Genomic DNA, 57,671 nt, shown 5'->3' on the forward strand with positions numbered 1-57,671 from the left:
ACCCGCCGAAACACTCGACGCACTACTGTGCGACCCACTCAATCCACCCGCTGTTGCATAGACGCCTTGAACCCAAGGGCCGGGAGCGTGAGACAACCCGACACTCGGCGACGGAAAGTGGGAAAGTATCGCCCGTGACCAATCAGTTCGAGCAGGTGGCCGACCGCCTGTTCGCGACCATCGCGCGCGGCGACAACGCCGGTGTGGCGGCCCTATGGGCGCCGGAGGTGCTGGTCTGGCACACCGGGGACCCGCGGGACAACGAGCGCGCCCGCGCGCTGCGGGTCATCGACTGGTTCATCGGGCACACCACCGAGCGGCGCTACGAGATCCTCGACCGGCGCCTGTTCGCCGACGGTTTCGTCCAGCAGCACATCCTGCACGCCACCGGGACCAACGGGAACACGATCGCGATGCGGGTCTGCATCGTGATCATCGTGCGCACCGACGGGCTGATCACCCGGATCGACGAGTACTTCGATCCGGCGGATATGGCACCCCTGCTGGCCGACACGCCCGAGTAGGACGGCGTTCCAGACAAATTCGCGGACTCCGCCGTCGACACCCGCGCGGCCGATAACATCGGCCCTATGGCGGCTCCCGACCGATCGCTGCGGCTCCTGGTCTACAGCGACAACCCGCGGACCCGGGAGGCGGTGCGGCTGGCGCTCGGCAAGCGGGTGCACCCCGAGCTGCCGGAGCTCGACTACCTCGAAGTGGCTACCGCCCCGATGGTGATCAAGCAGCTCGACGCAGGCGGTTTCGACCTGGCCATTCTCGACGGCGAAGCCACACCGGCGGGCGGTATGGGCCTGGCCAAGCAGATCAAGGACGAGATCTCCGACCCACCGCCCATCGTGGTGTTGACCGGCAGGCCCGATGACGCCTGGCTGGCCTCGTGGTCGCGCGCGGAGGCCGCCGTCCCGCATCCGATCGATCCGATCCGGCTGGGCGAGGCGGTGGTTCCCCTGCTGCGCCACGCTGCTCAGTAGCAAGCCCCAAAAAGACTGGCGCGCTTCGGCATTCACCCATGCCGGGCCGCGCCGACGCCGTGCGCCGCACTGGTGGACGATACTAACCAAAAGATGTGGCGCAGATCCCAAACATGGCTAGGCTGTGGGTTAGCTCACATGGACAGCCCCAGAGGGAGCGATGGCCGGTATGGACCTGTACACGCCGATCTTGGTACTCGGCGCCATCGCCGCGGTGTTCGCGGTGGTGTCGGTGGTGATCGCCGGTGTCATCGGACCGACCCGCTACAACCGGGCGAAACTCGAGGCCTACGAGTGCGGGATCGAACCGCTCTCGCCCACGGGCGCCAACGCCCAGGCCACCGGCCAGCGGTTCCCGATCAAGTACTACCTCACCGCGATGCTGTTCATCGTCTTCGACATCGAGATCGTCTTCCTCTACCCGTGGGCGGTCGCCTTCGACAGCCTCGGCTTGTTCGCGCTGGTGGAGATGCTGCTGTTCATGCTCACCGTGTTCGTGGCCTACGCCTACGTATGGCGCCGGGGAGGGCTCAATTGGGATTAGAGGAACGCCTGCCGGGCGGCATACTGCTGTCGACGGTCGAGAAGGTCGCGGGCTACGTCCGCAGCGGTTCGCTGTGGCCGGCGACGTTCGGCCTGGCCTGCTGCGCGATCGAGATGATGTCCACAGCGGGCCCGCGGTTCGACATCTCGCGCTTCGGGATGGAGCGCTTCTCGGCGACGCCCCGGCAGGCAGACCTGATGATCGTCGCGGGCCGGGTCAGCCAGAAGATGGCGCCGGTGCTGCGGCAGATCTACGACCAGATGGCCGAACCGAAATGGGTGCTCGCCATGGGGGTCTGCGCATCCTCGGGCGGCATGTTCAACAACTACGCGATCGTGCAGGGGGTCGACCACGTCGTACCGGTGGACATCTACCTACCCGGCTGCCCGCCGCGGCCGGAGATGCTGTTGCACGCAATCATCAAGCTGCACGAGAAGATCCAGCAGATGCCGTTGGGTGTCAACCGCGACGAGGCGATCCGCGAAGCCGAACAGGCCGCACTGGCGGTGCCACCCACGATCGAGCTGAAGGGGCTGCTGCGGTGACCGAAACCGACCGCACCGCAGGCCACGGCACCGGCGACCCGGAGATCATCGGGGTGCGGCGGGGCATGTTCGGCGTCAGGGACTCCGGTGACACCTCCGGGTACGGCAGGTTGATCCGCCCGGTCGCCCTGCCCGGCAGCTCACCACGGCCCTACGGCGGATACTTCGACACCGTCGTCGACGCCCTCGCCGAGGCATTGGGGCCGCAGGGGTACGACGCCTCGATCGAACGGGTCGTCGTCTATCGCGACGAACTGACCCTGGAGATCGCCCGCACCCAACTACCCGTCGTCGCCGAGACGTTACGCGACGACGCCGCACTGCGTTTCGAACTCTGCCTGGGGATCAGCGGGGTGCACTACCCGGGCGACACCGGACGGGAACTACACGCCGTCTACCCGCTGATGTCCATCACCCACAATCGGCGCATCCGGCTGGAAGTCGCTGCGCCCGACGAGGATCCGCACATCCCCTCGTTGTTCTCGGTGTACCCGACCACCGACTGGCACGAGCGCGAGACCTACGACTTCTTCGGCATCGTATTCGACGGGCACCCGTCGCTCACCCGGATCGAGATGCCCGACGACTGGGTCGGGCACCCACAGCGCAAGGACTACCCGCTGGGCGGAATCCCCGTCGAGTACCACGGCGCCCGGATACCACCGCCCGACGAGCGGAGGGCCTACAACTGATGTCCAGACCCCCTGAACCGCCCGACGCGGGCGGTGCTGCGCGCAACGGCGATACCGTGGTCGTCGTCGGCGGTGAAGACTGGGAACAGGTGGTCGCCGCCGCCGAACAGGCGCAGGCCGGCGAGCGCATCGTGGTCAACATGGGTCCGCAGCACCCCTCGACGCACGGGGTGCTGCGGCTGATCCTCGAGATCGAGGGCGAGACCATCACCGAAGCCCGTTGCGGCATCGGTTATCTGCACACCGGGATCGAGAAGAACCTCGAGTACCGCAACTGGACTCAGGGCGTCACCTTCGTCACCCGGATGGATTACCTGTCCCCGTTCTTCAACGAGACCGCCTACTGCCTCGGCGTGGAGAAACTCCTCGGCATCACCGACGCGATCCCTGCGCGCGCCAACGTGATCCGGGTGATGATGATGGAACTCAACCGCATCTCCTCACATCTCGTCGCGCTCGCGACCGGCGGTATGGAACTCGGGGCGATGAGCGCGATGTTCTACGGCTTCCGGGAGCGCGAGGAGATCCTGTCGGTGTTCGAGCTGATCACCGGCCTGCGGATGAACCACGCCTACATCCGGCCCGGCGGATTGGCCGCCGACCTGCCCGACGGCGCCGTCGAACGCCTCCGCGACCTGCTGGCCCTGTTGCCGGGCCGGCTGCGCGATCTGGAGAACCTGCTCAACGAGAACTACATCTGGAAGGCCCGCACTCAGGGCATCGGATACCTCGATCTGGCCGGGTGCATGGCGCTCGGCATCACCGGCCCGATATTGCGCTCGACCGGGTTGCCCCACGACCTGCGCCGCGCCCAACCGTACTGCGGGTACGAGGACTACGACTTCGACGTCATCACCGACGACGGCTGTGATGCGTACGGCCGCTACATCATTCGTGTCAAGGAGATGCACGAGTCGCTCAAGATCGTCAGGCAGTGTGTCGAGCGCCTGGAACCGGGCCCGGTGATGATCGAGGACAAGAAGATGGCATGGCCTGCCGACCTCGCCCTCGGACCCGATGGTCTCGGCAACTCCCCCGAACACATCGCCCGGATCATGGGGCATTCGATGGAGGGGCTGATTCACCACTTCAAGCTGGTGACCGAAGGCATCCGGGTGCCCGCGGGCCAGGTGTACACCGCGGTCGAGTCGCCACGCGGCGAACTCGGGGTGCACATGGTCTCCGACGGCGGGACGCGCCCCTATCGGGTGCACTACCGCGATCCGTCGTTCACGAATCTGCAAGCGGTGGCGGCGATGTGCGAGGGCGGGATGGTCGCCGACGCGATCTCGGCGGTGGCGTCGATCGACCCGGTGATGGGCGGGGTGGACAGGTAGATGATCTTCCTCGAACTCGGCCAGCGGCCCGACGAGCAGGGACCGCCGATCCACGGGCCCGCGGCGTACCCGACCGATGTCGCGGAACGGCTCACCGCCGACGCCGATCGCATCATCGCCAAGTACCCGAACCAGCGCTCGGCGCTGCTCCCGCTGCTGCATCTGGTGCAGTCCGAGGACGGCTGCCTCACCTCGGCGGGAATCGCGTTCTGCGCCAAGCGGATGAACCTCACCGAGGCCGAGGTGACCGCGGTCGCGACGTTCTACTCGATGTACCGGCGCACCCCCACCGGCGACTACCTCGTCGGGGTCTGCACCAACACGCTCTGCGCGATCATGGGCGGCGACGAGATCCTCGACGCGCTGCAGGACCACCTCGGTGTCGCCGCCGGTCAGACCACCGAGGACGGCCGGATCACCCTGGAGCACATCGAATGCAACGCCGCCTGCGACTACGCGCCGGTGGTGATGGTGAACTGGGAGTTCTTCGACAACCAGACCCCCGCCTCCGCGCGCGACCTCGTCGACGAGTTGCGCGCCGGTGCTCCGGTGACGCCCAGCCGGGGTGCGCCGCTGTGCACGTTCCGGGAGACCGCCCGCATCCTCGCCGGGGTCGTCGACCCGCGTGGTGTCAGCGGCGGCAGCCCGGGAGACGCGACGTTGGCCGGACTGCGGGTGGCGCGGGCGAACGGAATGTCCGCCCCCGATAAAGAACGCGCAGAAGACACGGCGACACAACTGGATCCGGAGATCACCGAGGCGGCCGACTCCACCAGGGACGAACCGGCACCTGCCCCGTCGGAGACGGTTCCCCGGCCCGCCGACGGGAAGGGACCGGTCACATGACGCCGCTGACCCCGGTACTGAGTAGGTTCTGGGACGAACCGGAACCGTGGACGCTGGAGACCTACCGGCGCCACGACGGCTACCGCGCGCTCGACCGGGCCCTGGCGATGAGCCCGGACGACGTGATCGCCACCGTGAAGAACTCCGGGCTGCGTGGCCGCGGCGGCGCGGGTTTCCCCACCGGCACCAAGTGGTCCTTCATTCCGCAGGGGGACGACGGGCCCGGGGCCAAACCGCACTACCTGGTCGTGAACGCCGACGAATCCGAACCCGGTACGTGCAAAGACATCCCGCTGTTGCTGACCACCCCGCACTTCCTCGTCGAGGGGGTGATCATCGCCGCCTACGCGATCCGCGCCCACCACGCGTTCATTTACGTGCGCGGTGAGGTGGTGCCGGTGCTGCGCCGGCTGCAGGCCGCGGTCACCGAGGCCTACGAGGCCGGCTACCTCGGGACCGACATCGGCGGTTCAGGTTTCGACCTCGACCTGATCGTGCACGCCGGCGCGGGCGCGTACATCTGCGGTGAGGAGACCGCGCTGCTGGACTCGCTCGAGGGCCGCCGTGGCCAGCCCCGACTGCGCCCGCCGTTCCCCGCCGTCGCCGGGCTCTACGCCTGCCCCACGGTGGTCAACAACGTCGAGTCGATCGCGAGTGTGCCGCCGGTCCTGTTGAACGGCATCGACTGGTTCCGCTCGATGGGTTCGGAGAAATCTCCCGGCTTCACGCTGTATTCGTTGTCCGGGCACGTCACCCGACCCGGACAGTACGAGGCGCCGCTGGGTATCACGCTGCGCGAACTGCTCGACTACGCCGGTGGCGTGCGGGCCGGCCACGAGCTGAAGTTCTGGACGCCCGGTGGCTCGTCGACGCCGCTGCTCACCGGTGAACACCTCGACGTGCCACTGGATTACGAGGGTATGGCCTCGGTGGGGTCGATGCTCGGCACCAAGGCGTTGCAGATCTTCGACGAGACCACCTGCGTGGTGCGCGCCGTGCGCCGGTGGACACAGTTCTACGCGCACGAGTCCTGCGGGAAGTGCACACCCTGCCGGGAGGGCACCTATTGGCTCGCCCAGATCTACGCCCGCCTGGAGAGCGGCGAGGCCACCGAGGCCGACGTCGACAAGCTGCTCGACATCTCCGACACCATCCTCGGCAAGTCGTTCTGCGCGCTGGGTGACGGCGCGGCGAGCCCGATCATCTCGTCGATCAAGTACTTCCGTGACGAGTACCTCGGCCATCTCGGGGGCGGCTGCCCGTTCGATCCGCACGCCGCGACGCTGATGGCGGGACGAGAGGTGGGGGTATGACGCAGATTCACCCGCGCGAGCAGACACAGATTCGCACGATCGGGCCGCTGTTCACCCGAATTTGTGTCTGCTCGCGCGAAGGGGGCCGGGTATGACGCAGACCGCCGAACCCGACCGCGACGCACCGCCGGTCGAGATGGTCGAGCTGACCATCGACGGTGTCGCCGTCAGTGTGCCGAAGGGCACGTTGGTGATCCGCGCCGCCGAACTGATCGGCGTCCAAATCCCCCGGTTCTGCGACCATCCGCTGCTCGACCCGGTCGGTGCGTGCAGGCAGTGCCTCGTCGAGGTGGAGGGGCAGCGCAAACCGATGGCCTCCTGCACCACCACCGTGACCCCGGACATGGTGGTGCACACGCAGTTCAGTTCCGAGGCCGCCGACAAGGCCCAGCGCGGCGTGATGGAACTGCTGCTGATCAACCACCCGCTCGACTGCCCGGTCTGCGACAAAGGCGGCGAGTGCCCGCTGCAGAACCAGGCGATGTCCAACGGCCGCGCGGAGACGCGGTTCACCGACGTCAAACGCACGTTCCCGAAACCGATCAACATCAGCGCCCAGGTGCTGCTGGACCGGGAACGCTGTGTGCTCTGCGCGCGGTGCACGCGGTTCTCCCAGCAGATCGCGGGCGACCCGTTCATCGAACTGCTGGAACGTGGTGCGCTGCAACAGGTGGGCATCGCCAACGGGGAGCCGTTCCAGTCCTATTTCTCCGGCAACACGGTGCAGATCTGCCCGGTCGGCGCGCTGACCGGAACCGCGTACCGGTTCCGGGCGCGGCCCTTCGATCTGGTGTCCACGCCCAGTGTGTGTGAGCACTGCGCGTCGGGGTGCGCCCAGCGCACCGACCACCGCCGCGGAAAGGTCATGCGCCGCTTGGCCGGTGACGATCCGCAGGTCAACGAGGAGTGGAACTGCGACAAGGGTCGCTGGGCGTTCACCTATACGGGCGTGGGTGACCGCATCGACACCCCGATGATCCGTGAGAACGGGGCGTTGCGGCCAGCGTCCTGGTCGGAGGCGATCGCGGTCGCCGCCGCCGGGTTGTTCCGCGCCGAAGGCAGGGCCGGTGTCGTCGTCGGCGGCCGGGCGACCGTCGAGGACGCCTACGCGTACGCGAAGTTCACACGAATGGTGCTCGGCACCAACGACGTCGACTTCCGCGTCCGCCCGCACAGCGCCGAGGAGGCCGACTTCCTCACCACCCACGTGGCCGCCCGCCCCATGGCGGTGACGTACTCCGACCTGGAGAACGCGCCCGCGGTGCTGCTGGCCGGGTTCGAACCCGAGGACGAATCCCCGATCGTGTTCCTGCGGTTGCGCAAAGCCGCACGCAAGCGCGGACTGCAAGTGCTCTCGATCGCCCCGTTCGCCAGTCGCGGCCTGACCAAACTCGGTGGCCGCCTGGTGCCCGCGGTGCCGGGCGGTGAAGCCGCCGCCCTCGACGGGCTGGTCGACGAAACGCTGATGCGACTGCCCGGCTCGGTCATCCTCGTCGGGGAACGCCTGGCCACCGCACCGGGCGCGCTGACCGCGGCCGCCCGGCTCGCCGCAGCCACCGGTGCGCGGCTGGCCTGGATCCCACGACGCGCCGGTGAACGCGGCGCGGTTGCCGCGGGTGCCCTACCCACCCTGCTGCCCGGCGGCCGCCCCGTCGCCGACGACGCGGCCCGTGCGCACCTGGCGGACGCCTGGCACATCGACGAGCTGCCGCAGAATCCCGGACGCGACACCGGCGCGATCCTCGACGCCGCACGCTCCGGGGCGCTCGACGCCCTGATCCTGGGCGGGGTCGAGGTCGGCGACCTGCCGGACACCGATGCCGCCCTCGCCGCGCTGATGGCGGCGCCCTTCGTCATGAGCCTCGAGATCCGGCACAGCGACGTCACCGCACACGCCGACGTGGTGTTCCCGGTCGCGCCGGTGGCCGAGAAGGCGGGCGCCTTCCTCAACTGGGAGGGCCGCCTGCGGTCCTTCCCGACGGCGTTGCGTACCAATGCCGTTCCCGATCTGCGGGTGCTCAACATCCTCGCCGACGAGATGGGTGTCCACCTCGGGCTCCCCGACGCACAGGCCGCGGGCGAGGAACTCGGCCGGCTGGGGTGGTTCGACGGTGCGGCGCCGCCACTCGAGCACGGCGCGGCCGCGCCCCCGGCCGTCGGCCCCGGGCAGGCGGTGTTGGCGGGGTGGCGCATGCTGTTGGACCTGGCGCGGATGCAGGACGGTGAACCGTATCTGGCGGGCACCGCACCACAACCGGTGGCCCGGTTGTCGGCGGCCACCGCGGGCGGTATCGGTGCGGGCGACGGTGACCTCGTCACCGTCAGCACCCCCCGCGGGCAGGTCACGCTGCCGCTGGTCGTCACCGACATGGCCGACGGCGTCGTCTGGTTACCGCTGAACTCCCCCGGCTCGCAGGTACACCGCCAACTCGGGGTGACCACCGGAGCCGTCGTCGACATCGGGCGGGCCGCACAGTGACCCATCCCGATCCCACCCTGTTCGGCCACGACCCGTGGTGGCTCATGCTCGCCAAGGCCGTCGCCATCTTCGCGTTCCTGGTGCTCACGGTGCTGGCCGCGATCCTCATCGAACGAAAGGTGCTGGGCCGCATGCAGATGCGGTTCGGTCCCAACCGGGTCGGACCCAAGGGTCTGCTGCAGTCGCTGGCCGACGGCATCAAGCTCGCGCTCAAGGAGGGGCTCACCCCCGCCGGTGTCGACCGGCCGATCTACCTGCTGGCGCCGGTGATCTCGGTCATCCCCGCCTTCCTGGCGTTCGCGGTGATCCCGATGGGCGGCGAGGTCTCGGTGTTCGGGCACCGCACCGCACTGCAACTCACCGACCTCGCGGTGGCGGTGCTCTACATTCTCGCGGTCACCTCGGTGGGCGTGTACGGCATCGTGCTCGCCGGATGGGCGTCGGGTTCGACGTACCCGCTCCTCGGCGGTCTCCGGTCCAGCGCGCAGGTGGTGTCCTACGAGATCGCGATGGCGTTGTCGTTCGCGACGGTGTTCCTCTACGCGGGCACCATGTCCACCTCCGGCATCGTCGCCGCGCAGGACCACACCTGGTACGTGTTCCTGCTGTTGCCGTCGTTCCTGGTGTACGCGACGTCGATGGTCGGCGAGACCAACCGGGCGCCGTTCGACCTGCCCGAGGCCGAAGGTGAACTGGTCGGCGGATTCCACACCGAGTACTCGTCGCTGAAGTTCGCGATGTTCATGCTCGCCGAGTACGTCAACATGACCACCGTCTCGGCGCTGGCGACCACGATGTTCCTCGGCGGCTGGCATGCGCCGTGGCCGATCAGCCTGTGGGACGGCGCCAACACCGGTTGGTGGCCGCTGTTGTGGTTCACCGCGAAGGTGTGGGCGTTCCTGTTCGTCTACATCTGGCTGCGGGGCACGCTGCCGCGTTTGCGGTACGACCAGTTCATGGCGCTCGGCTGGAAGCTGCTGATCCCGGTGTCGTTGGCGTGGATCATGATCGTGGCCACCGCGCACGCGCTGCGCGCCGCCGGCCACGGCGGATGGGCCGTCGGGGTGCTGATCGCCGGGACGCTGCTGACCTTCGCCCTCGCCGCGATCCTGTGGCGCAGCATGCGGTTCCGCCGCGAACGCAGCCCCGCCGCGGACGCGGCGGACGAGAGCTTCCCCACCCCGCCCATGCCCGACCGCGGGGCCGTCACCAGGGAGACGACAGATGCCTAAGCTGTGGGACGCCGTCGCCGGCTTCGCCGTCACGTTCGGCTCGATGTTCAAGAAGCCGATCACCGAGGAGTATCCGGAGAAACCGGGGCCGGTCGCTCCCCGCTATCACGGCCGCCACCAACTCAACCGCTACCCCGACGGGCTCGAGAAGTGCATCGGCTGCGAACTGTGCGCGTGGGCGTGCCCGGCCGACGCCATCTACGTCGAGGGCGCCGACAACACCGAGGCGGAGCGCTACTCCCCCGGTGAACGTTACGGCCGCGTCTACCAGATCAATTACCTGCGCTGCATCGGCTGCGGGTTGTGCATCGAGGCGTGCCCGACGCGCGCGCTGACGATGACCAACGAGTACGAGATGGCCGACGACAACCGCGCCGACCTGATCTGGGGTAAGGACAAACTGCTCGCCCCGCTGCGCGACGGGATGCTGCCGCCGCCGCATCCGATGGCGCCCGGCGCCACCGACGACGACTACTACCTCGGCCGGGTGGGGCCGGTGACCGAGGACGTGCGGTGACCCCGGACCTCGCGGTGCTCGCCGCCGACGGCGCGACCCACACCTCGACGAGCGAGGCCGTCGTGTTCTGGATCGTCGGCGGTATCGCGCTGCTCGGCGCGATCGGGGTGGTCGCGGCTCCCAAGGCGGTGTACTCCGCGATCTTCCTCGCGGGCACGATGATCGCGCTGGCGGTGCTCTACATCGCCCAGGAGGCGCTGTTCCTCGGGGTGGTGCAGGTGGTGGTCTACACCGGCGCGGTGATGATGCTGTTCCTGTTCGTGCTGATGCTCGTCGGGGTCGACTCGTCAGAGTCTCTGGTGGAAACCATTCGGGGACAACGCGTTGCCGCGATCGTGGTCGGGATCGGGTTCGGTGTGCTGCTGATCGCGGGTATCGGGACGGTGTCGACGGCCGGTTTCACCGGGCTGCCCGACGCCAACAGCGGCGGCAACGTCGAAGGTCTGGCGGAGTTGATCTTCACTCGCTACCTGTGGGCGTTCGAACTCACCGGCGCGCTGCTGATCACCGCCGCGCTCGGCGCCATGGTGCTCGCCCACCGCGAACGCTTCGAACACCGCAAGACCCAGCGCGAGTTGTCGATCGAACGTTTCCGCACCGGGGGGCACGCCACACCCAAGCCCAATCCCGGGGTGTACGCCCGGCACAACGCGGTCGACATGCCCGGCCGACTGCCCGACGGAAGCGGCGCCAGGTCGTCGGTCAGCACGATCCTGCATCCGCGTGACATGCCGCCGTCGCACAACGGGAGGAACGGCAGGTGAACCCCGACTACTACCTGTACTTGTCCGCGCTGCTGTTCACCGTCGGCGCGGCCGGGGTGCTGTTGCGGCGCAACGTGATCGTGGTGTTCATGTGTGTGGAGCTGATGCTCAACGCGGCGAACCTGGCCTTCGTGGCGTTCTCCCGCATGCACGGTCAACTCGACGGTCAGGTCGTGGCGTTCTTCACGATGGTGGTCGCGGCATGCGAGGTGGTGATCGGGTTGGCCATCATCATGACCATCTACCGGGCGCGCCGGTCGGCCTCGGTCGACGACGCCAACCTGTTGAGGCATTAGGGCGCCGATGACCGTGTGGCTGCTGATCGCGCTCCCCCTTGCCGGTGCGGGCGTCCTGCTGTTGGCTGGGCGCCGCACCGACCGGTGGGGCCATCGGCTCGGCACGGCGGCGGCGGTGGCGTCGTTCGTCGTGGGCGCGGTGCTGTTCGCCGCGATGGTGGGCCGTCCCGCCGAGGACCGCGCCTTGCACGAGACGCTGTTCTCCTGGGTGCCGGTCGGCGACCTGCGCGTCGACTTCGGCCTGCAGCTCGACCAGCTGTCGATGTGTTTCGTCCTGCTCATCACCGGAGTGGGCTCGCTGATCCACATCTACTCGATCGGCTACATGGCGCACGATCCCGGCCGCAGGAGGTTCTTCGCGTACCTCAACCTGTTCCTGGCCGCGATGCTGTTGCTGGTGCTCGCCGACAACTACCTCGGCCTCTACGTCGGCTGGGAGGGCGTCGGTCTGGCGTCGTACCTGCTGATCGGGTTCTGGTCGCACAAACCGTCGGCGGCGACGGCGGCGAAGAAGGCGTTCGTCGTCAACCGCGTGGGCGACATGGGGCTGGCGATCGCGTTGATGGTCATGTTCGCGACGGTCGGTTCGGTGTCGTTCGCCGGGGTCTTCGACGCCGCACCGCGACTCGGCGAGGGCACGCTCACCGCGATCGGTCTGCTGCTGCTGCTCGGTGCGTGCGGTAAGTCCGCGCAGGTACCGCTGCAGTCCTGGCTGGGCGACGCCATGGAGGGTCCGACGCCCGTCTCGGCGCTGATCCACGCCGCGACGATGGTCACCGCGGGCGTCTATCTGATCGTGCGGTCCGGCCCGGTGTTCGACCTCGCGCCGACCGCCCAGCTGGCCGTGGTGATCGTCGGCACCGTCACGCTGCTGTTCGGCGCGATCATCGGCTGCGCCAAGGACGACATCAAGAAGGCGCTCGCCGCGTCGACGATGAGCCAGATCGGGTACATGGTGCTCGCCGCGGGACTCGGACCCGCCGGGTACGCGTTCGCGATCATGCACCTGCTGACACACGGGTTTTTCAAGGCGGGTCTGTTCCTCGGCGCCGGATCGGTCATGCACGCCATGGACGACGAGGTGAACATGCGCCGCTACGGCGGGCTGCGCAAGGCGCTGCCGATCACGTTCGCGACCTTCGGCCTCGGCTATCTGGCGATCATCGGGGTCCCGCCGCTGGCGGGGTTCTTCTCCAAGGACGGCATCATCGAGGCCGCGCTCGGCGCGGGCGGTGTCAAGGGGTGGATCCTCGGCGGGGCCGCGATCCTCGGTGCCGGTATCACCGCCTTCTACATGACGCGGGTGATGCTGATGACGTTCTTCGGTGACAAGCGTTGGGCACCAACCGGGGCGAGCGAAGCGACGGGGGAGAAAACAGAGGCTCACCCTCACGAGGCGCCCGCCGTGATGACGGCTCCGATGATCGTGCTCGCGATCGGATCGGTCGCCTCGGGCGGACTGTTCGCGATCGGCGGCACGCTGTCGCACTGGCTCGAACCGGTCGTCGGCGCCCACGAGGAGGCCCACGCGGTGCCGGTGGTGGTGGCCACCATCATGATCCTGTCGGTCGTCGCGGTCGGCATCGCGATCGCCTACCGCATGTACGCGCGCCGCGAGGTGCCCGTCGAGGTTCCCGCGGGATCGGCGCTCACCGTCGCCGCGCGGCGCGACCTCTACGGTGACGCGTTCAACGAAGGCGTGTTCATGCGACCCGGTCAGGCGCTGACCGCGGCGGCGGTCCGTGTCGACGACACCGCGGTCGAGGGCGCGGCGACCGGCCTGGCCGCGTTGGTATCCGGAGCGTCGGGCGGGTTGCGCCGGTTGCAGACGGGGTTCGCCCGCTCGTATGCGCTCGGGATGCTTGGCGGCGCAGCCCTTCTCGTGGCGGCGATCCTGGTGGTGAACCTGTGGTGATCCCCTGGCTGAGCGTGTTGTGGGCGGCGCCGATCGTGGGCGCCGGCCTGGTGATGCTGATGCCCAGTCGCACCGCGGCGAAGTGGGTGGCGCTGGTGGTGTCGCTGCTCGCGTTGGCGGTCACCGCGGTGATCACGGTCGGCTTCGACCCGACCGGTGAGCAGTACCAATTCGTCGAATCCCGGCGCTGGATCCCGTCTTTCGGCACGGGATACATCCTCGGTGTCGACGGCATCGCCCTGGCACTGATCGTGCTGACCGCGGTCCTGGTCCCCCTGCTGATCATCGCCGGGTGGCACGACGCCGACGGCGCGCCGCAGCGCCGGTCGGTGCACACCTACCTGGCGCTGACGCTGGTCGTCGAGGGCATGGTGTTCATGTCGCTGGTCGCCCTCGACGTGCTGCTGTTCTACGTGTTCTTCGAGGCCATGTTGATCCCGATGTACTTCCTCATCGGCGGTTTCGGCATGGGAGCAGCGCAGGATCGTTCCAAGGCGGCGGTGAAGTTCCTGCTGTACAACCTGTTCGGCGGGCTCATCATGCTGGCCGCGGTGATCGGGTTGTACGTCACCACCGCGGGCAGCGCCGCGTTCGAGGCGGGCACCTTCGATTTCCGCGCGATCGTCAGTGCGGTGGCCGCCGGGGATTTCGTGGTCGACCCCGCGGTGGTCAATCTGCTGTTCCTCGGGTTCATGTTCGCATTCGCGGTGAAGGCCCCGCTGTGGCCGCTGCACCGCTGGCTGCCCGACGCCGCCGTCGAGGCCACCCCCGCCAGCGCGGTGCTGATGATGGCGGTGATGGACAAGGTCGGCACGTTCGGCATGCTGCGCTACTGCCTGCAGTTGTTCCCCGACGCCGCAACGCTGTTCCGCCCGGTGATAATCACGCTGGCGGTGGTCGGAATCGTGTACGGCGCGGTGGTCGCGATCGGCCAGACCGACGTGATGCGGCTGATCGCCTACACGTCGATCTCCCACTTCGGGTTCATCATCCTCGGCATCTTCGTCATGACCAGTCAGGGGCAGTCGGGCTCGGCGCTGTACATGGTCAACCACGGCATCTCGACGGCGGCGCTGTTCCTCATCGCCGGATTCCTCGTCTCGCGGCGGGGATCGCGGCTCATCGCCTCCTACGGCGGGGTGCAAAAAGTCGCGCCGGTGCTGGCGGGCACATTCCTCGTCGCGGGTCTGGCGACCCTGTCGCTCCCGGGTCTGGCGCCATTCATCAGCGAATTCCTGGTGCTGATCGGCACATTCACCCGCTATCCTGTGCTCGCCGTGCTGGCGGCCACCGCACTGGTGCTCTCGGCGGTCTACGTGCTGTGGATGTACCAGCGGATCATGACCGGTCCCCTGCCCGACGACCTCGCCGACGGCAACGAGAAGCTGCGCGACCTCGTGCCGCGGGAACTGGCCGTCGTCGCCCCGCTCATCCTGCTGCTGCTCGTCCTCGGGATCTATCCGAAACCGGCGCTCGACGTCATCGACCCCGCCGTCGGGCACACGCTGACGACCATCGACCAGCGCGATCCGGCGCCCACGTTCGCAGAGGGGAGCGGTCCGTGATCCCCACGCCGACCGTCGAATACGGCCTGCTCTCGCCCATGCTGATCGTCGTGGGCGCCGCCGTCGTCGGGGTGGTCCTCGAGGCGTTCCTCCCCCGTGGCCGCCGCTACGCCGCCCAGCTCACCCTGGCTCTCGGCGCCACGGTGGCCGCCCTCGTCGCGGTCGCCGTGCTCGGCAGGCAGCTGTCGGGCGAGGTGGGCAGGCCGGCCGTGATGGGGGCGGTGGTGATCGACCGGCCCGCCCTGTTCCTGCAGGGCACCGTTCTGCTCGTCGCTGTCCTCGGCATCCTGCTCATCGCCGAACGGCAGAGTGTTCGTGAAACCGTGGGCGCCGCAGCGGGACTGGACGGTTTCACCCCGCAGGCCTCGGCGGTGCCGGGCAGCGTCGCCGAACGGGTCGCCGCACGCGCCGGCGCGGTGCAGACCGAGGTCTTCCCGCTGACCATGTTCGCGGTCGGCGGGATGCTGCTGTTCCCGGCCGCCGACGACCTGCTCACGATGTTCATCGCGCTCGAGGTACTGTCGCTGCCGCTGTATCTGCTGTGCGGGCTGGCCCGTCGCCGCCGCCTGCTGTCGCAGGAGGCCGCCCTCAAGTACTTCCTGCTCGGGGCGTTCTCGTCGGCGTTCTTCCTGTACGGCGTCGCGATGCTGTACGGCTACGCGGGCACCCTCGACCTGCGCGGGATCGCCGCTGTCGTCGCCGAGGGCACCGGGAAGACGTCGCTGGCGCTGACCGGCACCGGCCTGGTCCTGGTTGGGCTGCTGTTCAAAGTCGGGGCGGCGCCGTTCCATTCGTGGATCCCCGACGTCTACCAGGGCGCGCCCACGCCGGTCACCGCGTTCATGGCGGCCGCGACGAAGATCGCGGCGTTCGGTGCGCTGCTGCGGATCTTCTACGTCGCGGTGCCCGAACTGCGCGCCGACTGGCGGCCGGTGCTGTGGGCGGTGGCGATCCTCACCATGGTCGTCGGCACGGTGACGGCGGTGACGCAGACCGATGTCAAACGCATGCTCGCGTATTCGGCGATCGCGCACTCCGGGTTCATCCTCACCGGTGTCATCGCCGAGAACCGGCCAGGGTTGTCGTCGACGCTGTTCTACCTGTTCGCCTACGGGTTCTCCACCGTCGGGGCGTTCGCGGTCGTCGGGTTGGTGCGTGACGCCGACGGGCAGGAGGAGACGGCGATGGCCCGGTGGGCCGGGCTCGGCAGGCGCAATCCGCTTGTCGGCGCGGTCTTCTCGTTGTTCCTGCTGGCATTCGCGGGAATCCCGCTCACCAGCGGTTTCGTCAGCAAGTTCGCGGTGTTCAAGGCCGCCGGTGAAGGTGGCGCGATCCCGCTGGTCGTGGTCGGCGTGGTCGCCAGCGCGATCGCCGCGTACTTCTACGTCCGGGTGATCGTGCTGATGTTCTTCACCGAACCGCCGCCGGACGCTCCGCAGGTGGTCACCCCGAGTTGGCTGACCACCGCGGCGGTGACGGTGACGGCGGCGGTGACGCTCGCACTCGGCGCGCTACCGCAGCCCCTGCTCGACCTGGCGAACCTCTCGGATCAGTTCCTGCGCTAGCTTGCGTCCATGACACTCGTCCTTACCTCCGACATCGACCACGTGCGGCTGCTGACCATGAACCGGCCCCAGGCGCGAAACGCGCTCAGCCGCGACCTGATCCGCACCCTGTACGCCGCGCTGTCGGAGGCCGACGACGACGAGTCGGTGCGCGCAGTGGTGCTCACCGGCGCGGACCCGGCGTTCTGCGCCGGGGTGGACCTCAAGGAAGCCGCGCGCGACGGCACCGAGTACTTCGCGGAGTTCCGGTCGCAGAGCTGCATCAGCCGGACCGCCGAGATGCGCACCCCGATCATCGGCGCGATCAACGGCGCGGTGTTCACCGGCGGGTTGGAGATGGCCCTGGGTTGTGACTTCCTGATCGCCTCGCAGCGGGCGGTGTTCGCCGACACCCACGCCCGCGTCGGTATCCTGCCCGGCGGCGGGATGACGGCGCGGCTGCCGCAGGTGGTCGGCGCGGCGATGGCGCGCCGGCTGTCGATGACCGGTGAGGTGGTCGACGCGGCCCGCGCGGAGCGGATCGGTCTGGTCACCGAGGTAGTGGCCCACGAGCGGCTGCTTGACCGGGCGATCGAACTGGCCGCGCAGATCGCCGAGGTGTCCGCCGACACGATGGCCGGGCTCAAGGAGATCTACACGCGCGGAACCGATTCCGTCATCTCCCCCGCCCTGGCGGCCGAACAGGACATCGCCGGTGCCCAGGCCCGCGACTTCGCCGGTCTGTCAACCCGTTTCGACAGCGTCACCGCCCGCAACCGGGCACAGATCGCATCCGACTGACGAACGCTACGCATCGCGTGTCGCCAATCTCACACCGAGAAATTTGATCGCCGAGGAAATTCCGGCCACGATTGAAGGCGTTCCTCCAAGCGGGTGATCCCCGACGAGAGGTGCACCACACAATGGCGACCCCGAGATCCGGGGTGCCCGATGCGGAGTTGAGAAGTCATGTCTATCAAAGAGTTCTATGCGTCCAGGAAGCATGCCGCGAACCGGCGACGGCTGTACGCACGGATCGATTCGCTGCCCGAGTCGACCATTCGCGACGAGCTGCTGATCATCGCGCAGCGGCACGAGCTCGCGTCTCACTGACGCGATGCCCCATCACAGCGCCGACAGCCGCGAGGCTGTCGGCGCTCGGCGCATTCGGCCTAGGCCGCCTGTGCGAACCACCGACCGTTGCTCATCGCGATGCTGATCGGATGGTCGAAGCACGCGCTGATCGCCGCCGAGGTCAGCACGTCGGCCGCCTCGCCCTGGGCCACGATCCGCCCCTCCCGCAACAGCAACGCATGCGACGTCGTCGCCGGGATCTCCTCGATGTGATGAGTGACCAGCACGGTCGCCAACCCCGGATCCGAATCGCGCAACCCGTCCATGGCGGCCAGAAGTTGTTCGCGCGCAGCAAGATCCAGCCCGGTGGCCGGTTCATCGAGGATGAGCAGATGCGGCTCGCCGATCAACGCGCGAGCGATCAGCGTGCGGCCCCGCTCCCCCTGCGACATCACCTGCCACCGCGCCTGCGCACGGTCGGCCAGACCGAGCGATGCGATCAGCTCGTCGGCGCGCCGAACCTCGTCGGCGCTGGGCGACCAGCGCGGCACGAACTCCGGGGTGTTCGTCAGACCGGTCAGGACCACCTCGCGCGCGGTCAACGGGGCGTCGACGCGGTGCCGCGGGTTGACGTGCCCGATGTGGGTGCGCAGTTCGCGCATGTCGACCCGGCCGAGCCGGTGACCGAGCACGTCGACCGTTCCGGTGGTCGGATGGGCGGTCGCCCCGAAGAGGTTGAGCAGCGTGCTCTTCCCCGCGCCGTTGGGGCCGAGCACCACCCAACTCTGCCCGGCCTCGACGGTCACCGACACGTCGGCGAGGAGGTGGCGGCCGCCCCGGACGAAGCCGATGTCCCGGACCTGCAGCACGGTCGGGGTCACGCGCCGGCCCCGCCGCGGGTGAGGATGAACTCCACGGTCGGGCGTCCCCCGAACTCCGCGCGCCCGGCGGTGGTCTGCTCCACCTGCCGACGCGCCTGCTCACGGACCGGTGTCGCGGGATCGAGCACCGACAGGTAGCGCTCGTGGGCGGCCAACGACTGCTCGGCCACCTCGACGAAACCGTCGACGACGTCACCGTGGGTGCCATCCGGACCATTTTCGAACAACCAGCGCGGCGGATTCACCAGCGCATCGTAGGCGGCGGTCACGGCGGCGGCGAATTCCATGTGGTCGCGCTGGTTCGGCGCGCCGGGCGCCCATTCGGGCCCGCTGAAGATGGTGATGACCAGCTCCGGTGCCACCTCTTCGATCGCCTCGACGATCCGGGCCCGCAGCTGTGGGCTGTCGCGGATGTGGCCGTCCGGAACGTCCCAGAAGGTGACGTCCTCGACGCCGACAATCGCGGCCGACCGAATCTGCTCGCGCTCGCGCAGCGGCCCGGCTTCCTCGCGCGCCAGCCCCGCGATACCGGCCTCCCCTCGGGACGCGAGCGCGTAGTGCACGCGCCTGCCCAGCGAGGTCCATTTCGCCACCGCCGCGCCGATGCCGTACTCGGGGTCGTCGGGATGTGGGACGAGGACCAGCGCGGTGTGCCAGTCGGTGGGGAAAGGCTGCAACGTCACCACTTCATGCCACCACGCCGCGGGTGACGATCGCGCTGGTCCTCTCCACCCAGTCGTCGTCGAGCCCACCGTCGCCGCTCAGCAGCAGGCCCAGCATGGTGGCGCCGCCGATCACCTCGATGAGCCGGTCCGGGTCCACGTCACCGTGCACCTCGCCGCGCGCGATCGCGTCGGAGAGTCGCGTGCGGACCGTGGCGAACAGATCGGTGAACCGTGACATCACCCGCGCGCTGAGTGCTCCGTCGTGGGCCATGTCGGCGATGAGGCCGGGCAGGGCCGCCCGGACCACGGGGCTGGTGAAGATGTCGCGGGTGGCGCCGATCATCGCGCGCACGTCGGCGCCGATGTCGCCGGCGGGTGCGGTCAGCGCCGTCGGTGCGGCGGGAAACGCCGCCTCGTGCACCAATTCGGCCTTGCTCGACCACCGGCGGTAGATCGCGGTTTTCGTGGTGCCCGCCCGCTCGGCGACCGCGGCCATGGTGAAGTTCGAATAACCGATTTCCACAAGCAGATCCGCGGCGGCGCGCAGTATGGCAGCGTCGAGACGTGGATCCCGGGGACGTCCCGCGGTCTGGACCTTGTCAACTGCGGACGGGTCTGATTTCATAACGCTACTCAGAGTATCGTAATTAGGCCGGAGGACGAATTCCATGGCACACGAACCGGCTGTCGAAGATGTCAGCCGCCTGCAGCGCGCGAGCCGCGACGTCACCACGCTGCCCGGCATCATGTCGCAGTGGCTCGCCACGCAGCTGCCGGACGGGCAGGCACCGAAGGTGCTCGTCGAAAGCGGTATCGACGCCAACGGGATGTCTTCGGAGACAATCATTCTCACCGTCCGCGGACCGATCGACGAGCGCTTCGTCGCGCGGGTCGCCCCCGCGGCGGAGGACGTCCCGGTGTTCTCCGAGTACCGACTGGACCACCAGTTCGAGGTCATTCGACTCGTGGCGGAGAAGACCGACGTGCCGGTTCCGCGGGTGCGGTGGCTCGAGCCGACCGGCGCGGTGCTCGGTACCCCGTTCTTCCTGATGGACCACGTCGACGGTGTGGTGCCGCCCGATGTCATGCCGTACACGTTCGGCGGCAACTGGTTCTACGACGCGCCCGCCGAGCGGCAGAAGGAACTGCAGGACAGCACCGTCGAGGTGTTGGCCAAACTGCACTCCATCCCCGACCCGCACGACACCTTCGGCTTCCTCGCCACCGGTTCCGGGGACACCGCACTGCGGCGGAACCTGAACTGGCTCAAGGCCTGGTACGAATTCGCGGTACCCGACATCGGCCGCTCGGAGCTCGTCGAGAAGGCGCTGCAGTGGCTGGAAGCGCACTGGCCTGCCGACGTCGCCGCGACCGATCCGGTGCTGGTGTGGGGTGACGCACGGATCGGCAACGTGCTCTACCAAGACTTCCGGCCCGCGGCGGTGCTGGACTGGGAGATGGCCACCCTCGGGCCGCGGGAGATGGATGCGGCGTGGATGGTCTTCGCGCACAACGTGTTCCAGGAACTCACCGGGCTCGCGGGCCTGGAGGGCATGCCGCATTTCATGCGCGAGGAGGACGTCAAGGCCACCTACGCCGCGCTGACCGGGGTGCAGTTGGGTGACCTGCACTGGTTCTACGTCTACTCCGGGGTGATCTGGGCGTGCGTGTTCATGCGCACCAGCGCCCGACGGGTGCGGTTCGGTGAGATCGAACCGCCGACCGACGTGGAATCGCTGTTCTACCACGGTGCCCTGCTGCGCCGCCTGATCGGAGAGGACGCCTGATGCTCGGACCGATGGACGAGTTCCCGGTTCACCAGATCCCGCAGCCGATCGCCTGGCCGGGCTCGTCGGACCGCAACTTCTACGACCGCTCGTACTTCAACGCCCATGACCGCAGCGGGGACATCTTCCTCATCACCGGGATCGGCTACTACCCGAACCTGGGCGTCAAGGACGCGTTCGTGCTGGTGTCGCGGCGCGGCGAAGGTGAGCGCGGGTTGTTGGGCGATACGCACACCGCCGTGCACCTCTCCGACGGCATCGATCAGGACCGGCTCCACCAACACGTGGGCAACTACCGCGTCGAGGTCACCGAGCCGCTGCGCAAACTGCGGATCGTCATGGACGAAACCGAGGGCGTGGCAGTCGATCTCACGTGGGAGGGGTTGTTCGATGTGGTGCAGGAACAGCCCCACATCATGCGCACCGGGAACCGGGTCACCCTCGACGCGCAACGGTTCGCGCAGGTGGGTGCGTGGAGCGGGCGGATACTGATCGACGGGGACGAGATCGCCGTCGACCCGCAGACCTGGATCGGCACGAGGGACCGGTCATGGGGTATCCGGCCGATCGGTGAGGCCGAGCCGGCAGGCCGCCCCGCCGATCCGCCATTCGAGGGGATGTGGTGGCTGTACGTCCCGATGGCGTTCGACGACTTCGCGATCGTGTTGATCATCCAGGAGGATCCCAGCGGGTTCCGGTCGCTCAACGACTGCACGCGGGTGTGGCGCGACGGGCGGGTCGAGCAGCTGGGGTGGCCGCGGGTGAAGATCCACTACACCTCGGGCACGCGAATCCCTTACGGCGCCACCATCGAGGCGACCGCCGGGGACGGCACGCCGTTGCGGTTCGACGTCGAGTCGAGGCTGCCGGTGCCGATCCACATCGGCGGCGGGTACGGCGGCGACGCCGACTGGCTGCACGGGGTGTGGAAGGGCGAGAAGTTCACCGAGCGGCTCGATTACGACTTGAGTGACCCGGCGGTGTCGGGGCGCGCGATGTTCGGGGTGATCGACCATGTGGGCCGGGCGACGTGCGAGGTGGACGGTTGCACCGTGGAGGGGTGGGGGCTGTTCGAGCACGGTGCGTTGGGCCGACACGATCCGTCGGGCTTCGCGGACTGGCTCACCCTGGCGCCCTAGCGAACCCCGGCGATTTCGGTGTACTTGGTTGCGCTGAGCGCAACGAACTACGCCGAAATCACCCGTTGCTGCTGCGCCGGGACCCGGCCGAAGATCATCGACTCCTCGATCCGGTCGAAGCGGTGGTCGATCGCGTCCAACACGTAGTTGTGCCGCACATTCCACGGCCGGTGTGTGCCCGACTTCGGCAGCGCATGCGGCGCGCGCTGGACGTACCCCGCGTTGATGTTCCACGCGGGCTTCTCCGCCATCGGCTTGTCCCCCAGGTGCGGATACGCGTGCGTGTAGCCGTGGTCCTCCATGAACGCGATCAGTCGGGCGAACGCCCGCGCGGTGAGGTCGGCCCGCAGCGTCCACGACGCGTTGATGTACCCCACGCACCACGCCATGTTCGGCACGTCCTCGAGCATGTGTTCCTTGAACACGAACCGGTCCTGCGGCTTGATCTCCGCACCGTCGATGCTCAGCGCGATCCCCCCGAGCGCCTGCAACTGCAGCCCCGTCGCGGTGATGATGATGTCGGCGTCGACATGCGCACCCGACCGCAGCACAACGCCGGTCGAATCGAACGTCTCGATGTGGTCGGTGACCACCTCTGCCCTGCCGTCGGCGATCGCCGTGTACAGGTCGTCGTCGAGGCTCAGGCACATGCGCTGATCCCACGGGTCGTACTTCGGGTTGAAGTGCACGTCGACCGGATAGTTCTCCGGCAGCGTCTTGGCGGCCTGGCTCCGGATGAACCGCCGGACCAGCCGAGGCGCCTTCCGCGACAGCGCGTACGTGGAGACGATGAACGCGAGGTTGTAGAACCGGACCAGGTGGAACGCGAGCCGTGCCGGGAACACCTTGCGGATGGCCTGCACGACGGGGTTGATCCGCGGCGACGACAGCACGTAGGTGGGCGACCGCTGCAGCATCGTCACCCGGTTCGCCCGTTCGGCCAGCGCGGGCACCATGCTGATCGCGGTCGCACCGCTGCCGATCACCACGACGTTCTTACCCGTGTAGTCGAGCGATTCCGGCCAGTGCTGCGGATGGACGACCTCACCCGCGAAGTTGTCGAGTCCGGGGAACTCGGGACTGTACGGCTCGTCGTAGTCGTAGTAACCGGTCCCGAAGAACAGGAACCTGCTGCGGTACGTCCGCGGCACGCCGTCCTGCGTAGCCTGCACGGTCCACGTGTCGGTGGCCGAGTCCCAGTCCGCCGACAGCACATGGGTGTCGAACCGGATGTGCGCGTCGATGCCGTGCTTGCGCGCGGTCTGGGTGAGGTATTCGCGGATGTCCGCGCCGTCGGCGACGTTCTCCGGCCGCGTCCACTGTTCGAACGGGAAGCTCAACGTGAAGATGTCGCTGTCGGAGCGGATGCCCGGGTACCGGAACAGGTCCCAGGTGCCGCCGATGCGGGACCGGCGCTCGAGGATCCGGTAGCTGCGCCCCGGATTCTTCTCCTGCAGGCGATAGGCCGCGCCTATGCCCGAAATGCCCGCACCGATGATCAAGACATCGGTGTGCTCAGCATCGACGCTGCTCATGGAACCTCCATTGGTCCGCTTACGTACCGACCCCCACCATAGGGCTCACTTCTGCAGTGCGTCGACGATCTGCGCCAACGCGTCGACGTCGATCGGCCGAGGTTGATACAGGCAGATCCGGTCGGCAACTCCGGCCACCCGGTCCCGGATGTGCGCGGCGATCTCCGTCGGTGTCCCGCAGGCGGCGATCGTGTGCAACACCTCGTCGGGGATCAGCGCACCCATCTCCTGCCAGCGGCCCTGCTTGGACATCGCGTGCAGCTCCGGTTGGAGATCACCCCACCCGTGCAGATCGAGCACCGGGCGGTACGCCGGGGTCGACCCGTAGAACGCCAGCAACTGCCGCGTCGCGGCATGGTCGGGATTGGCGTCGGAGGTGACCGACACGATGATCTCCGGCACGACGGTGAACTCAGCGGCGTCGCGCCCCGCGGCCGCGAGCCCGTCGGCGACCGCCGCCATCGTCGACTCGTGCAGGAACCGCTTGGTCCCGAACGGCATCACCAGCAGCCCGTCGGCGTGCTCGGCGGTCGCCCGGGTCAGCCGCGGGCCCAGCGCCCCGACGAAGATCGGCGGCGGCCCATAGGTGTTGCCGCGCGGGGTGAAGTTCGGGGTCATCAGCGTGTGCCGGTAGAACTCGCCGCGGAAGTCGAGGCGCTCCCCGGTCTCCCACGTCGTGAAGATCGCCCGCAGCGCCGCGATCAACTCGGTCATCCGCGCGACCGGCCGGTCGAACTCCGCACCGAACCGCTTCTCGATCTGCGTCCGGATCTGGGTGCCCAACCCCAGCGTGAAGCGCCCACCGGAGAGGATCTGATGGTCGATCGCCTGATGCGCGAGGTGAATCGGATTGCGCGGGAAGGCGATCGCCACGTTGGTGAGCAGATCCAGCCCGCCGACCGTCGCCGCCAGCGTCAACGGGGTGAACACATCGTGCGGGCCCTCGAAGGTGAACACGCCGGCGGCGCCCGCCTCACGCAGCGCGTGTGCGCGTTCGATCGCATCCGTCGGGCCGAACAGCGCCGTCATCACCTGCACGACGTGAGAGCCTAGTCACATGAGTGCACCGGTCGACGCCGACGTCGCCGTGGTGGGGGCCGGATTCGCCGGGCTCACGGCGGCCCGTGAACTCACCCGAGCGGGCCATGACGTGGTGGTGTTCGAGGGGCGGGAGCGGGTGGGCGGCCGCGCGTACACGACGACGGTGGCCGGGGTTCCGGTCGATCTCGGCGCGACGTTCATCGGACCGACGCAGGACGCGGTCACCACGCTCGCGGCCGAGTTGGGCTGCCGGACCGTCCGCACCTACGACCGCGGCAAAAACCTCATCCGCTGGCGCGGGCGGGTGCGCTCCTACCGCAGCACGGTCCCGCGATTGTCGATCATCGAGTTGCTCGACGTCAGCCGCATCCAGTGGCGGTTCGAGCGGTTGTACAGGCAGATCCCGGTCGCCGCACCGTGGACGGCGTCGGGCGCGCACCGGCTGGACGAGCTCAGCCTCGAGGGCTGGCTGCGTTCGGTGCGGGCGAGCGCGTCCACCCGCGACCTGATGGCGATCATGTCGCGGGTGACGTGGGGGTGCGAACCGGGTGCGGTGTCGATGTTGCACGCCGCGCGCTACGTCAAGGCGGCGGGCGGCATCGGATGCATGCTCGACGTCGAGGGCGGCGCCCAGCAGGACCGCTTCCCGAACGGTGCCCAGGAAATCGCGTTGCGCATGGCCGCCGAGTTGGGCGACCGGGTGGTCACAGGCGCGCCGGTGCGGCGCGTGGAGCGGCACGACGACGGATCCGTCTCGGTCCACACCGAGCGCGGCCGCACGTCCGCCCGTGCGGTGATCGTCGCGGTGGCCCCCGCCCATCGCGAGACGATCGACTTCGAGCCACCCCTCCCAGACGGCTACCGCGCACTGGCCGGACGCTGGCCGCAGGGTCGGCTCAGCAAGGCCTACGCCGCCTATGAAAAGCCGTTCTGGCGCGACGGCGGCTGCTCGGGTGAGGCGTTGTCCGATGAGGGGCCGGTGTTCATCACCTTCGACGTCAGCCCGTCCGACGACGGACCCGGGATCCTGCTCGGCTTCACCGACGCCGCGGCGTTCGACCGGCTGTCACCGCAGGAGCGGCGGCGCTGCGCGATCGAGGGGTTCGTCGCGTTGTTCGGCGACCCCGCCGCCAACCCGATCGATTACGTCGACCACCTCTGGGGCGCAGAAGAATTCGCGCCGGGAGGACCCACCGCAGCCGTCCCGCCGGGCGCCTGGACCGAGCACGGCCAGTGGCTGCGCCGACCGATCGACGGAATCCACTGGGCGGGAACCGAAACCGCGGACCGGTGGACGGGGTTCCTCGACGGCGCGGTGCGTTCAGGACAGCGCGCCGCCGCCGAGGTGCACGAGCGACTGTCGCGCTAGGAGGTGGCGCGGCGTTGTCCGCCCACTGATTCCGCGAGCTTGCGCAGCGCGGCGTTGACCTCGTCGGGCCGTTCCAGGATCGCGCAGTGCCCACCCGAGAGTTCCACGAACGCAGCGAGATTGGGCACGGCCTCGGCGATCCGGCGGGCCGAGGTGATGGGCAGCAGGCGGTCTTTGTCACTGCCGATGACCAGTGTCGGCACGGTCAGGTTCTCGAGTCCGATGTGGCGCGGGCCCATGGACTCGACCAGCACCTTGGCCCAGCCGCCGCGGCCGGCGGGCGGGGTGCCGGCGAACAGTTCGAAGACGAACGCGGCGATCGCCGGGTCGGCGGCGCGCCCGACGGCCAACTGTGAGACGAACTGGCGGCTCGGCCGATGCGCGGCGGCGAGCAGGGGTGAGCCCCCGAAGGTCTTGATGACGGTCCGGGCAGCCCGCACCCGGGTGCCCGACAGCCGGTGCGGCACCGGGAGGAACTGGATGTCGCGCAACAGGTCTCCGGTGGTCGTGTTGATCAACGCCACCGCGGCCGCGCGCTGGGCCACCCGCTCGGGGAAGCGTTCGGCCCAGGACGTGATCGCGATGCCGCCCATCGAGTGACCGGTGACCACCGCCCGTTCGTGCGGCGCTACGGTCGCCGCCAGCACGGCGTCGAGGTCGGCCGCGAGGTGGTCGAGGCTGTAGTTGCCGCGCCGCGGCGGCACGCCGCTGCGTCCGTGGCCCCGGTGGTCGTAGGCGATGACGCGGTGGTCGCGGGCGAGGTCGGCGATCTGGTAGGCCCAGACCCGGATGGCGCAGGTGATGCCGTGGGCGAGCACGACGGGCGGCGCGTCGTCGGGTCCGAAGACCTCGGTGTGCAGGCGCACCCCGTCGGCGGAACGTACGGGGATCACGCGGCTCGGCGGCAGCGCCTGCGCGGCCGCGAATCGGGTGGTCGCCAATTGGGCGGTCGTGGCCCTGCTCATGGGTGCTCCCTCGGTTCCGGCAGCGTTGCCGGGAGGATCAGCTTAGCCGCCGGCGACCAGCACCGCGGCGTACCGCGACACCTGCGTTGATCACCCGGGAGGTTAAATGGTTGCCGTCGACGGAAGGAAGGCACCATGCGCGCGGTCCAGATTGCCCGGTTGGACGGTCCCGAGGCGGTGCAGGTCGTCGATGTCGACGAACCCGACGCCGCCGATCAGGTGCTCGTCGAGGTGCACGCCGCGGGGGTGGCGTTCCCCGATGCCCTGCTCACCCGTGGGCTCTACCAGTACAAGCCGGACCTGCCGTTCACGCCGGGCGCCGAGATCGCCGGTGTGGTGCGCAGTGCGCCCGCCGATTGCGGGGTCTCCGCGGGCGACCGGGTGGCCGGGCTGACGATGCTGTCCGGCGGGATGGCCGAGGTCGTTGCGTTGCCGCCGGATCGGGTGTTCGCGCTACCCGATGCGGTGTCGTTCGAGGCGGGTGCGGGTCTGCTGTTCAACGACCTGACCGTGCACTGCGCGCTGCGTACCCGCGGCCGGCTGGCCGAGGGTGAGACCGTGCTGGTGCACGGCGCCGCGGGCGGGATCGGCACGTCGACGCTGCGCCTGGCCCCCGCGTTCGGCGCCGCGCGCACCATCGCGGTGGTGAGCACCGAGGAGAAGGTGGCGGTGGCCCGCGCGGCGGGCGCCGACGAGGTGGTGCTGGCCGACGGGTTCAAGGATGCGGTCAAGGAACTCACCGGAGGCCGAGGTGTCGACGTGGTGCTCGACCCGGTCGGCGGCGACCGGTTCACCGATTCGCTGCGCTCGTTGGCGCCGGGTGGGCGGTTGTTGGTCATCGGTTTCACCGGCGGCGACATCCCGACGGTGAAGGTGAACCGCCTGCTGCTCAACAACGTCGACGTCGTCGGAGTCGGTTGGGGTGCATGGACGTTCGCGCATCCCGGGTATGTCCGCGAACAGTGGGCGGAGCTCGAACCGCTGCTGGCCTCGGGTGCGGTGTCGGCGCCGCAGCCCGACGTCTATCCCCTCGACCGGGCGGCGGACGCCATTGCCGCACTGGAGAATCGAACGGCCAAGGGCAAGGTCGTCATCGCGCTGCGGTGAGCGTTCAGGGCGCTGCGACGTAGTCCATCGGCGGGCCGTCGGGACCGACGGCGGACTGGTCGGCGACCGCGGTCGCCACGTGCTGTCCGGACTGCACGGTCGCGAAGACCGACACGCGGTCGTTGACCGCGAACGACGCCGCCGGGTCGGCGGATTGCCGGTCGGCGGTCACGGCGTACGTATCCGGCGTCAACCGGTAGGTCTGCAGCAGCCCGTTGTCGCTGCGGGTGGTCACCGAATCGTCGGTCACGGCGACGACGGTGCCGTTCTGGGTGACGGGCGCGCTGCCTGCGGCCTGCGGCACCTCAGGCGCGGCCGGGGCGGAATCGGGCGTCGAGAAGTGCACGATCGCACCGGCCAGCACACCCGCCGACGCCACCGCGAACGACAGCGAGCCGCCCACCACGACGGGCCACTGCGTCGTCCGGCGTTGGGTCATCGGTGCTGGTGACCGGTGTCTTCCACTCATACCTCTGCGCTCCACGATGTTGTGCGTTCAGACGGGTTTCTACCCATGCCCTCCATCGTGCAAACAGCTTCTCCGCCGCAGAAGCTTCCCGCACCCACGTTGACCTGCTAAAACACCCGCGTCAATTTAGCGTGCGGCGACCCGCGAGCGACCGCCAGTCATTCACATCAGTCACATGCGTCACCCTTCCGCGTCCTCAGTTCTGCACGGTGGGCCGGATCGTCAACTCACCGATCTCGACGCCGTCGGGCGCCTCGATCGCGAACGCCATCGCTTCGGCAACCGCATCGGGGTCGAGCCCGAAATCGTTCATCGAGCGCCGGATCCGCTCGCGCAACGCGGAATCGGCGATCGCGTCGTCCATATCCGTGTTGACGAATCCGGGAGAGATCGCCGTCGTGCGAATGACCCCGTCGGTGGACTCCTGCCGCAGGGCCTCGAGCACGGTCCGCACGGCGTTCTTGGTCGCCGCGTAGACGCCCTGTGCCGGAACGATTTTCAGACCCGACGTGGAGACCGTGGTCACGAAATGCCCACGGCCCTGGCGCCGGAAGACCGGCATGGCCGCGGCGATGCCGTGCAACACCCCGCGCAGGTTGACGTCGATCATCTCCGACCAGCCATCGACGTCGAGGTCGGCGATCGGGCCGATCCTGCCGACGCCGGCGTTGTTGATCATGACGTCGAGTCGCCCGAACTCGGCCACGGCGAGGTCGACGAGAAGGCGCACGTCGTCGAGGCGGGTCACGTCAGTCGGGCGGACCGCGACCGTTCCTCCTGCGTCACGGATCTCTGCGGCAAGTCGTTCGAGGTGATCGCCCCGGCGGGCGCCGAGCACTACCCTGGCGCCCCGTTGCGCGAGGAGTCGACCGGCAGCGGCGCCGATGCCGCTGCTCGCGCCGGTGATGACGACGACCTTGGATGGATTCGACGGCATCTGACAGCCCCTTCCGATTAAAGTGGACACGTGTCCCCTTACCCCTTCACCGTACCGGACAAGTGTCCGTTTAGCGTGACGGGCGACCGGTGAAGCGACGCAGTGACGCGGCGCAGAACCGGGCACGGATCATCGCGACCGCCCGCGAACGGATCGTCGCGTCCTCCGACGTGAAGATGAACGAGATCGCCAAGGCGGCCGGAGTCGGCCAGGGCACGCTCTACCGTCACTTCCCCACCCGCGAGGCGCTGCTCGCCGAGGTGTACCGAGACGACGTCGAGGCGCTCGTCGCCGCTGCACCGCAACTGCTCGACAGCCACCCACCTCTCGAGGCGATGGCGCGCTGGTTCTCACGGGTGGCGGAGTACGCGCGCGTCAAACGCGGGATCTTCGCCGCCGCGACCCAGTCCGTGCGCGACGAATTCGTCGGCCACAGCGCCCAACCCATCGACGCCGCCGTCACGGCACTGCTGGAGGCGGGTAAGGCCGCCGGCGAGATCCGGCCGGAAGCCGAGGCACGCGACGTGGTCCTGCTCATCGGTTTCCTGACCCGCCTCGAGGACGAGGAGTGGGACGTCCGGGCACATCGGATCCTCGGCATGGTCCTGGACGGCCTGCGTGCGTGATGAACGCGGCAGTGCACAATCTCCCCGACGAGGTGCACACCCTGGAGGCCCTGTGAACGACGGCGTTCTCACCGAGCTGGACGCGGCGGGTATCGCCGTGGACACCTCCTCTCGCCGCCGGGCCGAATACTCCTTCGACGCGTCGAACTACCGTGTCCCGCCCCTCGGGGTGGTTTTCCCCCGGTCGGCCGACGAGGTCGCACAGATCGTCCGGGCCTGCGCGCGGCACGAGATGCCGGTGACGAGCCGCGGTGGCGGAACTTCGTTGGCGGGCAATTCGATCGGCCGAGGGCTGGTGCTGGACTTCTCCCGGCACATGGATGCGGTCGCCTCGGTCGACGAGTCGTCGCGCACCGCCTACGTGCAGCCGGGTATCGCGCTGACCGAATTGCAGAAGCACGTCGAAGCCGCGACGTCGGGTCGGCTGACGTTCGCCCCGGATCCGTCGAGCAAGTCCCGCGCGACCGTGGGCGGCGCGATCGGCAACGACGCCTGCGGGAACCACTCGGTTCGATACGGCCGCACCTCCGACCACATCGTCGCCCTCGACGTGGTGACCGCCGAGGGCCACCGGCTGACCGCCACACACGACGGTCTGCGCGCCACCGACCCGACCGACGCGCAGGCGGCCGAAGCGGCGGCGCGCGTCACCGCCGAGCTCCGCGCGCTCGCCGACCAGCACCGCACCGAGTTCCGCCTCGAACTCGCCCGCTTCCCGCGCCAAGTCTCCGGCTACCACCTCGCAAACTTGCTACCGGAGAACGGGTTTCACGTCGCTCGCGCGCTCGTGGGCAGCGAAGGCACCTGTGCGGTCATCGTCGGCGCCACCGTGGCGCTCGTCCCGGTCGCACCGTCGGCGATGTTGCTGTGTCTCGGATATGCGGATCTGGTCGACGCCGCACGGGACAACTCGCTGATCCTGCGATACTCCCCCGCCGCCATCGAAGGCATCGACTCGATCATCGTCGACACGATGCGCCATCTGCGCGGCGCCGATTCAGTGCAGGGCCTTCCCGCAGGCAACGCCTGGCTCTATGTCGACCTCGACGGCGAGGACCGCGCGGAGGTGGAGGCCCGCGGTGCGGCCATGGTCAACGATTTACATTCTGCGGGAAGGCTTGTCGAGGCACGGGTGGTGGCCGACCCCGCCGAGCGTGCCTCGCTGTGGCGGGTGCGCGAAGACGGTGCGGGACTGTCGGCGCGATTGGTCGACGGCGGTGAGTCGTGGACCGGTTGGGAGGATTCAGCCGTCGCGCCCGATCAGCTCGCCGACTATCTGGTCGCGATCAAGGCGCTGCTCGCCGAATGCGGGCTCACCGGCGTCATGTACGGACACTTCGGCGCCGGGTGCATGCACATCCGCATCGACTTCGATCAGCGGACCGAGGAAGGCCGCGGCGTCATGGCGCGGTTCATCCGCCGCGCCGCCGAATTGTGCGTCCGATTCGGCGGTTCCATGTCCGGCGAACACGGCGACGGCCGCGCGCGCTCAGAGCTCCTGCCGCTGATGTACAGCCCGGCCGTGATGACGGCGTTCGCCCGGTTCAAGCGGATCTGGGACCCCCGCGGCATCCTCAACCCCGGATCCATCGTCGACCCGGAACCCTTGCTGGACAACCTGTCCCTGGCGGGCGTCGATTCGCGCGACTGGCCGACGTCGTTCGACCTCACCCCGCGCAATGACGTGCCGGTGGCACCGTTCGTGCACGCGGTGCAGGGCTGCATCGGGGTGGGCCGATGCCGGGCCGCGAGCGGCGGTGTGATGTGTCCGAGTTTCCGCGCCACCGGCGACGAGAAGGACTCCACCCGCGGCCGGGCGCGCGCCCTTCAGGAGATGGTGCGCAACTCCCCGACGGTCGCCGAGGGTTGGCGTTCCCAGGACGTCAGAGAAGCGCTCGACCTGTGCCTGTCGTGCAAGGCGTGTGCCACCGACTGTCCCGTCGGCGTGGACATGGCCACCTACAAGTCCGAGTTCTTCGACCACTACTACGCCGGTCGCCGCAGGCCGATGTCGCACTACTCGCTCGGGTGGCTGCCCACCTGGCTGGGATTGGCGACCAGAACGGCACCCGCGGTGAATCTGCTCACCCGGGGCGGGATGGCGCGGGTCGCGGCGAGGATGGGCGGTCTCACGCCGCACCGCGCGATGCCGAAGTTCGCGTCCGCCAGGCAGATCCGTCGCGAGATCGAAAGCGCCGGCCGAGGCGGGGATGTCGTCCTGCTGGCCGACACCTTCACCCGGGGTTTCCGGCCCGAGGTGGTGGGGGCGGCGGCCCGGGTGCTCACCGACGCGGGTAAGTCCACGGAATGCCGGGCCGATGCCTGCTGCGGGCTGACGTGGATCTCGACCGGTCAACTGACGAAGGCCAAGAAGCGCCTCGCCAAGGCCGCCGAGACCCTCGACGACGGCACCGACCGGCCGATCGTCGTCCTCGAACCGAGTTGCGCTGCGGCGTTCCGGAAAGATCTGCCCGAACTGATTCACACCGACGCCGCTCGACGCGTCGCCCGACGCGTCCGCACCTTCGCGCAGATGGTCGCCGAGGCCGCCGAGAACGGCTGGCGGCCTGCGCATTCCGTTCCCAACGAGGTGACGGTCCAGACACACTGCCACGAGTACGCGACGTTCGGAGCGGCAACCCAGCGCAAGGCCCTGGCGGCGCTCGGCGTGGAGACGGTCCGCGAGGCCACCGGATGCTGCGGTGTGGCAGGCAATTTCGGATTCGAGAAGGACCACTACGAGGTGAGCATGAAGGTCGCCGAGCAGGCCCTCGCACCGGCACTGCGCGACACGTCGGCCGGTGCCGCCGTGCTCACCGACGGGTTCAGCTGCCACATGCAGGTGCGGCAACTCGATGCCGAGCGCACGTCACTGCACCTGGCGCAACTCCTCGACCCCCGCCGCTGACGCGTGGGCGCTGCCCGCGCCCTCGAGTTCGGCGGCGATCGAGACCACCAGACCGCCGAGCATGAACGCCGCGATCGCCGCCGCCAGCGCCCCCGTACCGATCGACGGGATGAACCGCCTTGCGCCGGTTGCCGACTGGTGGCCGTGGTGGTACTCATGCGTCAGCGCGTGCCCCTTGCCTCGCTGCAGGAGGTACCGGTTGACCGGATACGCCACGACGTACGCCACGGCCAGCGCGATGATCATGCTCACCCAGAAGACGGCGTTGACCAGTCCGGCGTCCATGGCGCCGGGGATCACCGCCATGACGAGGTTGTCGACGATCTCCATGGTCAGGATCGACAGGGTGTCGGCCGCGAGCACGACGCTGAGCGCGGCGCCAAGCGCGAGACCGGCTTTCAGCAGTGGCAGCGTCGAGAGCGTGTAGCCGAAGACGAAGGCCAGCGCGATCGCCAGCGCGATGGTCGCCAGGGTGCCCAGTCCCAGCGCGGTGCCGATGACCAGGCCCGCGATCTCTCCGATCGCGCATCCGGTGAGACAGTGCAGCGTCGCGCTGGCTGCCATGGCGTTGACGTTCATCTGCTCGTGGTGATGCTCGTGATGGTGGTGCGCGGTCGCGTCGTGCGTCTGCTCGGACACACCGTCCTCCTTCGTAGATACCCCCCGGGGGTATCCGTCACGGTACGCCCAGGGTCACGCGTGACGCAATACCAACATCTCGCCGGTCACCTCGCCCGCCGCGAGCAGATCACCGATCCGCCCGCTCTGGCGTTCGGCGAGCTGCCACGCCCGCGACTGCCCGTGGCGCTCGGCCAGCGCCTCAGTCACGGCGTCGACGCGGTCGGTCCATTCCCGCGGAATGGTCGGCAGGTCCGCGGTGCTCCGCCACTTTTGGATCTCCAGGCCGGCCTCGGCGATCAGTTCGATGAGGCGGCCGCGCGTCGGGAAGTGGTTACCCTGCGGTTGTTTGGTGAGCAGCATCTCGTCGGCCACGAACGCCAACAGCGCGATCCGCCCGGGCGAGCGGACGGTGCGTCGCATCTCGGTCAGCAGTTCCAGTTGGTGCGGCGTCGTGCAGAGCACCCCCAGCGACCATGCGGCGTCGACGCTGGCATCCGCCAATGGCAGCGCCGAACCCGCCGCCTGGATGACGGGGAAGCCGAACAGCGTGCGTGCCGCACGGCAGGCGCCCGCCTCGGGTTCGACGAGCAGTGGGCGCACGGAGACCGCCTCTGCGGCGTACGCGGCAGGCCCGCCGACTCCGGCACCGCAGTCCAACAGGAGATCGTCGGACGTGAGATCCAACTGTTCGATCAACCAGTCCAGAGCCGCCGGACTCCCACTCCCCCGGCACCCCGCCGGCACGAAGTACTCCGGACCGAGGTCGACCGCGACCTGCGCCGTCCACTCCGCCACGGTGTCGAACTCGGCGTCCATCGCCTCCGTCATGCCGCCTCCTGCGCTTTGATGAGCCGACCGACCTCGGCCTTGATCTCCGCTCCGGCTCTGGTGCCCGCCGAGGTGGCCGAGCCCGAGACGTTGACGCCCTCGACCCCCTCGATCGCCAGCAGGGCCGTCGCCTCCTCGACCGCCGCGGCGATCCCTGCCGCCACGGGATCCGTTGCCCCCAGGACTGTTTCGACCACCGCCTGATCCAGCTCGAGGCCGGGCAACCCCTGCAGGACAGCGGCGGAGACCACGTCGGTGAAGACCGCGACGGCGGCGACCACCGGGATCGTCAACCCGGCTGCGCGCGCCGCCGCCATGAAGTCGGCGACGGCCGCGGGGTACGGGACGTGGTTGAGCACCGCGAGACTCGCCCCGGCGCGCTGCTTCTCGACCAGGCGAGCCGGCCGCGCGTGCACCGGGGGCGCGGTGGGGGTTTCGGGCACCGCCGCGACCATCCCGACCGACGCGGCCAGTGACACCAGACGCGGCCCATCGAGGTCGAAGGTCTGGGTGACGTCGGGACGCACGTCGTACCCGCGGCCGTCGCCGGTCACGCACAGCACGGTGCCCACACCGAGCGTGCGCAGCCCGCGCAACTCCTGTTCGAGGACCACGCGATTGCGGTCCCGGCACGACAGCGTGATCCACGGGGACACCCCCGACTCGAGCAGCAGGCGCCCCATCAGCGTCGGCGGGAAGTCCGGTCGGTTCTGATGCTCACCCACCAGCACCGCATCGCACGAATCGGCCAGGGTCGCGGCGGTGGCGGCGACGTCGACCTCGTCGAACGGCGCGCAGCTGAAATCGGTCAACACCAGCGGCGCCTGCGCGGGGCGGGGCGCCGGTGCGACGCCGGACCACGGCACCACGTCCGGGAACGCGCAGGGACCTGAACGCATCTCGCACTGCCCGTCGGGGCGCACACCGCCGCACGGCCCGAACTGCATCCGCTTCGGACATCGCAGGTCCGTCGACGTCATCCCCCGCGCCACCCTCCACACCGTCACCCGTTCGCAGCCATGTACCCGGGAAGGCGGATTTCCACGCCGCACGTCTGTGATCTACATCACACATAAGCACCTGACCTCGCAGCCTTCGGTGACGTCACCGTAAGTTACGGTTGCGTACGTTTTGCCTGGTCGCGACACTTTTCCTTAGCTCCGCAGGATTGGGGAAGCCCATGGGCCATTACATCGCGAACGTGCGCGACATCGCCTTCAACCTCTTCGAGGTCCTCGCCTCGGGGCCGTCCTCGACGCCGGGAACTACGGCGATCTGGACACCGACACCGTCCACACGATGCTCGACGAGGTCGCCCGCCTGGCGGAGGGTCCGCTGGCCGAGTCCTTCGCCGACGCCGACCGCGATCCCCCGGTCCTCGATCCGGCGACCCACACCGTCACGGCGACGCCATCGCTGCTCGCGTCGGTGCAGGCGGTCAAGGCCGCCGAATGGTGGCGGATCGGTCTACCGGAAGACATCGGCGGCGTCCCGGCGCCGGCCCCGCTGGTGTGGTCGATCCAGGAGATGCTCGTCTGCGCCAACCCGTCGGCGGCGTTCCTCTGGGCCCTCGGACCCGCCATGGCGCGGGCGCTGGCATTGGAGGGCAACGATCAGCAGAAGAGTTGGGCCGCAGCCGGATTGGAACGAGGTTGGGCGGCCACCATGGTGCTGACCGAACCCGACGCCGGCTCCGACGTCGGCGCGGGACGCGCACGCGCGATCGAGCAACCCGACGGCACCTGGCACATCGAGGGCGTCAAGCGGTTCATCTCCGGCGGCGACATCGGCGACGTCGCCGAGAACATCTTCCACCTGGTCCTCGCCCGGCCGGTCGGCGCCGGCCCGGGCACCAAGGGACTCAGCCTGTTCTACGTGCCGAAGTACCTGTTCGATCCGGACACCCTCGCACTCGGACCGCGCAACGGGGTGTACGCGACGGGGCTCGAACACAAGATGGGCCTGAAGTCCTCACCCACCTGCGAGCTGACGTTCGGGGACCACGGTGTGCCCGCAGTCGGCTATCTCGTCGGCGACGTGCACAACGGCATCGCGCAGATGTTCACGGTCATCGAGCACGCCCGCATGACCATCGGGGTGAAGTCGGCGGGCACCCTGTCGACCGGTTACCTCAACGCGCTCGCCTACGCCAAGGTGCGGGTGCAGGGCGCGGACATGACGCAGATGACCGACAAGACGGCGCCGCGGGTCACGATCATCGGCCATCCGGACATTCGGCGCAGCCTGATGACGCAGAAGGCCTACGCCGAGGGGCTGCGGTCGTTGTACCTGTACGCCGCGGCCCACCAGGATGCCGATGTTGCCCAACACGTTTCGGGCGCGGATGCGCAGCTGGCCCACCGGGTCGCCGATCTGCTGCTGCCCATCGTCAAGGGCGCGGGCTCGGAGCGGGCGTACAGCGTGCTGACCGAATCGCTGCAGACCCTCGGCGGATCCGGCTATCTCCAGGACTATCCGATCGAGCAGTACATCCGCGACGCCAAGATCGACTCGCTCTACGAGGGCACCACCGCGATCCAGGCGCTGGATTTCTTCTTCCGCAAGGTCGTCCGCGACGGCGGCGCGGCGCTCACGCACGTGGCCGCCCAGATCACGCACACCGTCGACACCTCCGATGCCGCGCTGAAGAAGGTGGCCGAACGGGTGCGCACCGCGCTCGAGGACGTGCAGGCGATGACCGCCGCACTCACCGGGTATCTGCTGTCCGCCTCCGAGCAGCCGGCGCAGATCTACAAGGTGGGTCTGCAGTCGGTGCCGTATCTGCTCGCCGTGGGCGACCTGCTGATCGGCTGGCGACTATTGGTGTGCGCCAACGCCGCCCAGAGAGCGCTGGCCGAACATCGCCCGGACGAGCCGTTCTACCGGGGCAAGATCGCCGCCGCGTCGTTCTTCGCCACCACCGTGCTCCCGCAGCTGACCGCGCTGCGCGGTGTCGTGGAATCCGTGGACCTGGGCGTGATGGAGATCCCCGAGACCGCGTTCTGACGTCTCACCCGGGCGGGGCGGCATCCGAGAGGTAGTGCGCCAACACCGGCCGCAGCCAGGCGATGAGGTCCTCGTCGGCCATCTCGGCCAGCGCCGGGATGCCGAGGATGTTGCGTGCCACCGCGATCCCCAGCAGGTGGGAGCCGATCAGCGCGGCGCGTTCGGCGCTGCGGTCGGGCGTGACCGCCGACAGCGCCGGGGTGACCTTGTCGGTGAACACCGCGAGCAGGGCGTCGGCGGCGGCCCGGTTGGTGGTGGCCGCGCGCAGCAGCGGCAGGAACGGCCCGTGCGGACCCCACACCGAGACGAACAGCGGGATCAGCACGTCGGCAACCCGGTCGGGCGGGACCGCGGAGAGGTCCGGGAACGTGATGTCCAGTTGCGCCGCCTCGGCGAACAACTGGGCCTTGTTGCCGAAATAGTGCATGACCAGAGCCGGGTCCACGCCGGCGGCGCCCGCGATCGACCGGATGGTGGTGCGATCGAAGCCGCGCTCACCGAACTGGCTCCGCGCGGCGGTGAGGATCGTCGCGCGGGTGGCCTCCGCGTCGCGGGGTCGGGCAGTCATCTCCGCAGCCTATTCAACAACCGTTGACAACACCAGCGCGCAGGCCTAGCGTTCAGTTCAACAACTGTTGAACTCCTCGAATCGAGACCGGCCATGACCATCGCCGCCATCCAGATCGGACTGGACCCCGACGTCATCGACTACACGTCGCCGGAGTTCGCCCGCTTCCCCGACCTGACGCGAGAGTCGCTGCGCGCGGCCAACGACGACAACGTCGCACAGCTGCGCGCCGCCGGCTATCACGTCGACAACTGCCTCGTCGACTTCGGTGATACCGGCGCCGCCAAGGCCCGAGAGTGGTTGCGCGCCAGACGGTATGACGCGGTGCTGATCGGTGCCGGAGTGCGCTTGGTGCCGGACAACACCCTGCTGTTCGAGGCGATCGTCAATGCCGCACATACCAGCCAGCCGGACTGCCGGTTCGTGTTCAACCGGGAGGCCAAGGCGACTCCCGACGACATCCGACGCTGGTATCCCGATCCGGAGGAGGAGCGGTGAGCACAGCAGTCGACGTCGCCGTGGTGGGCGCCGGACCGACCGGTCTGACCGCCGCGGGAGACCTGGCCCGCGCGGGCCGCACTGTCGTGGTGCTCGAGAAGTGGCCGCACCCCAATCCGTCGAGCCGGGCGTTCGCCACGATGGCGCGCACCCTGGAGGTCCTCGACGCCCGCGGGTTGGCCGACGACCTGCTCACCCGTGGCCACCGGGCTCCGGGGGTCTCGCTGTTCGCCGGCGCGCGGCTCGATCTCACCCACCTCGACTCGCGGTATCCGTTCGTGCTGGTGACCCCGCAGACCAACGTCGACGCACTGCTCGCCCGCTACGCGCAGAGCGCGGGCGCCGAGATCCGCCGCGGCGCCGAAGTGGTGGGCCTGGACCAGGACGCCGACGGCGTGACCGTCACTGCGCGCACCAGCACTGGCGCACAGGAGGTTTGGCGGGCGCAGTACGTCATCGGCGCGGACGGCGCCCACAGCACCGTCCGGGCACTGCTCGAAGTGGCCTTCCCGGGCAAGACGGTGCTTTCCTCACTGGTCCTCGCTGACGTCAAACTCGCCAACGGGCCGGTCGGCGGCGGATTGAGTGTGGGAAGCACCCGCGACGTGCTGGGCTTCCTCGCGCCGTACGACCGGCACGACGCCGACGGCTCGTGGTTCCGCGCCATGGTGTGGGATCGGCATCGGCAATTGCCCGACGATGTGCCCGCCGACCGCGCGGAGATCACCGGCGTTCTCGCCCGGGCATTCCGGACCGATCTGGAGTTGGTGGACATCAGCTGGACGTCGCGATTCCACTGCGACGAACGACAAGTCGAGCGGTATCGGCACGGCCGGGTGTTCCTGGCCGGCGACGCCGCACATGTGCACTCCCCCATGGGCGGTCAGGGTATGAACACCGGCATCCAGGACGCGGCCAACCTCGCGTGGAAGATCGAGGCGGTGCTCGCCGGCGCCGACGAGAGCCTGCTCGACACCTACCATGACGAACGCCATCCGATCGGCAGGCGCGTCCTACGGCAGTCGGGGTTGATGGCGCGCGGGGTCACGCTGCGGCCCCGACCCGCACGACTGCTGCGGAACCTGTTGGCGCCGACGATTCTTCGCCTACCTCCTGTCCGGGACACGGTCGCGGGCAGCTTCGCCGGGACCGGTCTGCGGTACCCAGGCGCCGGACCGGTCGGCACCCGCGCAACCCAGATCCCGTTGGCGGAGGGCCGCCTGACCGAACTGCTGCGGACGCCGGGTCACGTGTTCATCCGCGAACGCGGCGCCCCGGTCGTCGACGGCTTCGCCGGACCGCAGGCACAACGTCTCGACGACGGTCCCGCCGTTCTGGTCCGGCCCGACGGCTACATCGCCTGGGTGGGCGATTCGGCAGCGCTACCGGGCATTTCCGCGAGCACGCAGGCGTTCACCGGAACATGAAAAGTAGTGATTCCGTCAGCATCGTGCACGCCTTCTGGGATGAGGTGTGGAACGCGCACGATCCCGACGCGGTAGACCGGTTCGTGGCAGAGGATTTCGTCATCGTCAGCGGCGGGGAGACCATCACGGGTCGGGAGGCCTTCAAGGCCTGGGTCGCCGGCTTCCTCGCGGCTGTCGGCGACCTTCGTCTGGAGGTCAGCGAGACCTTCCAGAATGCAGACGGCAGCCGGGTGGCGTCGCGCTGGGTCTTGACCGGTAAGAACAACGGGGTCCTCGGCACGACGCCGGACCAACGGGAGATCGCGATGACCGGAACCGCCGTCTGGGCCGTGCGAGACGACGGGGCACTGACCACGAACTGGGTGGAGCGATCGTCCTGGGAACTGTTCCGGCGACTGGCTCAACCGGCGAGCGCCTAGCCCCGGTATTGCTTCACCATCGCGGCGAATTCGTCCAGCTTGCGCAGGGATTCGTCGCGAGGCTTGGTCGGCAGCAGCAGCGCCAACTGCCCGAAGCCGAGGTCCTCTGCGGTGCGCCAGTAATCCGGTTTCGGCGGGGCGCCGAACATCGCCAGCGCGACGTCGTGGCCGGCGCCGTCACGCATCTGCTGAACGCGTGCGGTGAGTTGTTCGGTGGGTAGCGGATTGGAGATCCAACCGGCCTGGTGACGGATCACGCGTTTGACCGTGGCGTCGGAGTTGCCGCCGATGTAGATCGGCGGATGCGGCTTCTGCACCGGCTTGGGACGGCAGTACGACGAGTCGAAATCGACGTATCTGCCGTGGTATTCCGCGGGTTCGTCGGTCCACAGCGCCTTGATCGCCTCGATGCGTTCGTCGAGCAGGGCCCCACGGGTCTTGGGGTCGGTGCCGTGGTGCCGCAACTCCTCGATGTTCCAGCCCGCGCCGACCCCGAACACGAACCGGCCGCCGGAGATCAGGTCGATGCTCGCCGCTTCCTTGGCGGTGACGATCGGGTCGCGCTGGATGAGCAGCGCGATGCCCGTGAACAACTGGATCTTCTCCGTCACCGCCGCGGCGGCGGCGAGGGTGACGAACGGGTCGAGTGTCCGGTAGTAGACCGACGGCAGATCACCGCCCTCCGGGTAGGGCGATTCGCGACTGGCGGGGATGTGAGTGTGCTCGGCGATCACCAGCGAGGCGAACCCCCGCTCCTCGATCGCGCGGGCGAGCGTCACCGGATCGATGGTGTCGTCGTTGACGAAGGTCGAGATCCCGAAGTCCATCCCGTCATCTCCTCCAGGTGTTGGTCGCCGTCACCACCGTATGCCCGTTCCGGGCGCGATCATGTCGGCGGGTGATCCCGGTGCACCAGGCGGCGCGCGACGTCGGCCAACGGCGTGTTGCTGTCCTGCGAGAGCTGCCTCAAGAGCGCGAAGGCCTGGATCGCGTCGACGTTGAAGCGCTCCATGATCATTCCCTTGGCCTGACCGATGATGTCCCGGGTCGCCAGCGCGCTGTGCAGTTGATCCGTGCGCCGGGCGCCGGCCAATCCGATCGCCGCATGGGTGGCCAGCACGAGCGCCTGCTCCTCGACGTCATGCGCGATCCCGCCCGGTCGCTCCGAGTAGAGGTTGAGCGCGCCGAGTTCGTGCTCGTTGGTGAACAGCTGTATCGACAGCGATGAGCGGACCGGTGTCTCCGCGAGCAGAGCAGACACGAACTTCGGCCACCGGTTCTCGCGGTGGAAGTCGTCGACCCGGACGGTGTGGCGGTCCCAGATCGATTCCAGACACGGCCCCTCGCCGAACCTGTCCTGCAGCGCGTCCACCGTCCGCGGCACCTCACCGGTCGGTGCAATAGAGCGCGTTCTTCGGCTGCGGCCCTCGACGAGCGTGACACCCGCGTGGTCGACACCCGACAGCATCTCCGTGGCGCCTCGGGTCACCTCCAGCAGCAGCGCATCGACCTCGAACGTGCCGACCTGATGGCTGTGCAGGGAGCGTGCCAGCTCGGCGATGGCGGCGTCCAGTCGCTGCCGGAGCTCTGTATCGTCCACGATCCCGCCTTTCGACAGCACTGCGGCCAGCGTAAGCCAGCACCTGCTGCCGTGTGCGGCGTCAGGGTCGAACCGTCTCCGGCAACAACGCGACGCAGACCAGGCTGACCAGTGCCAGACCGCCCATCATCGCGGCCACCGCCCAACTCCCGAACGATGCCGTCAGCAGCGGCGACACCACCGGCGGTACCGCGCCGCCGAGGATGCCGCCGGCGTTGAGCACCATTGCCGCCCCGGTGTAGCGGTACCGTGCCGCGAACAACTCCGGGATGAACGCGGCCAGTGGACCCATGCAGAACCCGATGACCGCGTAGGTGGTCACCAGCGCAACGGCGAACACGAACTCGCTGTGCACCTCGATCACCGGGAAGATCAGCACCGACCAGGGCAGCGCCACCGCGAAACCCAGCCCGAGCATCCGTCGCCGCCCGTGGGTGTCACTGAGGATCGCCGAGCACGCCGCGCACCCGACCGCGCACAGCCCGCCGATGACGCCCACGAGCAGCACCAGGCTCATCGGATACCCCATGTGGGCAGCGGCGTAGTGGGTGAAGAACGTTCCCGCCTGGTACACCAGCATCGGCACGCACGTCGCCGCACCCGCGGCCAGCAAGACCCGGCCGCCCTGTTCGCGGAAGAGCGCGACCAGCGGTATGCCGCCGTGCGATTGCGTTGCGGCATCGGCGCTTTCGGTGAGTGCGGGGGTTTCGGGAACCCGCATCCGGATGTAGAAGGCGGTGGCGATGAGCACCGCACTGAGCAGGAACGGGATGCGCCAACCCCATTGCAGGAACTGCGAACTCGTCTCGCCGAAGGCAAAGTGCACCCCGAGGAAGACGAGGTTGGCCAGCATCAGCGCCGTACCGAGGCCGAGTTGCGTGAACATGCCGTAGTAGCCGCGCCGGTCGGCTGGCGCGTGCTCGGCGCTGAGCAGTGCCGAGCCCGCCCACTCGCCGCCGACGGCGAAACCCTGGACCAGACGCAGGGTGATCAGCAGAAGCGGTGCGGCGACGCCGATGGTCTCGGTGCTGGGGATCAGCCCGACGCCCACCGTCGCGATGCCCATCATCAGCAGGGTGATCACCAGGACGTGTTTGCGCCCGATCCGGTCACCGAAGTGGCCGAAGACCGCCGCACCCACAGGCCGGGACACGAACGCCGCCGCGAACGTGCCCAGCGAGGCGGTGGTCGCCATGACGTGGCTGAGTTCCGGGAAGAACACGGTGGGGAAAACCAGCGCGGCTGCCGTGCCGTAGATGAAGAAGTCGTAGAACTCGATCGCCGAACCGATGTACGCCGCGCGCGAGACGTGCCGCAGTGATGCCTTGCTCTGGTGCGCAACCGTCTCGCTCGCGCGACGATCGGTGTCCACCCCCCATGTGTCCATGGCGGACATAGTGACATGTTTGCAATTTCAACGTGGCCGGTTGAGCACGGAGTCGCGGTACTGCTCGGCGGAACCGTCGATGGCGGCGAGGGCTTCGGCGGTGAGCTCGTCGCGAATGCCGGATTCGGCGTGCGCGAACGGTACGAAGGCGCGCAGCATGTCGGGCACGTCGAGGCGCGCCTGTGCCGGCACGGTGTCGTCGACGCTCAGCGGCGCGTTGAGCAGTCTTGTCAGCCGCGCCTCACTCCATCGCGTCGGATCACCGGTGCCGGCCTGCGCGCACCGCACCAGGAGGTCGCGGTGCTGCGGGTCGTCGAACGGCATTCCGGCCGGTGACCGGAGGAAGCGGTCGCAAAACTCCGCGGTCCGGGCCACAGTCCATTGCCGCACAAGGAAATCCGTGCCACCGGCCGGCATCAACCGGGTCATCCATCGCACCAGCGCCCGCGAGGCGGGCCACGTCTCCGAGCCGGTGGCCGTGATCACCGGTTGGTCGAGCGACTGCTGTAGTGCGGCACGGGCGTCGGCGAGGTCGACGTCGGCGAAGGTCGTGTCCGGATCGGTGTTGTTCGCGCGGGCGACGTCGAGCACGGTCTCGATCGAGTCCGGCACGAAGAACGCGTCACCGATCGCCGACCCGTTCAGGTGGTCGATCGACGCCGCGCATGTCATCTCGTGCCCGTCGGCGAACCGGACACCGAGGATCAGTTCATCGCCGTCGCCCACCACGTGCGTCATCCGCACGGCCCGATACACCTGTACGTCACTCAGTGCGGTCAGCCAGCGCGGCAAGGTGTCGTCGCGTGCAGCGACGGTCCGGCGGCAGGCGGCGCGCACCTCGTCGTCGTCGATGAGCAGTTCCCCCAGTGCGGCCAGCAGCGCCGTCGACTCCTCGGTCCGGACCTCGCCGAAGGCAGCGACGAGGTCACCGATACTCGGCGACTGTTCCTCGGGCCTCTGCAGGGGTTGCGGGGTGGTCCCCAGGATCAGCACGCCGGCGAAGCCGAGCAACGGCAGCGGATGACCCGCGTCGAGCGCCTCGCGAACCTCCCCGAGCAGTGGGGTTTCCTCGTCGCCCTCCGTCACGGCGGATGCCTGTTCGCGGGCGCGCCTGCGGTCGGCGTCGCGCCGCGCCTGCTTGGCATCTCTGCGTCTGCGTCCGTCGCCGCTCATGGCCGCACCGTACTCGGTCCGGGCGCACCTCGAAGCGTCGGCCGAGCGGCCGCGCCCTATCGTAGAACCGATATTAACAACAGGCCGCATAGGGCGGTGGAGCACTCGAGTTCCTGGCTCGCCGTTCACAATCGGCACCGAAGATGCACTCGTAACCGAGATGGAGTATCCGTCCGAGACTCCCAACCCTCCGTGCCCACTGAACTACAATCATGGTTCACGAAGCCGGAGACCGCTTCGCGGCCCCAGGGGAGGACGCCGACGTGGCACAGCCCGTTCGCCAGCACGCGCGGAGCTCTGTGCGCAAGGTGCAACTGTCCCAGGCCGCCGCCCGCCTGTTCACCGAACGGGGCTACCACAACGTCAGCATGGACGACGTCGCCTCAGCGGTCGGGCTGACCGGACCCGCCCTCTACCGGCACTTCCGCAAGAAGCGCGACATCCTCGCGCAGGCCGTCTCGGAGCAGTTAGCCGCGGTGGCGGACGTCGCCGTGCGCGCGGTCGAGGCGGATCTGGAACCGCGCGAGCGCTCGGCGATGTTCCTCTCCGAGCTCGCCGACCTGGTGCTGGACCGTGAAGAGGCACTGCTGTGGAAGCGGGAGCGTCGTCAGCTCTCCCCTGCCGAGCAGGAGGAGTTCCGCGCCAAGCTCAACGAGGTGCTCCGGCTGACCATCCAGGCGCTGGGCCTCGGAGACGGCGGCGAGACGCCGACCGGTGACGCCGAGTTGCGGGCGTGGAGTGTGCTGGCCGTGTACTCGAGCCAGTCCCCCGCGCCCAAACGGGTGGAGCACGCGTCGGCCCGACGCATCCTGCAGACGATGGGCCAGAACGTGCTGGCGTGCGAACTCGACGGCGCCGCAACGTCGTCGAGGCCCCCGCTGGCTCCACCGCGGCGTCCCCCCGGCCGTCGTGAGCGCATCCTGAGCACCGCGACCCGGCTGTTCCACGCCCGGAGCTACCACGCGGTGGGTATCGAGGAGATCGCAGCGGAGTCCGACACCGCGATCGCGACGTTCTACCAACACTTCACCGGTAAGGCCGAACTGCTGCAGGCGGTGCTCCACCGCGGCGCCGAGGGTGTGCACTACGTGACCAATCACCGTCTGGCCGCGGCCAAGACACCGCAGGAGGTGATCGACACCATCGCCTGCACCCTCATCGAACTTGCCCTCGGTCCGCACCAGCCGATTCTGGCGATCCTCGCCGCCGATCTGATCTACCTTCCGGAGAAGGCGCAGGAAGCGATCCGGACGAGTCAGCGCGAGTACATCGACGAATGGGTCGCCGCGATCAACGGTGTGCGTCCTGACATCTCGACCCACCATGCTCGGTTGCTCGCGCGGGCGTCCATCGGCCTGGTCACTGACATCGCCCAGACGGAGAGCATGCGCAACCGCCCGGGCATCGCCGGCGAACTACACCGGTTGGTGTCGGCGGTTCTCGCCGGCTGAGCCCGGCGGCGAGCAGGCGTGCACTCTGCGGCGCGGACACGAGCGCCGGCCAGCTCTGGGATGCGAATAGCGCTGTCCCACACCATATCCTGCGCTTTTCGGGATCCTGAGGCACCGGATGGGCGATCCGAGAGCGCGCAGATGCGAAACTTGTTTCATGCCCCGGGGTGAGATGCCACGATCGACCGCGGTGCGCGCGGAGGCGGTGAAAGCGACGCTTCGGTCGTCGGCACGTGGGCGCCACCGCACCGAGCAGGTCGCCCGCGCCGCGGCGCACCTGTTCCAGGACTACGGCTACCAGAATGTCAGCATCGACCGCATCGGTGCGGCGGTCGGTCTCACCGGACCTGCGGTGTACCGGCACTTCAAGGGCAAGCACGACATCCTGGTGCATGCGTTGATGAGTCAGGTCCACCTCGTCGAAGAACTCCACACCGTCAGCGACGCCCAGGGCACCACCGCCCTCGAGCAGTTTCAGCTCCTTCTCGCCGGATTCGGCGACATCACCGCCAACGGCAACGAGGCCACGCTGTGGCGGCGGGAGCGGCGCCATCTCGAAGCGGCCGAACGCGCGGTGTTCAGTCAGCACTTCGACGAGAACCAAGAGCGCATCACCGCCAAGATCCTCGCGGTCAAGCCGGAGATGAACGAGCAGAAGGCCGAATTGCTCGGATTCGCCGTGCTGGCCATGTACTCGAACACCCCGAACTTCCGGGGCACCCTTTCCTCCGACCGCCTACAGGAGATCCAGTCCATGTCGGCCTGGGCGATCATCGACTGCGAACTGCCCGACCCGACCGCCGACACCGCACCGGCACCTGACCTCGGGCAGCGGCAACCCGCGGGCCGGCGCGAGCGGATCATCGACGCCGCCGCACGCCTGTTCACCGAGCGAGGCTTCTACGACGTGCACATCGACGACGTCGCCAAAGCGGCGGAAATGTCGACCGCGACGCTGTACCAATACGTGGGCAGCAAGTCGGAGGTGCTGCGCGCGGTCCTCGAACGCGGCGCCGAGGGTCTGCTCTACGTCACCTCCGACGCGTTGGCTTACGCGTTCACCCCGGAACAGGCGCTCGACGCGCTGATCACCACCTACGTCCGCCAGGCGCTCGGGGTGTACGGGCGGATCATGTACATCCTCGCCACGGACCTGCTGTACCTGCCCGAGGAGGAGCAGTCCGCACTGCGAAACGCTCAGCGCGAGTACGTCGCCGAGTGGGTCGAGGTCACCGAGGCGTTGTCCGACAGCGTCACCGCCGCCGATGCGCGCGCACTCACGCAGGCGGCGATCGGCGTCGTCACCGACATCTCGCAGAACCCGCGGCTGCGGCAGCGGCCCGGCATCGCCGACGAACTCGCCGCGTTGATGCGCGCGATCGTGGTGCCGTGAACGGCCCTGCTTCGTGACTGTCAGTCGCCCGCGGCGACCAGTGAACGCAGACGTACGTCGGGCAGTTCGCGCTCGACGTTCTCGAGGCGCCACTTGGTGGTGAACACCGCGATGACGGCGCCGTCGGTGCGGGTGAACACCTCGACCGAGGCCTGCTTGCCCAGCAGTTCGGCGTCGTCCGAATCGACCACGACGCGGGCGACGGTGTAGGGCAGGTTCTCGAGCGAGATCGGCGCGTTGAACTCGCCGGCCATCCGGTGGCTGGCGACCTCGAACTGCATGGGCCCGACGGCGGCGAACACCGGTGCCTGGTCCCCGCGCCGGTCCGAGCGCAGCACCTGGATCACGCCCTCCTGGTCCAGCTGCTCGATCCCCTTGCGGAACTGCTTGTGCTTACTCGGATCCTTACCGCGCGCGACCGCGAAGTGTTCGGGCGAGAAGGTCGGTATCGGCGGGTACTGCACCGGGACGTCCCGGTAGAGGGTGTCCCCCGGCCGGAGCGCGGCGGCGTTGGCGAGCCCGATGACGTCACCCGGCCACGCGGTGTCCAGCGTCGACCGCTGCTGACCGAAGACCGACTGCGCGTACTTGGTGACGAACGGTTTGCCGGTGGCGGCGTGGGTGAGGACCTCGCCGCGTTCGAAGGTGCCCGAACACACCCGGGCGTAGGCGATCCGGTCGCGGTGCGCGGAATCCATCCCCGCCTGCACCTTGAACACGAATGCGCTGAACGGCGCGGTGGTTTCGCGCCGGTTGCCGTCGACGTCGACCTGGCCGCGAGGTGCGGGCGCGAGTTGCGCCAGCACGTCGAGAAGCTGGTTGACACCGAAGTTGAGGATCGCCGAGGTGAACAGGACCGGCGTGGACGTGCATTTGAGGAACGACTCGTCGTCGAAGTCGGCGCCGTCGGCGCTGAGCAGTTCCGACTCCTCCACCGCGGTGTCCCAGTCGTCGCCCGCGGCGTCGTGGGCGAGCGCGGCGTCGATGTGTTCCTCGGGAGCGGCGGTGGCCCCACCCGCGGTGCGCGTGTACTTGATGTAGCGGCCGGTCCGGCGGTCCAGCACACCCTTGAAGTCACCGGCGATACCGACCGGCCAGGTCAAGGGGGTGGTCTGCAGCTGGATGCGATCGTGGATCTCGTCCATCAACTCCAGCGCGTGGCGGCCCGGCCGGTCCCACTTGTTGATCACCGTGATGATCGGGATGCCGCGATGGCGGCACACCTGGAAGAGTTTGAGGGTCTGGGGTTCGAGGCCCTTCGCGGCGTCGATGAGCATCACCGCACAGTCGACGGCGGTGAGCACCCGGTAGGTGTCCTCGGAGAAGTCCGCGTGGCCGGGGGTGTCGAGCAGGTTGATGATGCAGGTCTCGCCGCTGCTCGTGTGGTACGGGAACTGCAGCGCGGTCGACGTGATCGAGATACCGCGGGCCTTCTCCATCTCCATCCAGTCCGAGACCGTGGCCCGGCGACCGGCCTTGCCGTGGATGGCGCCCGCCTCGGTGATGGCCTTCGCGTGCAGCACCAGCGCCTCGGTGAGCGTGGACTTGCCGGCGTCGGGATGGCTGATCACGGCGAACGTCCTGCGACGCTGTGCTTCTGAGGAGATTCGGTTTGTCCGCGACTCGGTGGCCGTCGACACACCTGAGGCGGTATCGGTCATTGCGCTGCCGATTCTATTGGCCGCGGCGCTGAAACGATAAATCGCGTTAGGCGCCCGCCGACTCGAGTTGCAGCACGCGGACGCTGACCTCCAATTGGAAGCGGTCCGCGGGGTTCTTCAGCGACAACCCGGTCAGGTCCTCGATGAGCTTGATCCGGTACAGCAGCGAATGCCGGTTGAGGTACAGCGCCCTGGCCGCGGCGCTGGTGTTCGTGGCCTCGTTGAGCACGATCACCAGCGTGTGCACCAGCTGTCCGCGCCGGGTCCGGTCGTATTCGATCAGGGGCTGCAGTGTGCGCAGCACGGTCGCCATGCTGCTCGGGTGCTGGCGCAGCACCTCGGCGAACTGCTGTGGGCCGACGGTGCCGTCGGGCAGTGCCGAGGGCGCGACCGGCACCGCGGGTCCCTGCCCCGGTGGGAGGAGCACCCAGCTGGCGAGGTCGTCGGGGATCCCGCTGTGCTGTCGGGCCGCGGCGACCAGTGCATTGACCGTCGCGGCCGGGGGTGGCGGGGAGAAATGACTCATGACGAGGTCCTCGGTGACCGACGACCTCACGGTGACCCCGGCGGACACCCCGAGCTCGTTCAACGCAACCGTGAACATCTCGGCGGTACCGGCCCATCCGGCGCTGTCCCGTTCGCGCCGCCCGATCACCATCTGCACGTGGGCGTCCGGCCCGGATGTGGCGAGCAGCGGCAGCAACGCCCGCTGCACCTCGGAGAATGCCACCTCCCACGGCAGGTGGACCACCGGGAAGTCATGGCTGTCCGCGAGCGGACCCAGTGCGGCGTACAGCTCGTGGACGGCGATCTCGGGGGGCGGACTGACCACGAGCCCGGCCGCAGGCGAGGCGACGACGAAGGTGAGGAAGTCGCGTACGGCGGGCTGACGGATGTCGGCCCCGGTGGTCAGCACGAGGTCACCGGGGCGGATGAAGGATTCGGCGGGTGCGTGCAGGATGTCGGCCCAGAGGACCTCCCGCGTCAGGCCCCGGCGTCCGGCGATGACCGAACCCCGGTCCAGTGGCGGAACGGTCAGCGCCGCCGCCACGTTCAGCGGCGACTCCCGCGACATGATGCACCTTCTCCTGATCTAACAGGCTGACGCTATCAGCGCCCCCGCAGCACGAACGCGGCCGGTGACCACCGGTCGGGCAGTGCCCGAGCCGCGGGTGGTCACCGGCCGACCGATGTCAGGACCGCGACGAGATCGAGCCCAGTTCCTCGTCGGACCGGCGGCTCAGCAGCATGCCGACCCCGAAGAAGACCAGCGGCATCACGCCGAACACCACCGCCAGCGTCGAGGAGCCGCCGACCACCAGGGTGAGGTTCGACACGACCAGCACCAGGGCGCCGGCCAGTGCGAGCGTCGCGAACGAGGCCAGCACCACCTTGCCCGTCGAGTTGCCGCGCCGGACGAAGAACAGCACGACCGAGATCGTCGTCAGCAGCCACAGGATGGCCAGCGCGAGGATGCCCAGGCCGCCCAGCGGGCCGAAGATCTGCAGCACCGGATCCAGCTGGAGTGCGGCGAGGATACCCATCACCACGAACGACGCGACGGTGATGAGCAGCGAGGCGTTGGCCGGGGACCCGTGCTTGGGGTGCACCTCCCCGATCTTGCGGGAGAAGACGCCGCTCTGGCCGAGCACGAACGCGTATCGGGAGCTGATGTTGTGAAAGGCCAGGGCGCAGGCGAAGACGCTGACGAACCACAGGATCGTGTTCAGATCGCGGCCGAGCATCCCGAGGTACTTCTGCGCGGTGTTGACCATGAAGTTGTCGGGGTCGTCCACGGCGGCCTGGATCGCGGCGGGTCCGCCGTTGCCCTCGATCAGGGCCCAGCTGGAGATCGCGTAGAACACGGCGACGATGCCCACCGCCCAGTAGGTGGCACGCGGCACGGTGCGGTCGGGGTCCTTGGCCTCGTCGCGGAACACCGCGGTCGCCTCGACACCGACGAAGCCCCACAGGGCGTACAGCAGCGCGATGCCCACGCCGCCGGCAAGGCCCTGCGGAGTGAACGAATCGCCGGTGATGCCCTGCTCACCGCCGCGCAGCACGATCACGAGGTCCAGCACGACGAGGATCGCCACCTCGGAGATCAGGAAGATGCCCAGCACCTTGGCGCTGAGGTCAATGTCGCGGTATCCGAGCCAGGCGACCACCGCGAGCACCCCGGCGGTGAGCAGCCACCACGGGACCGCGGGGCCGTTGAAGCGTTCGATGAGCCCTGCGAGGATCACACCGTCGTAGGCGGAGACACCGAGCAGTGTGGCCATGTAGGCCGGGAGCGCGAGCACGGCCGCACCGGTTCCGGCGGCACGCCCCAGCGAGGTGCGGATGTAGGCGTAGAAGGCGCCCGCGTCCTTGACGTACTTCGACATCGCCACGAAGCTCGCCGCGAACAGCAGGAAGATCACACCCGCGACCAGGAACGAGACGGGGATGCCGGTGGTGTCGCCGAGTGCCATCGCGATCGGCACGTTGCCGCCGATGGTCGACAGCGGAGCGGCGGCGGCGACCACCATCAGGACGATGGCGGGCACACCGAGGTTTCCGCGTAGGTGGCCCTGACGGCCGTCCGGCGACGACGCACGATCGCGTGTGTCGTCCGCGTTGACCACGTCGGACATGGGTAATCCTCCTCTGCCTGCGGAGCGAGATGTGGCTCCGTCGAGTTGCGGGCTGAATTGTGCGAGACGACTCCGCGATCTGTCAGCGTCCACGGGCTGTTTCCAACACCTTGTGGCACGGCGGGCGGACGCTCGTCACACAGATTGTTGGAACTCTCGCGGGTGGCGTTGTCCGGCCTGGGGCGTTGCGCCGATGCTGTTGCGGTCACGCAACGAAAGAGGCCATGGATGTCGAACACCCCCGCGGACGAGCAGGACTACCGACTGGGACGCATCCGCCTGCTCGACCGGCAGCGCGTGAACCTCGACGGATTCGCCGAGGCGGACCCCGAACTGGGGATGATCTCGCACCTGTCGCCCTACGACCCGGAGCCGTCGTGGGTGGTCGCCGAGGACGGCACCGTACTGGAGATGGACTCGACCGCGGCCACGGACTTCGACACGATCGACGAGTTCGTCGTCCGCTATGCGATCGACCACGCCGAGGCACCCAAGTCGATGGCGATGGACGAGGTCGAACTGGCCCGGTTGATCGTCGACCCATCGGTACCCCGCGACGACGTGCTGCGCGTGTGCTCGGGACTGACCCCCGCCAAGATGGCCCGTGTGGTGGCCGCCCTGCAACCGGTCGAGATCCAGATGGCGATGATGAAGATGCGCGCCCGCCGCACTCCCGCCAACCAGGCCCACGTCACCAACCGGCTCGACGATCCGCTGCTGATCGCCGCCGACGCGGCCACCGCCGTCGCTTACGGCTTCCGGGAGTTGGAGGCCACCGTCCCGGTGCTCGACGACGCACCCGCCGTCGCGATCGGTCTGCTCATCGGGTCCCAGGTGCCCGCCCCCGGCGCGCTGACGCAGTGCTCCGTCGAGGAGGCGCGTGAACTGGAACTCGGTGTGCGCGGGCTGGTCTCGTACGCCGAGACGGTGTCGGTGTACGGCACCGAACAGGTCTTCACCGACGGTGACGACACCCCGTGGTCGAAGGCGTTCCTCACCTCGGCCTACGCCTCGCGCGGGATCAAGATGCGGCTGTCCAGCGGGGCGGGCTCCGAGGTGCTGATGGGGCAGGCCGAACGCAAGTCGATGAACTACCTCGAGTCCCGATGTGTTGCGCTGGCCAAAGGCATTGGCGCTCAGGGTGTTCAGAACGGCGGCGTCGACGGTGCGGCGATCACCGCGTCGGTGCCCGGTGGCGTCAGGGAGCTGATCGCCGAGAACCTCATGGTGATGCTGCGTGGGCTCGAATCCTGTAGCGGCAACGACTCGTTGATGTCGGAGTCCACGATGCGGCGGACCAGCCGCACACTGCCCACCCTGCTGTCCGGGTCGGACTTCATCTTCTCCGGGTTCGGCTCGGTGGTGTCCTACGACAACATGTTCGGGCCGTCGAACTTCAACGCCGCCGACCTCGACGACTACCTGGTGCTGCAACGCGACTGGGGCGTCGACGGCGGGTTGCGGCCGGTGGACACCACCACGCTGGAGTCCATGCGCAGGCAGGCGGCCGAGGCCACCCGGGCGGTGTTCGAGTACCTCGGGCTGGCCGACTTCGACGACGACCACGTCGAGGCCGTCGTCGCGGCGGAGGGGTCCAAGGACCTCCCGCAGACCGACGGGGTCAAGGTGCTCAGCGCCGCGCGGATGATCGACCAGTCGGGGCTGACCGTCGTCGACGTCGTGTCCGCGCTGGCCGAGACCGGCTTCACCGACATCGCCGACCGGGTGCTGGGCATGGCCAAGGCCCGGGTGACCGGCGACTATCTGCAGACCGCGGCGATCTTCGACGAAGAGATGAATGTGCTGTCGGCACTGCAGGATCCGAACGACTACCGGGGTCCGGGCACGGGGTACCGGCCTTCGGCGGAACGTCAGGCCCAGATCGACGCCGTGCGGCAGGCCCGGTCGGTGGCGGACCTGGTCAAGGAACAGGCCACCTTCGCCCAGCCCGATCGACTGGTCGCCGTCGGTCCCGCCCGCGCAGGGGAGGATCCGCGCGAGGTGGTCGTCGGCGTCTCGGCGGCGATGGGCACCAAGTTGTTCCGCACGCTGTCCGGGATGACGGTCTACGAGGTGCTCGAGCAGATCCTGGCCGGTTTGGAAGAGGAGCAGTGCGTGGCGCGGGTGGTGCGCATCGGTGACAGCGTCGACCTCGGGGTCATCGGCAAGTCCGCGGCGCGGTTGTCCGGATCCGGGATCGGGGTGGGCCTGCAGGCCAAGGGCACCACGCTGATCCACCGTCGTGATCTGCCGCCGCTGGCGAACCTCGAATTGCTCAGCGTCGCACCGCTGATCACCCCGGAGATGTACCGGCTGATCGGTATCAACGCAGGCAGGCACGCGAAGGGCACGACGCCCGCGCCGATGCGCAACGCCTACAGCGACGAAGCCATCACCGCCCGCTACCACACCAAGGTGGTGTCGATGGTCGCCGTCGAACGGGCCGAGTCACAGCGCGGCGAGGGCGCCGCGCACACCGAATTGGAGTTCACGAGATGACCGTCACCGCCCACTCCGGTCGCGATCTCACCGAGGTCACCGTCGAGGCCGCCCGCAGCGGCGACCTCGTCCTCGACGACATCCGGATCAGCCGCGAAACGCTGTTGGCGCAGGCCGATACCGCCGAACGCACCGGATCGGCGCAGCTGGCGGTGAACCTGCGCCGGGCCGCGGAGATGACCGCGCTGAGCGCCGAGGACATGCTCGCCGCGTACGAGGCGTTGCGGCCGGGCCGATCCACGTTCGCCGAACTGGAGGACCTGGCGGCTCGGCTGGCCGCCCAGGACGCGCACACGTGCGCCGAACTGGTGCGGGAGGCCGCGGCGGCCTATCAGCGGCGCGGCTTGCTGCGGTGACCGTCTGGGCCGGCGTCGACATCGGCAACGCCACCACGGAGATCGTGTTGTGCGCGGGCCTCGAGGTCCTGGCCAGTGCCCGCACCCCGACGCGCGGCGGCAAGGGGTCCGTGCGTGCTGTCGACGGCGCGGCGCAACTCGCCCGCCGGATGGCCGACGCGCACGGGGTGACGATCGACCGGGCGGCCTTCGCCCCGACCCCGCCGGTGCATTCGGCGGTCGAACGGGTGCAACTGCAGGCGCAGCGCACGGGCCGGCTCGTGGTCGCCACCCGCTCGGCGGCGACCACCGCGGGCGACGGCGCCGGAGTGGGCGTCCCGGTGCCGGTCGACGAGCTCCTCGCGGGGTCATCCGACCGCCCGGTGGTGGCGTGCGCGACCCCGCAGTGGGGGTACGACGCGGTCGCACGTCTGGTGAATGCCGCACTCGCCGAGGGCCGCAACGTCGTCGCGGTGCTGACGGCCAACGACGAGGCCGTGCTGGTGTCCAACCGATTGGCCACTCCCCTGCCGGTGGTCGACGACGTCGACGTGACACGGCTGCTGCCCGCGGCGCTGGTGGCGGTCGAGGTGCGCCAGTCCTCGACGCCGCTGCAGCGGCTGACCGACCCGTTCTGGCTCACCGACGTGTTCGGTCTCGACGGCGCCGAACGCGGCGATGCCCGCGCCGTCGCCGACCAACTCTTCGACAGCGCGTGTGCGGTGGTCGCGCTCGCCGCCGCGGACGAGCCCGACCCGTCGCCGGAGGCGTCCGCGCTCCAGATCGACGATCTGGCCAGGGTGGTGCACCTGGGTGACATTGCCGCTCAGGCGAATTCCCGGCGCGGTTCGGTGGCGGTGGACAGCCTGGTGATGGCGACGATGGGCGGAGCCGACCGGCCCGCCGCGGACACCGACGCACTGGCGGACGCACTGGGTGTCCCGGTGACCCGAATCGATTCGGAGGCCGCCGCCGCGCGTGCCGGTGCGCTCACCACGCCCGGCGTCACGTCCGACGTCGTGGTCGTCGACGTCGGTGGCGGAACCGTGGACGTGGTGGCCGACGGCAGGCGGGTGGTTCTACCGGGGGCGGGTCAACTGCTCACCACCGCGACGGCTGCCGCGCTGGACATCTCGCGCAGCGCCGCGGAGTACGCGAAGCGCGCGGAGGCGCTCACCGCCGTCACGGTCCAACTCGTCGAGGACGAACACGGCAGGCGCCGGTTCCTCGACAAGGCGATTCCGGGCCGGTGCACGGGATGGCTGCTCACCGCGGCGCCCAGCGGTCTGCTGCCGTTCACCTCGCGTCTGGCCGGATCCGAATGGCGCAGTTGGCGGTTGGCCGCCAAGCGGCTGGTCATCGGCGGCAACGTGATGGAGGGCATCGAGCGGGTGGCTCCCGCGGCGACCGAGGTGCTGCTGGTCGGCGGCGGTGCGGGCGACGACGAACTGGTGCGCGCGGTCAGCGAACAGCTCGGCCGCGAGGTGACCGTCGGACGGGGCAATGTGCGGGGCCAGCTCGGTCACCGGTTCGCCGTGGCGTACGGGCTGGTCGCGCTCGCCGCCGGGTGACCCCTACGCGCGATCCTTCCCGAGGGGCAGTGGTGCGTTCGCCGAGTCGAGGTGCTCCACGGTGGTGAACACCAGGTCGGTGTCGCCGGCGTTCTCGATGTCGTGCAGCAGGTACTCCCCCTCGGCGAAGGTGAAGTGTCGCGTCTCTCCCGCTGCGTAGGAGACCTCTCGGGTGGTGCCGTCGGCGGTGTGTTGACGACTGCGACCGGCATTCACCGCGGTCCAGAAGTAGTCGAGCACGTGGCGGTGGGCGTGGAACCGCTCGCCGGGCGCGAGTCGTATCTCCCACACCCGCACCCGGCCGTTCTCGCTGAGCAGCCGCGAGCCCACGTGCCCGTCGTGGGCGTATTCGTCGAACTCGGCGCGCAGCGCGTCGGTCCAGCCGTCGAAGTCCGTACCGATGAGTGTGCCGGCGAGCGGTGCGTCGGTGAGGAACTCAGGTGTCGTGGTCATGGTGTACTCCTTCAGTGTCCGGGGCCGTACAGGCCGAATCGGTTGTCGGGGTGGCCGGGCACCCACGTGCAGTCGAATTGCGAGCGGGCGCCCATCTCTTTGACACGGCGCACCAGCCGTTGCCCGAGCTCGAGCTGGCCGGGCTCCCACTTCGCCAGCGCCTCGGCGATGTCGCCGCTGTCGGACAGCGCGTCGTAGAGCGCCCACGCGTTCGCGGCGGCCTTCGCGGTGCCCGCCGCCGCGTGCGGTCGGGCCGCGCTGGCGGCATCGCCGACCAGCGCTACCCGCCCCAGTGCCATACGGGTAGCGACCACGTCGTACACGGCCTGCAGGTACGGCTGTTCGGTGCGCCGCACCACCTCGGCTGCGGCGGGAGCGAGCAGTCCGCCTGCCGCGTCTCGCATCTCGTCGACGAATCGGTCCTGCACACCTCCCGGATGCAACGACACGCCCGCGATGAAACCCCGCTTGTCCGTCATCAGTTCATCGAGTTCATGTCCCGCAGGCACGTTGCGGTACCAGACGTAGTTGAGGAGACGCTCGCCGACCGCGAGGCCACCGTCGGGCGACGGGATCGGATAGACGTTGATGTGGGTGTGCGGTGCGACGCTGTAGGTGATCGAGTCGTGGAGCAACTCGAAGGTCTCCGCGGACACGTCACGCTCCGGCACGGTGCCGCGCCAGCCGACGTAACCGGAGTACTCCATCTCGGTGTCGGGGCAGATGCGGCGCCTGCTCGGCGAACCGATGCCGTCGGCGAACACCACGAGGTCGCCGCGTTCCCGCCGGCCGGACGTGAAGCGGACCTCGACCCCGTCGGCATCCTGGTCGAAACCTGCCGCGTACTCACCGAGGTGGTAGTCGTCGGTCCCGAAGTCGGCCAGCAGCGCTTGGTAGAACGTGCCCCACGACGTATAGCTCCACGGCGCGTTCTCGCGGTGTACGACAACGTTGTCCGGCCCGAGGTACTGCACGTAGTTCGTTGAGGTGCTGACCTGTTCCGGGTGCTGGTCGCTGCACTCGACGAACCAGCGCAGGGTGTCGGGTTGCAGGACGATGCC

53 protein-coding genes and 1 pseudogene (1 of these 54 running past the window's edge) are annotated in these 57,671 nt (G+C 68.9%); 33 read left to right on the forward strand and 21 right to left on the reverse strand.

Annotation, left to right across the window (positions count from 1 at the left end; all coding sequences use genetic code 11):
* Positions 1-134 precede the first annotated feature (134 nt).
* The 18 genes from AU194_RS12650 to AU194_RS32215 all read left to right on the forward strand — a co-directional run bounded on the left by AU194_RS12650 (position 135) and on the right by AU194_RS32215 (position 17,694).
* Positions 135-524, forward strand: a complete 390-nt coding sequence (locus AU194_RS12650; protein WP_059089605.1) for a nuclear transport factor 2 family protein — start codon at positions 135-137, stop codon at positions 522-524.
* Positions 525-590: 66 nt separating this feature from the next.
* Positions 591-992, forward strand: coding sequence for a response regulator transcription factor (locus AU194_RS12655; protein ID WP_059089606.1), 402 nt, complete (start codon positions 591-593; stop codon positions 990-992).
* Between the two features lie 169 nt (positions 993-1,161).
* Positions 1,162-1,536, forward strand: coding sequence for an NADH-quinone oxidoreductase subunit A (locus AU194_RS12660; RefSeq protein ID WP_059089607.1), 375 nt, complete (start codon positions 1,162-1,164; stop codon positions 1,534-1,536).
* Complete coding sequence (locus tag AU194_RS12665) at positions 1,527-2,081, forward strand: NADH-quinone oxidoreductase subunit B family protein (RefSeq protein WP_059089608.1); 555 nt, start codon at positions 1,527-1,529, stop codon at positions 2,079-2,081. The genes AU194_RS12660 and AU194_RS12665 overlap by 10 nt, the downstream gene beginning before the upstream one ends.
* Positions 2,078-2,773 (forward strand): NADH-quinone oxidoreductase subunit C, encoded by a 696-nt coding sequence (locus tag AU194_RS12670; protein WP_059089609.1) that lies wholly within the window; start codon positions 2,078-2,080, stop codon positions 2,771-2,773. Before AU194_RS12665 ends, AU194_RS12670 begins: the two co-directional genes overlap by 4 nt.
* Positions 2,773-4,110 (forward strand): NADH dehydrogenase (quinone) subunit D, encoded by a 1,338-nt coding sequence (nuoD, locus tag AU194_RS12675; RefSeq protein WP_059089610.1) that lies wholly within the window; start codon positions 2,773-2,775, stop codon positions 4,108-4,110. Before AU194_RS12670 ends, nuoD begins: the two co-directional genes overlap by 1 nt.
* On the forward strand, positions 4,111-4,956 hold the full coding sequence (gene nuoE / locus AU194_RS12680) for an NADH-quinone oxidoreductase subunit NuoE (RefSeq protein ID WP_059089611.1): 846 nt from the start codon (positions 4,111-4,113) through the stop codon (positions 4,954-4,956).
* Positions 4,953-6,269, forward strand: coding sequence for an NADH-quinone oxidoreductase subunit NuoF (nuoF, locus tag AU194_RS12685; protein WP_059089612.1), 1,317 nt, complete (start codon positions 4,953-4,955; stop codon positions 6,267-6,269). Before nuoE ends, nuoF begins: the two co-directional genes overlap by 4 nt.
* A gap of 91 nt (positions 6,270-6,360) precedes the next feature.
* On the forward strand, positions 6,361-8,748 hold the full coding sequence (locus tag AU194_RS12690) for an NADH-quinone oxidoreductase subunit G (RefSeq protein ID WP_059089613.1): 2,388 nt from the start codon (positions 6,361-6,363) through the stop codon (positions 8,746-8,748).
* A 44-nt stretch (positions 8,749-8,792) separates the two neighbouring features.
* Positions 8,793-9,980 carry an NADH-quinone oxidoreductase subunit NuoH gene (gene nuoH / locus AU194_RS12695; protein ID WP_369804105.1) on the forward strand — a complete coding sequence of 396 codons (1,188 nt, stop codon included), beginning with the start codon at positions 8,793-8,795 and terminating at the stop codon, positions 9,978-9,980.
* Entirely contained in the window at positions 9,973-10,497 is a 525-nt protein-coding gene (gene nuoI, locus AU194_RS12700) for an NADH-quinone oxidoreductase subunit NuoI (RefSeq protein WP_059089615.1), read from the forward strand. The genes nuoH and nuoI overlap by 8 nt, the downstream gene beginning before the upstream one ends.
* Positions 10,494-11,261: an NADH-quinone oxidoreductase subunit J gene (locus AU194_RS12705; protein WP_059089616.1), complete on the forward strand. Its 768-nt coding sequence runs from the start codon at positions 10,494-10,496 to the stop codon at positions 11,259-11,261. The genes nuoI and AU194_RS12705 overlap by 4 nt, the downstream gene beginning before the upstream one ends.
* Positions 11,258-11,557: an NADH-quinone oxidoreductase subunit NuoK gene (gene nuoK, locus AU194_RS12710; protein ID WP_059089617.1), complete on the forward strand. Its 300-nt coding sequence runs from the start codon at positions 11,258-11,260 to the stop codon at positions 11,555-11,557. Before AU194_RS12705 ends, nuoK begins: the two co-directional genes overlap by 4 nt.
* 7 nt (positions 11,558-11,564) lie before the next feature.
* On the forward strand, positions 11,565-13,472 hold the full coding sequence (gene nuoL / locus AU194_RS12715; RefSeq protein WP_059089618.1) for an NADH-quinone oxidoreductase subunit L: 1,908 nt from the start codon (positions 11,565-11,567) through the stop codon (positions 13,470-13,472).
* Positions 13,466-15,037, forward strand: a complete 1,572-nt coding sequence (locus AU194_RS12720) for an NADH-quinone oxidoreductase subunit M (protein WP_059089619.1) — start codon at positions 13,466-13,468, stop codon at positions 15,035-15,037. The genes nuoL and AU194_RS12720 overlap by 7 nt, the downstream gene beginning before the upstream one ends.
* Positions 15,038-15,075: 38 nt before the next feature.
* A complete protein-coding gene (nuoN, locus tag AU194_RS12725; RefSeq protein WP_059089678.1) occupies positions 15,076-16,602 on the forward strand; it encodes an NADH-quinone oxidoreductase subunit NuoN in 1,527 nt (508 codons plus the stop codon).
* Between the two features lie 9 nt (positions 16,603-16,611).
* Entirely contained in the window at positions 16,612-17,382 is a 771-nt protein-coding gene (locus tag AU194_RS12730) for an enoyl-CoA hydratase (RefSeq protein ID WP_059089620.1), read from the forward strand.
* 168 nt (positions 17,383-17,550) lie between these two features.
* A complete protein-coding gene (locus AU194_RS32215; RefSeq protein WP_197417610.1) occupies positions 17,551-17,694 on the forward strand; it encodes a hypothetical protein in 144 nt (47 codons plus the stop codon).
* A gap of 59 nt (positions 17,695-17,753) precedes the next feature.
* On the opposite strand, the gene AU194_RS12735 is transcribed toward AU194_RS32215, so the two are convergent.
* From AU194_RS12735 to AU194_RS12745, 3 genes are read right to left on the reverse strand one after another with little or no spacing between them, the layout of a single operon-like run.
* A complete protein-coding gene (locus AU194_RS12735; RefSeq protein ID WP_059089621.1) occupies positions 17,754-18,536 on the reverse strand; it encodes an ABC transporter ATP-binding protein in 783 nt (260 codons plus the stop codon).
* Positions 18,533-19,219: a PIG-L deacetylase family protein gene (locus tag AU194_RS12740; RefSeq protein ID WP_059089679.1), complete on the reverse strand. Its 687-nt coding sequence runs from the start codon at positions 19,217-19,219 to the stop codon at positions 18,533-18,535. Before AU194_RS12740 ends, AU194_RS12735 begins: the two co-directional genes overlap by 4 nt.
* A 4-nt stretch (positions 19,220-19,223) precedes the next feature.
* A complete protein-coding gene (locus AU194_RS12745) occupies positions 19,224-19,826 on the reverse strand; it encodes a TetR/AcrR family transcriptional regulator (RefSeq protein ID WP_059089622.1) in 603 nt (200 codons plus the stop codon).
* Between the two features lie 43 nt (positions 19,827-19,869).
* On the opposite strand from AU194_RS12745, the gene AU194_RS12750 reads away from it, so the two are divergent.
* The gene (locus AU194_RS12750) at positions 19,870-20,988 is read left to right on the forward strand and encodes a phosphotransferase family protein (RefSeq protein WP_059089623.1); all 1,119 of its coding nucleotides are present in this window, start codon (positions 19,870-19,872) and stop codon (positions 20,986-20,988) included.
* Positions 20,988-22,127, forward strand: a complete 1,140-nt coding sequence (locus AU194_RS12755) for a hypothetical protein (protein WP_059089624.1) — start codon at positions 20,988-20,990, stop codon at positions 22,125-22,127. Before AU194_RS12750 ends, AU194_RS12755 begins: the two co-directional genes overlap by 1 nt.
* A 47-nt stretch (positions 22,128-22,174) precedes the next feature.
* On the opposite strand, the gene AU194_RS12760 is transcribed toward AU194_RS12755, so the two are convergent.
* Together AU194_RS12760 and AU194_RS12765 are read right to left on the reverse strand one after the other, a co-directional pair.
* A complete protein-coding gene (locus AU194_RS12760; RefSeq protein WP_059089625.1) occupies positions 22,175-23,662 on the reverse strand; it encodes an NAD(P)/FAD-dependent oxidoreductase in 1,488 nt (495 codons plus the stop codon).
* Between the two features lie 45 nt (positions 23,663-23,707).
* The gene (locus tag AU194_RS12765) at positions 23,708-24,691 is read right to left on the reverse strand and encodes a TIGR03617 family F420-dependent LLM class oxidoreductase (RefSeq protein WP_059089680.1); all 984 of its coding nucleotides are present in this window, start codon (positions 24,689-24,691) and stop codon (positions 23,708-23,710) included.
* A 28-nt stretch (positions 24,692-24,719) separates the two neighbouring features.
* Here AU194_RS12765 and AU194_RS12770 point away from each other — a divergent pair, with 28 nt between their 5' ends.
* Positions 24,720-26,072 (forward strand): flavin monoamine oxidase family protein, encoded by a 1,353-nt coding sequence (locus AU194_RS12770; protein ID WP_059089626.1) that lies wholly within the window; start codon positions 24,720-24,722, stop codon positions 26,070-26,072.
* Here the strand turns inward: AU194_RS12770 and AU194_RS12775 are convergent.
* Positions 26,069-27,037, reverse strand: coding sequence for an alpha/beta fold hydrolase (locus AU194_RS12775; protein ID WP_059089627.1), 969 nt, complete (start codon positions 27,035-27,037; stop codon positions 26,069-26,071). The genes AU194_RS12770 and AU194_RS12775 overlap by 4 nt on opposite strands.
* A gap of 135 nt (positions 27,038-27,172) precedes the next feature.
* Between AU194_RS12775 and AU194_RS12780 the strand changes: the two genes are divergently transcribed.
* Positions 27,173-28,144 (forward strand): NADPH:quinone oxidoreductase family protein, encoded by a 972-nt coding sequence (locus AU194_RS12780; RefSeq protein WP_059089628.1) that lies wholly within the window; start codon positions 27,173-27,175, stop codon positions 28,142-28,144.
* A gap of 4 nt (positions 28,145-28,148) precedes the next feature.
* On the opposite strand, the gene AU194_RS12785 is transcribed toward AU194_RS12780, so the two are convergent.
* Both AU194_RS12785 and AU194_RS12790 read right to left on the reverse strand, forming a co-directional pair.
* A complete protein-coding gene (locus AU194_RS12785) occupies positions 28,149-28,583 on the reverse strand; it encodes a hypothetical protein (RefSeq protein WP_231743335.1) in 435 nt (144 codons plus the stop codon).
* A gap of 226 nt (positions 28,584-28,809) precedes the next feature.
* Positions 28,810-29,550 (reverse strand): SDR family oxidoreductase, encoded by a 741-nt coding sequence (locus tag AU194_RS12790; RefSeq protein WP_059089630.1) that lies wholly within the window; start codon positions 29,548-29,550, stop codon positions 28,810-28,812.
* Between the two features lie 89 nt (positions 29,551-29,639).
* On the opposite strand from AU194_RS12790, the gene AU194_RS12795 reads away from it, so the two are divergent.
* Both AU194_RS12795 and AU194_RS12800 read left to right on the forward strand, forming a co-directional pair.
* Positions 29,640-30,176, forward strand: coding sequence for a TetR/AcrR family transcriptional regulator (locus AU194_RS12795; RefSeq protein WP_059089631.1), 537 nt, complete (start codon positions 29,640-29,642; stop codon positions 30,174-30,176).
* A 52-nt stretch (positions 30,177-30,228) separates the two neighbouring features.
* Positions 30,229-33,084: an FAD-binding and (Fe-S)-binding domain-containing protein gene (locus tag AU194_RS12800; RefSeq protein ID WP_059089632.1), complete on the forward strand. Its 2,856-nt coding sequence runs from the start codon at positions 30,229-30,231 to the stop codon at positions 33,082-33,084.
* Here AU194_RS12800 and AU194_RS12805 read toward each other — a convergent pair.
* The 3 genes from AU194_RS12805 to AU194_RS12815 are packed head-to-tail and all read right to left on the reverse strand — an operon-like array spanning position 33,046 to position 35,513.
* The gene (locus AU194_RS12805; protein WP_231743337.1) at positions 33,046-33,723 is read right to left on the reverse strand and encodes a DUF4396 domain-containing protein; all 678 of its coding nucleotides are present in this window, start codon (positions 33,721-33,723) and stop codon (positions 33,046-33,048) included. The two genes, AU194_RS12800 and AU194_RS12805, sit on opposite strands and share 39 nt — an antisense overlap.
* A gap of 54 nt (positions 33,724-33,777) precedes the next feature.
* Complete coding sequence (locus tag AU194_RS12810) at positions 33,778-34,533, reverse strand: class I SAM-dependent methyltransferase (protein ID WP_059089633.1); 756 nt, start codon at positions 34,531-34,533, stop codon at positions 33,778-33,780.
* Positions 34,530-35,513 carry a methylenetetrahydrofolate reductase C-terminal domain-containing protein gene (locus AU194_RS12815; RefSeq protein ID WP_059089634.1) on the reverse strand — a complete coding sequence of 328 codons (984 nt, stop codon included), beginning with the start codon at positions 35,511-35,513 and terminating at the stop codon, positions 34,530-34,532. Before AU194_RS12815 ends, AU194_RS12810 begins: the two co-directional genes overlap by 4 nt.
* A gap of 200 nt (positions 35,514-35,713) precedes the next feature.
* On the opposite strand from AU194_RS12815, the pseudogene AU194_RS12820 reads away from it, so the two are divergent.
* Positions 35,714-37,539, forward strand: a pseudogene (locus tag AU194_RS12820) (acyl-CoA dehydrogenase).
* A gap of 4 nt (positions 37,540-37,543) precedes the next feature.
* Here the strand turns inward: AU194_RS12820 and AU194_RS12825 are convergent.
* The gene (locus tag AU194_RS12825; RefSeq protein WP_059089635.1) at positions 37,544-38,107 is read right to left on the reverse strand and encodes a TetR/AcrR family transcriptional regulator; all 564 of its coding nucleotides are present in this window, start codon (positions 38,105-38,107) and stop codon (positions 37,544-37,546) included.
* A 93-nt stretch (positions 38,108-38,200) separates the two neighbouring features.
* On the opposite strand from AU194_RS12825, the gene AU194_RS12830 reads away from it, so the two are divergent.
* Genes AU194_RS12830 through AU194_RS12840 form a run of 3 tightly spaced genes read left to right on the forward strand, consistent with a single transcriptional unit; the run spans position 38,201 to position 40,451 of the window.
* Entirely contained in the window at positions 38,201-38,605 is a 405-nt protein-coding gene (locus AU194_RS12830) for a hypothetical protein (RefSeq protein ID WP_059089636.1), read from the forward strand.
* Positions 38,602-40,032, forward strand: a complete 1,431-nt coding sequence (locus tag AU194_RS12835) for an FAD-dependent oxidoreductase (protein ID WP_059089637.1) — start codon at positions 38,602-38,604, stop codon at positions 40,030-40,032. Before AU194_RS12830 ends, AU194_RS12835 begins: the two co-directional genes overlap by 4 nt.
* Positions 40,029-40,451 carry an ester cyclase gene (locus AU194_RS12840; protein WP_059089638.1) on the forward strand — a complete coding sequence of 141 codons (423 nt, stop codon included), beginning with the start codon at positions 40,029-40,031 and terminating at the stop codon, positions 40,449-40,451. Before AU194_RS12835 ends, AU194_RS12840 begins: the two co-directional genes overlap by 4 nt.
* Here the strand turns inward: AU194_RS12840 and AU194_RS12845 are convergent.
* The 4 genes from AU194_RS12845 to AU194_RS12860 all read right to left on the reverse strand — a co-directional run bounded on the left by AU194_RS12845 (position 40,448) and on the right by AU194_RS12860 (position 44,611).
* Positions 40,448-41,278, reverse strand: a complete 831-nt coding sequence (locus AU194_RS12845; RefSeq protein ID WP_059089639.1) for an LLM class F420-dependent oxidoreductase — start codon at positions 41,276-41,278, stop codon at positions 40,448-40,450. The genes AU194_RS12840 and AU194_RS12845 overlap by 4 nt on opposite strands.
* Positions 41,279-41,337: 59 nt before the next feature.
* Complete coding sequence (locus tag AU194_RS12850; protein ID WP_231743338.1) at positions 41,338-42,051, reverse strand: GAF and ANTAR domain-containing protein; 714 nt, start codon at positions 42,049-42,051, stop codon at positions 41,338-41,340.
* Positions 42,052-42,112: 61 nt separating this feature from the next.
* Positions 42,113-43,369, reverse strand: coding sequence for an MFS transporter (locus AU194_RS12855; protein ID WP_059089683.1), 1,257 nt, complete (start codon positions 43,367-43,369; stop codon positions 42,113-42,115).
* Between the two features lie 96 nt (positions 43,370-43,465).
* Positions 43,466-44,611 (reverse strand): hypothetical protein, encoded by a 1,146-nt coding sequence (locus tag AU194_RS12860; RefSeq protein WP_197417611.1) that lies wholly within the window; start codon positions 44,609-44,611, stop codon positions 43,466-43,468.
* A 263-nt stretch (positions 44,612-44,874) separates the two neighbouring features.
* On the opposite strand from AU194_RS12860, the gene AU194_RS12865 reads away from it, so the two are divergent.
* Complete coding sequence (locus AU194_RS12865; protein WP_059089684.1) at positions 44,875-46,062, forward strand: TetR/AcrR family transcriptional regulator; 1,188 nt, start codon at positions 44,875-44,877, stop codon at positions 46,060-46,062.
* 172 nt (positions 46,063-46,234) lie between these two features.
* On the forward strand, positions 46,235-47,455 hold the full coding sequence (locus tag AU194_RS12870; RefSeq protein ID WP_059089640.1) for a TetR/AcrR family transcriptional regulator: 1,221 nt from the start codon (positions 46,235-46,237) through the stop codon (positions 47,453-47,455).
* Positions 47,456-47,475: 20 nt separating this feature from the next.
* Here AU194_RS12870 and AU194_RS12875 read toward each other — a convergent pair whose 3' ends face one another.
* The 3 genes from AU194_RS12875 to AU194_RS12885 form a co-directional block, all read right to left on the reverse strand.
* On the reverse strand, positions 47,476-49,116 hold the full coding sequence (locus AU194_RS12875) for a peptide chain release factor 3 (protein WP_059089641.1): 1,641 nt from the start codon (positions 49,114-49,116) through the stop codon (positions 47,476-47,478).
* Positions 49,117-49,162: 46 nt separating this feature from the next.
* Positions 49,163-50,191 carry a PucR family transcriptional regulator ligand-binding domain-containing protein gene (locus tag AU194_RS12880; RefSeq protein WP_059089642.1) on the reverse strand — a complete coding sequence of 343 codons (1,029 nt, stop codon included), beginning with the start codon at positions 50,189-50,191 and terminating at the stop codon, positions 49,163-49,165.
* Between the two features lie 118 nt (positions 50,192-50,309).
* Positions 50,310-51,752: an APC family permease gene (locus AU194_RS12885; protein ID WP_059089643.1), complete on the reverse strand. Its 1,443-nt coding sequence runs from the start codon at positions 51,750-51,752 to the stop codon at positions 50,310-50,312.
* A gap of 228 nt (positions 51,753-51,980) precedes the next feature.
* On the opposite strand from AU194_RS12885, the gene AU194_RS12890 reads away from it, so the two are divergent.
* From AU194_RS12890 to AU194_RS12900, 3 genes are read left to right on the forward strand one after another with little or no spacing between them, the layout of a single operon-like run.
* A complete protein-coding gene (locus AU194_RS12890; protein ID WP_059089644.1) occupies positions 51,981-54,251 on the forward strand; it encodes a propanediol/glycerol family dehydratase large subunit in 2,271 nt (756 codons plus the stop codon).
* Entirely contained in the window at positions 54,248-54,607 is a 360-nt protein-coding gene (locus tag AU194_RS12895; protein WP_059089645.1) for a diol dehydratase small subunit, read from the forward strand. The genes AU194_RS12890 and AU194_RS12895 overlap by 4 nt, the downstream gene beginning before the upstream one ends.
* Positions 54,604-56,157: a diol dehydratase reactivase ATPase-like domain-containing protein gene (locus AU194_RS12900; protein WP_059089646.1), complete on the forward strand. Its 1,554-nt coding sequence runs from the start codon at positions 54,604-54,606 to the stop codon at positions 56,155-56,157. Before AU194_RS12895 ends, AU194_RS12900 begins: the two co-directional genes overlap by 4 nt.
* Before the next feature lie 3 nt (positions 56,158-56,160).
* On the opposite strand, the gene AU194_RS12905 is transcribed toward AU194_RS12900, so the two are convergent.
* Positions 56,161-56,610, reverse strand: a complete 450-nt coding sequence (locus AU194_RS12905) for a hypothetical protein (RefSeq protein WP_059089647.1) — start codon at positions 56,608-56,610, stop codon at positions 56,161-56,163.
* 11 nt (positions 56,611-56,621) lie between these two features.
* A protein-coding gene (locus tag AU194_RS12910; protein ID WP_059089648.1) for an NAD(P)-binding protein crosses the window boundary here: on the reverse strand, positions 56,622-57,671 show its 3' portion. Its footprint extends 165 nt past the window's final position; 1,050 of the gene's 1,215 nt are visible here — the last part of the coding sequence; its start codon lies off the right edge, out of view; its stop codon occupies positions 56,622-56,624.

Source organism: Mycobacterium sp. GA-2829 (assembly GCF_001499965.1).
In the GTDB taxonomy this organism is placed as follows: domain Bacteria; phylum Actinomycetota; class Actinomycetes; order Mycobacteriales; family Mycobacteriaceae; genus Mycobacterium.

Bases quoted from the DNA above. Each gene is read 5' to 3' on its own strand.
- AU194_RS12655 (WP_059089606.1), top strand. From the start codon at position 591: ATGGCGGCTCCCGACCGATCGCTGCGGCTCCTGGTCTACAGCGACAAC.
- AU194_RS12660 (WP_059089607.1), top strand. From the start codon at position 1,162: ATGGACCTGTACACGCCGATCTTGGTACTCGGCGCCATCGCCGCGGTG.
- nuoD (WP_059089610.1), top strand. From the start codon at position 2,773: ATGTCCAGACCCCCTGAACCGCCCGACGCGGGCGGTGCTGCGCGCAAC.
- nuoE (WP_059089611.1), top strand. From the start codon at position 4,111: ATGATCTTCCTCGAACTCGGCCAGCGGCCCGACGAGCAGGGACCGCCG.
- nuoF (WP_059089612.1), top strand. From the start codon at position 4,953: ATGACGCCGCTGACCCCGGTACTGAGTAGGTTCTGGGACGAACCGGAA.
- AU194_RS12690 (WP_059089613.1), top strand. From the start codon at position 6,361: ATGACGCAGACCGCCGAACCCGACCGCGACGCACCGCCGGTCGAGATG.
- nuoH (WP_369804105.1), top strand. From the start codon at position 8,793: ATGCTCGCCAAGGCCGTCGCCATCTTCGCGTTCCTGGTGCTCACGGTG.
- nuoI (WP_059089615.1), top strand. From the start codon at position 9,973: ATGCCTAAGCTGTGGGACGCCGTCGCCGGCTTCGCCGTCACGTTCGGC.
- nuoL (WP_059089618.1), top strand. From the start codon at position 11,565: ATGACCGTGTGGCTGCTGATCGCGCTCCCCCTTGCCGGTGCGGGCGTC.
- nuoN (WP_059089678.1), top strand. From the start codon at position 15,076: ATGCTGATCGTCGTGGGCGCCGCCGTCGTCGGGGTGGTCCTCGAGGCG.
- AU194_RS12730 (WP_059089620.1), top strand. From the start codon at position 16,612: ATGACACTCGTCCTTACCTCCGACATCGACCACGTGCGGCTGCTGACC.
- AU194_RS32215 (WP_197417610.1), top strand. From the start codon at position 17,551: ATGTCTATCAAAGAGTTCTATGCGTCCAGGAAGCATGCCGCGAACCGG.
- AU194_RS12745 (WP_059089622.1), bottom strand. From the start codon at position 19,826: ATGAAATCAGACCCGTCCGCAGTTGACAAGGTCCAGACCGCGGGACGT.
- AU194_RS12750 (WP_059089623.1), top strand. From the start codon at position 19,870: ATGGCACACGAACCGGCTGTCGAAGATGTCAGCCGCCTGCAGCGCGCG.
- AU194_RS12755 (WP_059089624.1), top strand. From the start codon at position 20,988: ATGCTCGGACCGATGGACGAGTTCCCGGTTCACCAGATCCCGCAGCCG.
- AU194_RS12760 (WP_059089625.1), bottom strand. From the start codon at position 23,662: ATGAGCAGCGTCGATGCTGAGCACACCGATGTCTTGATCATCGGTGCG.
- AU194_RS12765 (WP_059089680.1), bottom strand. From the start codon at position 24,691: ATGACGGCGCTGTTCGGCCCGACGGATGCGATCGAACGCGCACACGCG.
- AU194_RS12770 (WP_059089626.1), top strand. From the start codon at position 24,720: ATGAGTGCACCGGTCGACGCCGACGTCGCCGTGGTGGGGGCCGGATTC.
- AU194_RS12775 (WP_059089627.1), bottom strand. From the start codon at position 27,037: ATGAGCAGGGCCACGACCGCCCAATTGGCGACCACCCGATTCGCGGCC.
- AU194_RS12780 (WP_059089628.1), top strand. From the start codon at position 27,173: ATGCGCGCGGTCCAGATTGCCCGGTTGGACGGTCCCGAGGCGGTGCAG.
- AU194_RS12785 (WP_231743335.1), bottom strand. From the start codon at position 28,583: ATGACCCAACGCCGGACGACGCAGTGGCCCGTCGTGGTGGGCGGCTCG.
- AU194_RS12790 (WP_059089630.1), bottom strand. From the start codon at position 29,550: ATGCCGTCGAATCCATCCAAGGTCGTCGTCATCACCGGCGCGAGCAGC.
- AU194_RS12810 (WP_059089633.1), bottom strand. From the start codon at position 34,533: ATGACGGAGGCGATGGACGCCGAGTTCGACACCGTGGCGGAGTGGACG.
- AU194_RS12815 (WP_059089634.1), bottom strand. From the start codon at position 35,513: ATGACGTCGACGGACCTGCGATGTCCGAAGCGGATGCAGTTCGGGCCG.
- AU194_RS12825 (WP_059089635.1), bottom strand. From the start codon at position 38,107: ATGACTGCCCGACCCCGCGACGCGGAGGCCACCCGCGCGACGATCCTC.
- AU194_RS12830 (WP_059089636.1), top strand. From the start codon at position 38,201: ATGACCATCGCCGCCATCCAGATCGGACTGGACCCCGACGTCATCGAC.
- AU194_RS12840 (WP_059089638.1), top strand. From the start codon at position 40,029: ATGAAAAGTAGTGATTCCGTCAGCATCGTGCACGCCTTCTGGGATGAG.
- AU194_RS12845 (WP_059089639.1), bottom strand. From the start codon at position 41,278: ATGGACTTCGGGATCTCGACCTTCGTCAACGACGACACCATCGATCCG.
- AU194_RS12860 (WP_197417611.1), bottom strand. From the start codon at position 44,611: ATGAGCGGCGACGGACGCAGACGCAGAGATGCCAAGCAGGCGCGGCGC.
- AU194_RS12870 (WP_059089640.1), top strand. From the start codon at position 46,235: ATGCCACGATCGACCGCGGTGCGCGCGGAGGCGGTGAAAGCGACGCTT.
- AU194_RS12875 (WP_059089641.1), bottom strand. From the start codon at position 49,116: ATGACCGATACCGCCTCAGGTGTGTCGACGGCCACCGAGTCGCGGACA.
- AU194_RS12880 (WP_059089642.1), bottom strand. From the start codon at position 50,191: ATGTCGCGGGAGTCGCCGCTGAACGTGGCGGCGGCGCTGACCGTTCCG.
- AU194_RS12885 (WP_059089643.1), bottom strand. From the start codon at position 51,752: ATGTCCGACGTGGTCAACGCGGACGACACACGCGATCGTGCGTCGTCG.
- AU194_RS12890 (WP_059089644.1), top strand. From the start codon at position 51,981: ATGTCGAACACCCCCGCGGACGAGCAGGACTACCGACTGGGACGCATC.
- AU194_RS12895 (WP_059089645.1), top strand. From the start codon at position 54,248: ATGACCGTCACCGCCCACTCCGGTCGCGATCTCACCGAGGTCACCGTC.
- AU194_RS12905 (WP_059089647.1), bottom strand. From the start codon at position 56,610: ATGACCACGACACCTGAGTTCCTCACCGACGCACCGCTCGCCGGCACA.